54 protein-coding genes and 1 pseudogene (1 of these 55 running past the window's edge) are annotated in these 57,671 nt (G+C 55.7%); 23 read left to right on the top strand and 32 right to left on the bottom strand.

Going from position 1 to position 57,671, the window contains the following annotated elements; all coding sequences use genetic code 11:
* The 6 genes from DI579_RS05360 to DI579_RS05335 all read right to left on the bottom strand — a co-directional run.
* On the bottom strand, window positions 1-261 hold the start of the coding sequence (locus DI579_RS05360; RefSeq protein WP_290598717.1) for a pyruvate dehydrogenase. The gene continues 1,500 nt to the left of window position 1, outside the view; the window shows 261 of its 1,761 coding nt (coding positions 1-261); it begins with the start codon at window positions 259-261; its stop codon lies beyond the left edge, outside the window.
* A 159-nt stretch (window positions 262-420) separates the two neighbouring features.
* Window positions 421-720 (bottom strand): hypothetical protein, encoded by a 300-nt coding sequence (locus DI579_RS05355; RefSeq protein ID WP_290598719.1) that lies wholly within the window; start codon window positions 718-720, stop codon window positions 421-423.
* A gap of 15 nt (window positions 721-735) precedes the next feature.
* Window positions 736-1,602, bottom strand: coding sequence for a carbohydrate ABC transporter permease (locus DI579_RS05350; RefSeq protein WP_290598721.1), 867 nt, complete (start codon window positions 1,600-1,602; stop codon window positions 736-738).
* Window positions 1,603-1,605: 3 nt separating this feature from the next.
* The gene (locus DI579_RS05345; protein WP_303678852.1) at window positions 1,606-2,574 is read right to left on the bottom strand and encodes a carbohydrate ABC transporter permease; all 969 of its coding nucleotides are present in this window, start codon (window positions 2,572-2,574) and stop codon (window positions 1,606-1,608) included.
* Window positions 2,574-3,863: an ABC transporter substrate-binding protein gene (locus DI579_RS05340; RefSeq protein ID WP_290598723.1), complete on the bottom strand. Its 1,290-nt coding sequence runs from the start codon at window positions 3,861-3,863 to the stop codon at window positions 2,574-2,576. Before DI579_RS05340 ends, DI579_RS05345 begins: the two co-directional genes overlap by 1 nt.
* Entirely contained in the window at window positions 3,860-5,038 is a 1,179-nt protein-coding gene (locus DI579_RS05335) for an ABC transporter ATP-binding protein (RefSeq protein ID WP_290598725.1), read from the bottom strand. Before DI579_RS05335 ends, DI579_RS05340 begins: the two co-directional genes overlap by 4 nt.
* A gap of 145 nt (window positions 5,039-5,183) precedes the next feature.
* Between DI579_RS05335 and DI579_RS05330 the strand changes: the two genes are divergently transcribed.
* Window positions 5,184-6,851 carry an amino acid permease gene (locus DI579_RS05330; protein WP_290598727.1) on the top strand — a complete coding sequence of 556 codons (1,668 nt, stop codon included), beginning with the start codon at window positions 5,184-5,186 and terminating at the stop codon, window positions 6,849-6,851.
* Here DI579_RS05330 and DI579_RS05325 read toward each other — a convergent pair.
* Entirely contained in the window at window positions 6,845-7,441 is a 597-nt protein-coding gene (locus DI579_RS05325) for an isochorismatase family protein (protein WP_303678851.1), read from the bottom strand. The genes DI579_RS05330 and DI579_RS05325 overlap by 7 nt on opposite strands.
* A gap of 185 nt (window positions 7,442-7,626) precedes the next feature.
* Window positions 7,627-7,848 (bottom strand): hypothetical protein, encoded by a 222-nt coding sequence (locus DI579_RS05320; RefSeq protein ID WP_290598729.1) that lies wholly within the window; start codon window positions 7,846-7,848, stop codon window positions 7,627-7,629.
* A 256-nt stretch (window positions 7,849-8,104) separates the two neighbouring features.
* Between DI579_RS05320 and DI579_RS05315 the strand changes: the two genes are divergently transcribed.
* The 3 genes from DI579_RS05315 (at window position 8,105) to tpx (ending at window position 10,789) form a co-directional block, all read left to right on the top strand.
* Entirely contained in the window at window positions 8,105-9,091 is a 987-nt protein-coding gene (locus DI579_RS05315; protein WP_290598730.1) for a hypothetical protein, read from the top strand.
* Between the two features lie 88 nt (window positions 9,092-9,179).
* Window positions 9,180-10,031, top strand: a complete 852-nt coding sequence (locus DI579_RS05310; RefSeq protein WP_303678850.1) for a fructosamine kinase family protein — start codon at window positions 9,180-9,182, stop codon at window positions 10,029-10,031.
* A 254-nt stretch (window positions 10,032-10,285) separates the two neighbouring features.
* Window positions 10,286-10,789: a thiol peroxidase gene (gene tpx / locus DI579_RS05305; protein WP_303678849.1), complete on the top strand. Its 504-nt coding sequence runs from the start codon at window positions 10,286-10,288 to the stop codon at window positions 10,787-10,789.
* Between the two features lie 115 nt (window positions 10,790-10,904).
* On the opposite strand, the gene DI579_RS05300 is transcribed toward tpx, so the two are convergent.
* From DI579_RS05300 to DI579_RS05275, 6 genes are all read right to left on the bottom strand, one after another.
* Window positions 10,905-12,308, bottom strand: a complete 1,404-nt coding sequence (locus DI579_RS05300; protein ID WP_290598735.1) for a lipase family protein — start codon at window positions 12,306-12,308, stop codon at window positions 10,905-10,907.
* Between the two features lie 158 nt (window positions 12,309-12,466).
* Entirely contained in the window at window positions 12,467-13,402 is a 936-nt protein-coding gene (locus tag DI579_RS05295; protein WP_290598737.1) for a TIGR01777 family oxidoreductase, read from the bottom strand.
* A gap of 64 nt (window positions 13,403-13,466) precedes the next feature.
* On the bottom strand, window positions 13,467-14,186 hold the full coding sequence (locus tag DI579_RS05290; RefSeq protein WP_290598738.1) for an anaerobic ribonucleoside-triphosphate reductase activating protein: 720 nt from the start codon (window positions 14,184-14,186) through the stop codon (window positions 13,467-13,469).
* Between the two features lie 8 nt (window positions 14,187-14,194).
* Complete coding sequence (gene panD / locus DI579_RS05285) at window positions 14,195-14,602, bottom strand: aspartate 1-decarboxylase (protein ID WP_290598739.1); 408 nt, start codon at window positions 14,600-14,602, stop codon at window positions 14,195-14,197.
* A 12-nt stretch (window positions 14,603-14,614) separates the two neighbouring features.
* Window positions 14,615-15,502: a pantoate--beta-alanine ligase gene (gene panC / locus DI579_RS05280; RefSeq protein ID WP_366664344.1), complete on the bottom strand. Its 888-nt coding sequence runs from the start codon at window positions 15,500-15,502 to the stop codon at window positions 14,615-14,617.
* Between the two features lie 35 nt (window positions 15,503-15,537).
* Window positions 15,538-17,064, bottom strand: coding sequence for a phosphopantothenate--cysteine ligase family flavoprotein (locus DI579_RS05275; RefSeq protein WP_303678848.1), 1,527 nt, complete (start codon window positions 17,062-17,064; stop codon window positions 15,538-15,540).
* A 96-nt stretch (window positions 17,065-17,160) separates the two neighbouring features.
* On the opposite strand from DI579_RS05275, the gene panB reads away from it, so the two are divergent.
* Complete coding sequence (gene panB / locus DI579_RS05270; protein ID WP_290598743.1) at window positions 17,161-17,955, top strand: 3-methyl-2-oxobutanoate hydroxymethyltransferase; 795 nt, start codon at window positions 17,161-17,163, stop codon at window positions 17,953-17,955.
* A gap of 44 nt (window positions 17,956-17,999) precedes the next feature.
* Here panB and DI579_RS05265 read toward each other — a convergent pair whose 3' ends face one another.
* A complete protein-coding gene (locus DI579_RS05265; protein ID WP_303678847.1) occupies window positions 18,000-19,976 on the bottom strand; it encodes a ribonucleoside triphosphate reductase in 1,977 nt (658 codons plus the stop codon).
* A 412-nt stretch (window positions 19,977-20,388) separates the two neighbouring features.
* On the opposite strand from DI579_RS05265, the gene DI579_RS05260 reads away from it, so the two are divergent.
* From DI579_RS05260 to DI579_RS05215, 10 genes are all read left to right on the top strand, one after another.
* Entirely contained in the window at window positions 20,389-21,171 is a 783-nt protein-coding gene (locus tag DI579_RS05260; protein WP_303678846.1) for a hypothetical protein, read from the top strand.
* Window positions 21,172-21,668: 497 nt separating this feature from the next.
* Window positions 21,669-21,965, top strand: coding sequence for a hypothetical protein (locus DI579_RS05255; protein ID WP_303678844.1), 297 nt, complete (start codon window positions 21,669-21,671; stop codon window positions 21,963-21,965).
* A 75-nt stretch (window positions 21,966-22,040) separates the two neighbouring features.
* Window positions 22,041-22,208, top strand: a complete 168-nt coding sequence (locus DI579_RS05250; protein ID WP_303678843.1) for a hypothetical protein — start codon at window positions 22,041-22,043, stop codon at window positions 22,206-22,208.
* Window positions 22,209-22,265: 57 nt separating this feature from the next.
* Entirely contained in the window at window positions 22,266-23,309 is a 1,044-nt protein-coding gene (locus DI579_RS05245) for a GDSL-type esterase/lipase family protein (protein WP_303678842.1), read from the top strand.
* Window positions 23,310-23,466: 157 nt separating this feature from the next.
* Window positions 23,467-24,435 (top strand): GDSL-type esterase/lipase family protein, encoded by a 969-nt coding sequence (locus DI579_RS05240; RefSeq protein ID WP_303678841.1) that lies wholly within the window; start codon window positions 23,467-23,469, stop codon window positions 24,433-24,435.
* Window positions 24,436-24,662: 227 nt separating this feature from the next.
* Window positions 24,663-26,339 (top strand): ABC transporter substrate-binding protein, encoded by a 1,677-nt coding sequence (locus DI579_RS05235; protein WP_303678840.1) that lies wholly within the window; start codon window positions 24,663-24,665, stop codon window positions 26,337-26,339.
* 2 nt (window positions 26,340-26,341) lie between these two features.
* A complete protein-coding gene (locus tag DI579_RS05230; RefSeq protein WP_290598644.1) occupies window positions 26,342-27,268 on the top strand; it encodes an ABC transporter permease in 927 nt (308 codons plus the stop codon).
* Window positions 27,261-28,229: an ABC transporter permease gene (locus DI579_RS05225; protein WP_290598645.1), complete on the top strand. Its 969-nt coding sequence runs from the start codon at window positions 27,261-27,263 to the stop codon at window positions 28,227-28,229. Before DI579_RS05230 ends, DI579_RS05225 begins: the two co-directional genes overlap by 8 nt.
* Before the next feature lie 3 nt (window positions 28,230-28,232).
* Window positions 28,233-29,864: an ABC transporter ATP-binding protein gene (locus tag DI579_RS05220; RefSeq protein ID WP_303678839.1), complete on the top strand. Its 1,632-nt coding sequence runs from the start codon at window positions 28,233-28,235 to the stop codon at window positions 29,862-29,864.
* A gap of 100 nt (window positions 29,865-29,964) precedes the next feature.
* Window positions 29,965-30,420: a hypothetical protein gene (locus tag DI579_RS05215; protein ID WP_290598647.1), complete on the top strand. Its 456-nt coding sequence runs from the start codon at window positions 29,965-29,967 to the stop codon at window positions 30,418-30,420.
* Here DI579_RS05215 and DI579_RS05210 read toward each other — a convergent pair.
* From DI579_RS05210 to DI579_RS05195, 4 genes are all read right to left on the bottom strand, one after another.
* Window positions 30,417-31,535: a hypothetical protein gene (locus tag DI579_RS05210; protein ID WP_290598649.1), complete on the bottom strand. Its 1,119-nt coding sequence runs from the start codon at window positions 31,533-31,535 to the stop codon at window positions 30,417-30,419. The two genes, DI579_RS05215 and DI579_RS05210, sit on opposite strands and share 4 nt — an antisense overlap.
* Window positions 31,536-31,664: 129 nt before the next feature.
* Window positions 31,665-33,533 (bottom strand): hypothetical protein, encoded by a 1,869-nt coding sequence (locus tag DI579_RS05205; RefSeq protein WP_303678838.1) that lies wholly within the window; start codon window positions 33,531-33,533, stop codon window positions 31,665-31,667.
* Window positions 33,534-33,873: 340 nt separating this feature from the next.
* A complete protein-coding gene (locus tag DI579_RS05200; protein ID WP_303678837.1) occupies window positions 33,874-34,998 on the bottom strand; it encodes a lysophospholipase in 1,125 nt (374 codons plus the stop codon).
* Between the two features lie 224 nt (window positions 34,999-35,222).
* Window positions 35,223-36,023, bottom strand: a complete 801-nt coding sequence (locus DI579_RS05195) for an SDR family oxidoreductase (RefSeq protein WP_290598654.1) — start codon at window positions 36,021-36,023, stop codon at window positions 35,223-35,225.
* A 167-nt stretch (window positions 36,024-36,190) separates the two neighbouring features.
* Here DI579_RS05195 and DI579_RS05190 point away from each other — a divergent pair, with 167 nt between their 5' ends.
* Together DI579_RS05190 and DI579_RS05185 are read left to right on the top strand one after the other, a co-directional pair.
* A complete protein-coding gene (locus tag DI579_RS05190; RefSeq protein ID WP_290598655.1) occupies window positions 36,191-36,685 on the top strand; it encodes a ferritin in 495 nt (164 codons plus the stop codon).
* A 43-nt stretch (window positions 36,686-36,728) separates the two neighbouring features.
* Complete coding sequence (locus tag DI579_RS05185; RefSeq protein ID WP_303678836.1) at window positions 36,729-38,057, top strand: acyltransferase; 1,329 nt, start codon at window positions 36,729-36,731, stop codon at window positions 38,055-38,057.
* A gap of 88 nt (window positions 38,058-38,145) precedes the next feature.
* On the opposite strand, the gene DI579_RS05180 is transcribed toward DI579_RS05185, so the two are convergent.
* The 4 genes and pseudogenes from DI579_RS05180 to DI579_RS05165 form a co-directional block, all read right to left on the bottom strand.
* A complete protein-coding gene (locus DI579_RS05180; protein ID WP_290598657.1) occupies window positions 38,146-38,526 on the bottom strand; it encodes a hypothetical protein in 381 nt (126 codons plus the stop codon).
* Between the two features lie 56 nt (window positions 38,527-38,582).
* Window positions 38,583-41,569, bottom strand: a pseudogene (locus tag DI579_RS05175) (leucine--tRNA ligase).
* Between the two features lie 82 nt (window positions 41,570-41,651).
* Window positions 41,652-43,328 carry an MFS transporter gene (locus tag DI579_RS05170; protein ID WP_303678835.1) on the bottom strand — a complete coding sequence of 559 codons (1,677 nt, stop codon included), beginning with the start codon at window positions 43,326-43,328 and terminating at the stop codon, window positions 41,652-41,654.
* Window positions 43,329-43,632: 304 nt separating this feature from the next.
* On the bottom strand, window positions 43,633-43,962 hold the full coding sequence (locus DI579_RS05165) for a hypothetical protein (protein WP_290598660.1): 330 nt from the start codon (window positions 43,960-43,962) through the stop codon (window positions 43,633-43,635).
* Between DI579_RS05165 and DI579_RS05160 the strand changes: the two genes are divergently transcribed.
* A complete protein-coding gene (locus tag DI579_RS05160; RefSeq protein WP_369680256.1) occupies window positions 43,885-44,697 on the top strand; it encodes an alpha/beta fold hydrolase in 813 nt (270 codons plus the stop codon). The two genes, DI579_RS05165 and DI579_RS05160, sit on opposite strands and share 78 nt — an antisense overlap.
* Before the next feature lie 16 nt (window positions 44,698-44,713).
* The gene (locus DI579_RS05155; RefSeq protein WP_303678834.1) at window positions 44,714-45,811 is read left to right on the top strand and encodes an alpha/beta fold hydrolase; all 1,098 of its coding nucleotides are present in this window, start codon (window positions 44,714-44,716) and stop codon (window positions 45,809-45,811) included.
* 108 nt (window positions 45,812-45,919) lie between these two features.
* On the opposite strand, the gene DI579_RS05150 is transcribed toward DI579_RS05155, so the two are convergent.
* Complete coding sequence (locus tag DI579_RS05150) at window positions 45,920-47,128, bottom strand: alpha/beta hydrolase family protein (RefSeq protein ID WP_290598663.1); 1,209 nt, start codon at window positions 47,126-47,128, stop codon at window positions 45,920-45,922.
* Between the two features lie 204 nt (window positions 47,129-47,332).
* Between DI579_RS05150 and DI579_RS05145 the strand changes: the two genes are divergently transcribed.
* On the top strand, window positions 47,333-47,929 hold the full coding sequence (locus tag DI579_RS05145; RefSeq protein WP_366664342.1) for a ribonuclease H: 597 nt from the start codon (window positions 47,333-47,335) through the stop codon (window positions 47,927-47,929).
* Between the two features lie 27 nt (window positions 47,930-47,956).
* On the opposite strand, the gene yaaA is transcribed toward DI579_RS05145, so the two are convergent.
* From yaaA to DI579_RS05105, 8 genes are all read right to left on the bottom strand, one after another.
* Window positions 47,957-48,313 carry a peroxide stress protein YaaA gene (yaaA, locus tag DI579_RS05140; protein ID WP_290598664.1) on the bottom strand — a complete coding sequence of 119 codons (357 nt, stop codon included), beginning with the start codon at window positions 48,311-48,313 and terminating at the stop codon, window positions 47,957-47,959.
* Between the two features lie 4 nt (window positions 48,314-48,317).
* Entirely contained in the window at window positions 48,318-48,782 is a 465-nt protein-coding gene (locus DI579_RS05135) for a YaaA family protein (protein ID WP_290598665.1), read from the bottom strand.
* A gap of 38 nt (window positions 48,783-48,820) precedes the next feature.
* Complete coding sequence (locus tag DI579_RS05130; protein ID WP_290598666.1) at window positions 48,821-49,591, bottom strand: NAD(P)H-dependent oxidoreductase; 771 nt, start codon at window positions 49,589-49,591, stop codon at window positions 48,821-48,823.
* Between the two features lie 95 nt (window positions 49,592-49,686).
* Window positions 49,687-51,048, bottom strand: a complete 1,362-nt coding sequence (locus tag DI579_RS05125; protein WP_303678833.1) for a formate/nitrite transporter family protein — start codon at window positions 51,046-51,048, stop codon at window positions 49,687-49,689.
* Window positions 51,049-51,232: 184 nt separating this feature from the next.
* Window positions 51,233-52,360 carry a hypothetical protein gene (locus DI579_RS05120; protein ID WP_303678832.1) on the bottom strand — a complete coding sequence of 376 codons (1,128 nt, stop codon included), beginning with the start codon at window positions 52,358-52,360 and terminating at the stop codon, window positions 51,233-51,235.
* 94 nt (window positions 52,361-52,454) lie between these two features.
* Window positions 52,455-53,684: an MFS transporter gene (locus tag DI579_RS05115; protein ID WP_303678831.1), complete on the bottom strand. Its 1,230-nt coding sequence runs from the start codon at window positions 53,682-53,684 to the stop codon at window positions 52,455-52,457.
* A 57-nt stretch (window positions 53,685-53,741) separates the two neighbouring features.
* Complete coding sequence (locus DI579_RS05110) at window positions 53,742-54,446, bottom strand: hypothetical protein (RefSeq protein WP_290599138.1); 705 nt, start codon at window positions 54,444-54,446, stop codon at window positions 53,742-53,744.
* A gap of 143 nt (window positions 54,447-54,589) precedes the next feature.
* The gene (locus tag DI579_RS05105; RefSeq protein WP_303678830.1) at window positions 54,590-54,793 is read right to left on the bottom strand and encodes a type II toxin-antitoxin system HicB family antitoxin; all 204 of its coding nucleotides are present in this window, start codon (window positions 54,791-54,793) and stop codon (window positions 54,590-54,592) included.
* A 208-nt stretch (window positions 54,794-55,001) separates the two neighbouring features.
* Here DI579_RS05105 and DI579_RS05100 point away from each other — a divergent pair, with 208 nt between their 5' ends.
* The 3 genes from DI579_RS05100 (at window position 55,002) to DI579_RS05090 (ending at window position 57,304) form a co-directional block, all read left to right on the top strand.
* The gene (locus tag DI579_RS05100; RefSeq protein ID WP_303678828.1) at window positions 55,002-55,241 is read left to right on the top strand and encodes a hypothetical protein; all 240 of its coding nucleotides are present in this window, start codon (window positions 55,002-55,004) and stop codon (window positions 55,239-55,241) included.
* 323 nt (window positions 55,242-55,564) lie between these two features.
* A complete protein-coding gene (locus DI579_RS05095) occupies window positions 55,565-56,125 on the top strand; it encodes a hypothetical protein (RefSeq protein ID WP_290599133.1) in 561 nt (186 codons plus the stop codon).
* Window positions 56,126-56,236: 111 nt separating this feature from the next.
* Window positions 56,237-57,304 carry a bile acid:sodium symporter family protein gene (locus tag DI579_RS05090; protein WP_290599131.1) on the top strand — a complete coding sequence of 356 codons (1,068 nt, stop codon included), beginning with the start codon at window positions 56,237-56,239 and terminating at the stop codon, window positions 57,302-57,304.
* Window positions 57,305-57,671: the final 367 nt, after the last annotated feature.

Raw genomic sequence — 57,671 nt, 5'->3', positions numbered from 1 at the left:
AGCATCGTAGAGACCATTAATAAGGTGGAGGTTTCCGGGGCCACAGGAGCCGGCACAGACAGCGAGCTGGCCGGTAATTTCGGCTTCAGCAGCAGCTGCGAAAGCGGCAGTTTCCTCGTGACGAACATGGATCCAGCGAATTTTCTTAGAGCGTCGGACAGCATCAACAACGGGGTTCAGGGAGTCACCCACGATGCCGTAAATGTGACGGACACCGGCCCCTTCCAGCTGGTGAACGAGATGTTCTGCAACTGATGCCATTATTCTTCTTCCTGCTACCTCGAGAGAGTATTGCGAGTATTAAGCCTTCACTGGGCTTCAACCATAAAGCCACGGCAAAATATTCCCGCCACTTCTAACGTTTAATTCACCATTGTGGTAATAGCAAGCATTATCAGTGGTGTTACTCACACAAGCAGCCTATTTCAGCCGGTAGTACCACACCGCCAAGACGGCCAACACCACTGCCGCAACCAGAAAAATAACGATAGACGCCACCAATGCGGCACCCGACGCCTCCACGCACGCCATCACTAACGTGAACAACGCCAGAATGGTAATAGTGCCAACGAGCCCCATCGCCACTTCAAGACGCTGCATGGTGCCACGTTTCCGCCGCCCCGGATCAGCCACACGACTACGGCGTCCACGCTGTGCTTCCTCACCAGATGTTTCCTTATCAGATATTTTTCCATCAGATGTATGTTCTGTGCGCGCCATAGCCGCCGCCTCCTTCTAGGCTTTCACCCCGCCAGAGGTAAGACCGGCAATAATCTTCCGCTGGAAGATAAGCACCATAATGACCAGTGGAACTGTCACAATAGCACCCGCCGCCATTACCGTCGCATAGGGGTAGTCGAACGCATTACCGCCGGTGAAACGGGCAATAGCCACCGTCACCGGCTCCGTGTGAACCGTGGATAGTTGCTGCGCCAACAGAAACTCATTCCACGCCATAATGAACGCCAAAATAGCAGTAGTGAAAATAGCCGGAGTAGCCAACGGCAACATAATCGTGCGGAAGGCCTTACCCCGGGAACAACCATCTACACGGGCCGCCTCTTCCAGCTCCCACGGTAGTTCATCAATGAAACTGGTGAGAGTAAAGATTGTGAGCGGCAGTGCGAAAGAAATATTGGGAATGATAAGAGCCCAATAGGAGCCCCGCATACCCATATCGGTAAACAACTGAAAAAGCGGTGTGACCAAAGCAATTGAGGGGAACATAGAAGCGCCCATAATAATGCCCAACACCACATATTTCCCTCGGAAGTTGTAGCGCGACAACGCATAGGCGGCGAAAATACCGACCGCCACCGCAATGACCGTAGTAACGGCAGAAATAATGAGGCTGTTGCCGATAGCCCGCAGGAAATTATTACCGAACTCGGTGGAAAGAGCCTCCCGGAAGTTATCCCACGTTAGGTGGCTTGGCCACGGGTTAGTGGAGAAGGTGTAGTCCTTATCCCGGAAAGCTGTCACCAGCATCCAGTAGAAAGGCAGCAGACCCCACAGCACAATAATGATGGCCCAAATGTAGGTACCAACAGACCCGGCGTGGGGGCGACGATTGCGTTTTTGCGCGTGCTTATGTTTAGCCATCACTTACTCCTCCTCCGCCACGACGGGCTCCGCTTGGTGCGCAACCTTACTTCCTAATGATTTCACAAAGCACAAGGCAATAAGGAAGATCAGGAGGAATATCAACGTTGACAATGCCGACGCTGCGTTCACATGATCCTGCCGGATAGCGGCCACCACCAGCTGTGACAGTGTAGCTGTGGGAGAATCCGGGTTGGGGCCCACCATAATGTAGGGAAGGTCATACATGCGCAGGGCATCTAGCATACGGAAAAGAACCGCCACAATAATGCTGTTCTTCGCCAACGGCAAAGTGATGCGTGTAAACCGCTGCCAGGCGTTAGCCCCATCCATCCGGGCCGCCTCGTAAAGATCCTTGGGGATCATTTGCAGTCCCGCCAGAATGAGCAACGCCATAAACGGGGTTGTTTTCCACACGTCCGCCAAAATGATGGAGAAGCGGGCCGCCCACGGATCTGTTTGCCAGGCGACATGCGCATGGAAGATCGAGTTCACAATGCCCTGCTCGGAGAACAGGAATGCCCACAGTTTTGCGGTGATGGCAGTGGGGATAGCCCACGGAACAAGCACTGCGGCACGCAGCAGGCCACGGCCATGAAAATCCTTCGCCATAACGAGTGCCATACCGATACCGAGGATAGTTTCCAGCAGCACCGTCACCAGGGTGAAGAAAAGCGTGTTGCCGAAAGCGGGCCAGAAGTTATTAGCAAGCGTACCGGGTGGGCAGCCCACAGATCCGTGGCCAGTGGGACAAGACTGGGTGAGCCAGTAACCGTAGTTGCGGAAGCCCACAAAGCCACCCGGATAGAAGAAACCATCTTGCTGGTTAAGCACCGGATCCGATTTGAAGGAAAGGACAATACCGCTTATCAGCGGGTAAAGAATAATGACGCCGATAAGAACAAGGGCAGGCGTCAGAAGGAGCGCTACTTTGCCGCGGTGGGACGGGCGCTTGTGCTGTTTCTCGCTCATTAGTGTTCTGCCACCTCGATCGCACTCGTCATATCTTTCGTGGCTTGGACAACTGTTTTACGCCCGGAAAGCGCCGCATAAACATTATCCTGAATAGCCTTCGAGATAGCCGGATAGAAAGGACTTACCGGGCGCGGCACCGCATTCTCCAACGAAGTTTTAAGAATCGGTAGATACGGGTGCTCTTTAATGAGGTCCTTATCGTCATAGATGGAGGTAAGGACCGGCGGGAAAGAATTTTGTGCGAAACCGAGCTGATTCTCGCGGTTTTCCACAAAAGCAATGAAGTCCCGGGCCGTGGCCTTGTGCTCCGAATACACGTTAATGGCATTGTTGTAACCACCCAACGTGGAGGCACCTACCCCATCTTTACCCACCAGGGGCGCTACTGCGAACTTCCCCTTCACCTTAGAATCATCGGAGGTACCGGCGTTTTCGTACATGTAGGGCCAGTTGATGGCGAAGAGAGCCTCACCGTTGACGAAAGCCAGGTTTGTTTCTTCCTCGGTGAAGGACACAACACGCTTGGGGAACACCCCATCCTTATATGCATCAACCAGGGTCTGTATACCCTCGCGAGCAGGATCGGACGTGACTGTGGGGGTAAAACCATCCGCCCCCACAATTTGGCCACCCCACCCATTAATGAACATGGACGTGTTGACGGTGAGCCCCTCATACTGCTTCAACTGGCTCACAAGACAGTCCAGCTTATGCCGGGTAGCGATAGCACAATCCTGGGTGAGTTCCCGCCACGTATGCGGCGGATGCTTAATAAGATCACTGCGGTAGAAAAGAAGCTGCCCATTAGTGTTTTGGGGGGCAGCGTAAACAGTGCCCGCATAGGTGGCGGACTCCACGGTGGCGGGCAGAAGATGCGTCATATCAACAGCCATATCCCCCGTGAGGGGCTGCAACCACTGGTGGGCGGCAAAACTAGCAGTATCAATAACATCCAGGGCAATAACATCGAATTCCCCGGAGCGTGCCTGCAGCGACTGCACTAGCGTATCGCGCTGCGAATCGGCCTCACCAGCCAACTCATGCAAGGTGACGTTCTCGCTGGGATGGTCCTTATTCCAGCGGTCCACCACCGGCCGCAGGTTAGCAATGTCGTTTTTGCCCATGGCGAAGGTGATGGGTCCACGCTCGTGAATGTTTCGCTGGGCGGCGCGGGCAGCATCATCACCGGAGCCATGGGAACAGCCAGTGAGGGCGAGGACACCCGTAAGGAGGACGGCAAGAATGCCTCCCTTACTGTTTCTTCTGCTTCTTCCGTAGCTACTCATTCACTCGCCTCCTTATCCCAGAGGGTGACGCCCGACTCATCATCGGCAAAGAAGTACATATTCTCGGGGGAAACATCTACCCGCACCAATGCCCCGCGGGCAGGCGGGTTCTTCCAGTCCACTGCGGCGGTAATGCGCTGGTCAGAGATCTTGTCACCAGCCGCGTTAGCAAGGTGACCATGGGCGATAGCCTGCGAGCCGAGTTCCTCCACCAGATCCACCAGCATGTACAGGGAAGAGGTGCCGGCGGCAGCGCCAGCAGCGGCAACCTCAGTGCCGGCGGCAGTAGCACCTGCGCTACCAGGGGTAACCTCAACACCCTCCACCCGCTCAGGCCGGAAACCCACCTGCACAGAATCAGTAGGAACACCGGCGGGAAACTCACCTGGCAACGGCACAGCCGTCTCCCCCAACCAGGCGGCATTATCCCGCACAGAAGCAGACAGAATATTCATGGACGGGGACCCGATGAACCCGGCCACAAACGCGTTAGCGGGGTGGTCGAAAAGATTACGTGGAGTATCCACCTGCTGCAGTTTCCCGGCACAGAGAACAGCCACACGATCCCCCATCGTCATAGCCTCCACCTGGTCATGGGTGACATAAACGGTGGTGGTGCCCAGGCGGCGCTGCAGTTCCGCAATCTGGGCGCGGGTGCGGACACGCAGACGCGCATCCAGGTTAGAAAGAGGCTCGTCCATCAAGAAGACGCGGGGGGAACGAACAATAGCGCGCCCCATGGCGACGCGCTGCCGCTGGCCACCGGAGAGTGCCTTGGGTTTGCGGTCCAGATAGTCGGTGAGGTCGAGGAGTTCGGCGGCTTCCTCCACGCGACGCCGGATTTCTTTCTTATCCACTTTCGCCAGTTTGAGGGCAAAACCCATGTTGTCGGCGACAGTCATGTGCGGGTAGAGGGCATAGTTTTGGAACACCATGGCAATATCGCGGTCTTTGGGATCCATCATGGTGACGTCCTTGTCCCCAATGAGGATACTGCCGGAGTCGACGAATTCAAGGCCGGCCAGCATGCGCAACGTGGTGGATTTGCCACAGCCGGAGGGGCCGACGAGCACCAGGAATTCGCCGTCGTGAATATCCAGACAGAGGTTGTCGACGCTGGGTTTAGCAGCTCCAGGGTAGATACAGGTGGCGTGATCGAAGGTCACAGATGCCATGTGCCATAGTCCTCTCGTGGCGTCCTCTCGTGGCTGTGGCATGAACGTGATAGAACATGCACAGGCCCCAGGATAGTTATCTTTATTATCTCTACTAAGAAATTATTCACGCTAACCCCATGGCAATGAGTAGGCTAAAAGAACCATGCGCAGCGCTAAATCACCTTTTATTCGGCAACCCATACGGGACATTGTGAACCAGTCCGGTACGGGAACGAACCGTAACGATGACGGCTCCGGCCCCACGCTCAGCAAGAGTATTTCCACGTTCGAGCTGGCCATGATGGGTGTGGGCAGCACTGTGGGCACCGGCATTTTTTACGTATTCACTGTCGCTGTCCCCGAGGCTGGCCCTTCCGTCATTCTCGCTTTCCTTATCGCTGCGGTTACCGCGGGTCTTACTGCTCTATGCTACGCGGAATTAGCCTCCTTTATCCCCACCTCCGGCTCCTCCTACACCTACACTTACGCCACCCTAGGTGAGCTAGTCGCCTACCTGGTGGGGTGGTGTCTACTGCTGGAGTATGCGGTATCCGGGGCAGCGGTAGCTGTCGGCTGGTCCGAATATTTAAACGATTTCCTGCAGCGCGTTTTCGGATGGCAACTACCCGCCTATCTCTCCGTAGCCCCCTGGAGTAACGGCTCCTTCACCGGATTCTCCATTAACCTGCCGGCAATAGTGCTGGTAGCAATCTGCTGTGGCCTCCTGATGGCGGGTACTCGCGAGTCTGCGCGCGCGAACGCCGTCATGGTTATTCTGAAAATTGCTGTCCTCTTCATGTTCGCTGTGGTGGCGTTCACCGGCTTCAAATCCGGCAACTATCACCCCTTCGCCCCCATGGGTATGGCGGGTGTGGGAACTGCCGCCGGGTCCATCTTCTTCAGCTTCATCGGCCTGGACGTTATCTCCACCGCCTCGGAGGAAGTGGAACACCCACACCGCACTATCCCCCGCGCCCTCATCATCGCCCTCATTGTGGTAACAGCTATCTACATGCTGGTGGCGGTAGCCGCAGTGGGCGCACAAGAACAAGGACTCTTCAAACACCAGAAAGCGGGCCTATCCCAGATCCTGGAGCATGTGACGGGGTCAGGTGTTTTCTCTGTTATTTTGTCGGCTGCTGCCGTCATCTCCATCTTCTCCATTACACTAATGACGATTTTTGGGCAGACCCGTATTCTTTTCGCCATGTCCCGCGACGGCATGATCCCCAAAGGCTTCGCCCGCATTCACCCCCGCACCCACACACCACTGATGAACACCGGCATCACCTGCGCAGTAGTAGCTGTACTGGCCGGCTTCCTCCCCCTGGAATACCTCTCCGACATGGTATCCATCGGCACACTAACCGCCTTCGCAGTGGTGAGCTTGGGTGTCATTATCCTGCGCCACACAAACCCCACAACGGAGCGCGGTTTCCGGGTGCCGCTCTACCCCGTCACCCCCATTATTTCGATTGCTGCCTGCCTCTACCTCATTAGCCAGCTACACCCCGTCACCTGGGCAACCCTGGCGGTCTGGCTACTGCTTGCCTGCATAACCTATGCCGCCTACGGGTATCGGCACTCTGCCCTGCGCAAGCGTCTCCTGGAGGAAGAATCCGCCGACGCCATTGCTACTACTACCGATAGTGCCAGCACCATTGCGGCTAGTACCGTCGCCGGCGACATTATTCCCCCAAACAGCCATGATGCAGATACTCATAGTACAGACGTTGCGCACAATACCGTGCAGAGCGCTAGCGGCAGCGGCAGTACTAATGGAGGCAGTGCTAGCGGGGACAGCGGGGACACCGATACTGACGATCAGTAGGGGCTATGGCAGACAGTAACGCCCGCATGGGCGAGTGCCGTCTGTGCCTCCATCTCTGTTTCGGGGCTAACAGAGGCAGAAAGATCCGCAAAAATAGTGGTGGTGAAGCCCGCACGTTGCGCGTCCAGGGCTGTCGCACACACGCAGTGGGAGAACGCTAAGCCCACAATCTCCACCTCGTCCACCCCGTGGCGGCGCAAAACATCAACCAGTGGTGTGCCGTCATCCGTCACACCCTCAAAACCGGAGTAACTGGCCGCGTACTGGCCTTTACGAACTGCAATCTGCGGAATATCGGGATGGGTAGTGCGCAGGGTCTCCAATGCGGACACAACATGCGAGTGCACTTCCGCATGGGGAGTGCCGGCAACACCATGAGGTGGCCACGTGTCCACAAAATCAGGATTGTCGCTAAAGTGCTCGCCTGGCTCTATGTGCCAGTCTTGGGTAGTGACAATAAGGCCATAGCGGGCGGCGTAGGAACGAAGAAAATCGGCAATGCGGTCCGCAACATCATTACCACCGGTGACGGGAAGTTCACCACCTTCGCAGAAGGTAGGTTGCATGTCAACAATGAGCAAAGCGCGCATTCACTAGCTCCTTCACAACTGGCGTCCTGTGACGTCCCCGATAGTGACGTCCCCTAATATTTCTTGGCACCCCTCGGTACCCCACGATCCCTACACTACGTCTCCATAATGTACAATAACCACCCGGGGCGTGCTGCCTGCCGGGTGGTTGTTGCGTAATCTGGGGAGAATTACAAGACTATGTGTTACTTATTGAACTTACTCTTGACGGAGTCGAGGAAGTCCTTGCCTTTGCTCTTGATTTCCTCTTTCGTCTGCTCATCTTCGAGCTTGTTCTTCAGTTCTTCGGCCTTACCCTTGAACTCGCCCGCTTTATCCTTGAGGTCTTCTTCGGCCTTGCCTTTGAACTGTTCGGCCTTGCCCTTAAATTCTTCTGCTTTGTTCTTGAACTCGTTAGCGTCGACCATTGTTCTTTTCCTTTCGGATATCACTAGCTCATGATGAACATGATTGTAAAAGGGAAATCTGTACTCCGCTGTGCTTTTCCACGAAATTACCTACCAGAGAACATATCCCCACCAGCCATGGCCTCCATTTATGCACGGTGACACGGCTTTTTAGCAGATAGAGACCATCCTCCTACACGCTCATAATTGCGAAACTTGCCACAGAAAAGGGAAACCGCAAAGTAGAAACTAGCTGGTGACGAACTAGGCTGAACTCATGCGTGAGTTCTACCGTTTCCAAGTGTGCTGGCACCCCACTACCGCAAATGCCACCTCCACCGTCACCATTACTGGTGCTACTACTGCAACAACGACGGATGGGGAAACACTCACTGTGGAGGGTACCCATCGCGAGGCCCTCGCTCTGGCATGTTCCCTGGCCGCTATTGGGCAAAGTACCGTGCAAACTATTGCTCCCGTCTACCCCACCGATAATCTGTCGGGCACACGGCGGCTCCTCCAAACTCTTCACGATAAGCTCAAAGCCCCCACGGCGAAGCCTGGTGACGCTACTGCCGCCGTCCAGGAACTCGGTGTTCTTGGGTTGGGCTCCAACCATTTTGCCCAGCCCGCTGTCCTCAAAGTTATTGCTGACGACCAATGCTCCGCCATTGTTGCCGGGGTGCATGATCCAGATGCCCTCACCACTAATATGGTCATTCTTGGCCCGGAAGCACACGATTCCCTCACTGGTATTACCCCGGACAGCATTGCCCTTAACATCATGCGGGAATTGAGCCTGCCGGTTGCTATTGCCCCCTTAGGATATCCCGGATCCCCCTCCGGTATTCGCCGTGTGACCTGCACTTTTGATGATTCTCCCGCCTCCCATGCGGCGCTACGTACCGCCACTACCCTGGCACAGGTTCTCGATGCGGAAGTACGGGTGGCAACGACCACTCCCCCACCGCTTAGTGACGCAGATACGATTACCCGCACTGTGCCGGTCATGGATCGCGTTCTTAACAAGGGATGCGGTTTAGTGACGAAATGGAGTGGCGCAGACACAATTTCCAGCCCGGAACCAGACTGGGCTATGCATAATAAGGAATCGTCCGCGGAGGCACGCTGGTTGCCGGAAGAACTTGTTGTCTTTGGACATATTCCCACAGGTGCCGATAGTGCAGCATGGGCAAAAGCGTGCTGCGCCTTTGGTATTCCCATAGTTCTTGTGCCAGAAGTGGCCCTTAGCGCAGAAAACTAGCGGCACACATTCACAACGATGAAAGAAATACGAAAGTAAGGTGTCCCAAAGCCACACCGGCAAACACGCTAACTCCTATGCTGGGGGTATGCGCATATTCACCAAGACGGATCCACACCGTCCACACGCCATCAAATGTGAAGCGCTAGGACTTAAATGGCTGGCTGAGGCCATGCCCCATGGTGGCGCTCCGGTTGTTCCGGTACTGGATTACCAACCGGGAATAATGACTCTCGTGGAAATACCCAATGGCCGCCCTACCCGCCACGCCGCCTACCAGTTTGGGCAAACATTGGCGGTTACGCACGCCGCCGGGGCCCCCAGTTTTGGGTGTCCGCCACCCGGTTGGGAGGGTGACGGTGTTATTGGCCGCATGGAATTACCACTACGCCAAACCTCCGAGGAGACACTAAACCGCACGTGGGGTGAGTTTTTTGCGGAGGATCGTATTCTCCCATGCCTGCCCGTTGCACGGAATAATAGGTCTCTTAGCGCTGATGACGTGTCCATCATCGAGGAAGTATGCAAGCGTCTTGCCGATGGACACTGGGATGCCCCACAGCCAGGGTTAGTGCATGGTCCGGTTGCCCGTATCCATGGAGATTTATGGAGTGGGAATGTGCTGTGGGCACGCCGTGAGGATATTCCGTGGACAAATCCCTTGCCGGATAACGTTACTGACCCCATCGTAGGAGTACTCATTGATCCTGCAGCGCAAGGTGGGCATGCGGAAACAGATTTAGCGTTCCTGGAAGTGTTCGGGCAATCATTCCTGGAGGATATTTACGCGGGCTACAATTCCGTCTCCCCACTAGCAGACGGGTGGGAGGAACGCCGGTGCGTGCACCAACTCTATTTATTGGCACTTCACGCAGCTATTTTTGGTGGCTCCTACGGCCCAGAAACAATGTTCACAGCGCGACAATGCTTGCGGCTCTAGCATAATCAGCTCTAGCATAATCCGCGCCAGAGTAGCCTCTCCAAAGTAACTTCTTCCCCAATTCACACTTGCAGGAGAAGAAGTGAATGGAACGGGAGGGAATAAAACGGGAATAGCAACAGCTATTTTCCCGTTACACAAAATAGATCTCGCAGTGATCGCAGATTTCAGCACAGTGCAGATCTCAGCACAGTGTAGATCTCAATTCAGTGCAGGCCGCATTGATGGGAATTGAAGGGAAAGGATTATTCACAATGGCTCAGACTAAATTCACTGGCACTGTTGTTAACACTGTTGGGGAACTACCCCAGGTGGGTTCCGTTGCACCAGATTTCACGCTTACTGGGGCGGACCTCTCCGACGTAAAACTATCCGATTTCGCTGGTCGTAAACTTATTCTCAATATCTTCCCCTCACTTGATACTGACGTGTGCGCCGCCTCCGTCCGCAAGTTCAACGCGGAGGCCGCCAAACTCGACAACACCACAGTGTTGTGTGTTTCCGCCGATCTTCCCTTTGCCCAGCAACGCTTCTGCGTATCCAACGGCATTGAGAATGTTCAGAATGGTTCTTGTTTCCGCTCCAGCTTCGGCGACGACTACGGTGTGAAACTTGTTGATGGCCCGCTCGCAGGTCTCCTCACTCGTGCCGTCATCGTCATCTGCCCCAAGGGCAAAGTCCACTATGTTGAGCTTGTTGATGAGATCACCAACGAACCCAATTATGACGCTGCTATTGCGGCTGTTAAATCCTTCTAAGATACCCATATAGTGGTAGTGGAACATAGTTCCACAGAAGCCCCGCACACCAGGACTGCAAGTGTGCGGGGCTTCGTTTACCCTATATAAAGCTGTCTTGTCTTTCTGACTATCCTTATTTCACCGGAAGTGTAATAGTGCTGTTCGTGCATCCGGCAGGCTGTGGGTCTCCACTAAAGATTCCCACGATTTCTGCTAGCATCTGGTCAAAGACAAGGAAGTTAGGCATCATGTGAGTGAACATGGGAGCTACCCCCATAGCGGTATAGGGCACTGTGTAGAAGTGCACATTAGCGCCCGCCTTGCACCACGTATTCACGCCGCGCTTCACAGTGTCGTAGGGAACGACGGCATCATGCGGATTAGCATAGAGGACAACACGTGCTTTCGGGGTGGGAACAGAAGCGGCACGCTGGTCATCAAAAACTTTCACAACTTCTGGATATTTCTGCAGGAACTCGACGAGTGGTTTACCATCATGCGTCCATTTACCAGTGTCCTGGTAGGCATATCCGAAGAGGGTGTCGGCAACACAACTATTGGCGAGTTTCGCCAAATTCTTACGGCCGGATGTGTTGATATTTTCCTCTACAGCCTTTCTCACTTCTGGGTAAGTACCAGCGAAACCGTTAACACCGTACCCAATTAAGCCGGAGAGTGCGCCACCTTCTACCTTTTGGAGAGTGGGGATGAGGTCAATGGGTGGGGCGCCCGCATAAGACACTTTGAGATTGACATCAGGAGCGTAAGTAGGTTGCAGAGCAGCACCAACATAGGCGGCTCCACCTCCTTGGCTGAACCCCCAAATACCTACTGGCGTTGTCGCAGAAAGATGATTAAGTGAGCGAATGGCGCGGGCACCATCGAGCATGGCTCGCCCGGCTTCTATATTGTTCATGTAGGGCTGCACGTTATCGCCGTCAGCCATGCCGTTATAGTCCACAACAAAAACACTGAGGCCTTTGCCCAGAAGTTTCATAACGTTGAGGTTCTCATAATTAGTCACCATAGAGATGGCTTTATGAGACTGCCCTTGCCGCGAGTCTAGTCCACTGGTGAAGGCGAGGAAGCCACCGGGAGTTTTCGAGAAGGCGCACTGCTTACCTTGGCCGGATGTGCTTGTGCCATAGATAAGAAGAGGGCGTTCCCCTTTACCCACCCATGGAGAGGTAGGTTCCATGAGGGCACCGGTAGTGATGTACACCTTCCCATTGGAGAGAGTGGTTGTGTACATGACGCGTTTACCACGGATGGGGTAACGGGTGACGGGGCTTTCGAGGGGATAGAAGAAGGATCGGAACGACTGGGTTTTTACAACACGTCCCGGAACAGTGGGATAGTGCGCGGGAACGCTGTAGAAGCCGTCAAAATTGTTGGCATAGTTGAGGGCTGCCGATGTGGTGTCGAGGGAAATTGCGTTTGCTGGGGTGGACTTAATCCCCATAAAAGTAGCGGCAGTGAGTGCAGTAATAGAGATAGCTGCTATCACACCGCTCAGCCGTTTAGAACAAGTTGACATGTAGAAAACCTCCTTAAGGTCTTCTACTCAAACTATCGATATTTACTTTTCTTTAAGCTGTTATTTATGATGATACCCATCACTTCATCAGCATTTCTTCAGGAACACCACAGTTGGGAAACGCTATACGGAAGCACTACAGCATTCCCTAGGTGTCTCTAGTGTCCGTCGGGAAGCTGGTGGTAGAGTGCCTGCTCAATAGTGCGGTATTCGAAGTAGAAACCCTGGTTTGGGAGGGATAGGAGTTTGCGGGGTTGGGCGCGTTGATCCGCCATCGATAGTTGGCGTGCCCCTTGGTGGCCCACCATTGTGGAGGCAATGGCGGGAATGATGAGGGGTGTGGGGCGGTCGAGGGCTACCCCTAGCGCTTTTGTAAAGTGCGTGTTTGTGCAGGGTTCTGGGCTGGTGGCGTTAATGGGGCCGCTAATCTGCTCGCAGGTAAGCGCCGTAATGTAGATGCGGACAAGGTCGTCAATGTCGATCCAGGACATCCAGCGTTTCCCTACGCCGATCAGTCCACCGCCGCCCCATTTGAAAATGTCCACGAGGAGCGGCAGCACACCACCATCACGGGACAGCACAATGCCAGTACGGACATTGACAACGCGTTTACCGGCGGCGCGGGCGGGCTGGCAGGCACCTTCCCATTTTTGGACAACGTCGGCGAAGTAGTCGTCACCAGGAACGGAGGCTTCTGTGAGGACTTCCGCACCACGGTTGTCCCCGTAAACGCCGATGGCGCTGGCGCAAATGAATGTTGTTACAGTATCCGATTGGGCGGCAAGTTCGGCCAGTTTGTGGGTGGGGATAACGCGCGAGTCGCGGATACGGCGTTTCTTATCGGGTGTCCAGATACCTTCAGTATTTTCGCCAGCTAGGTGGATGACGGCCTGCACGCCGTCAAGGACAGCGGGGTTGGGGTTGGTGGGATTCCAGGTGCGGTCGTCCAGGCCGCGGGCATCGTCGCGGACGAGGCGGATAACGTGGTAGCCCTGTTTGTGGAGTTCCTCGCAGAGGGCTTTACCGACAAGTCCAGTGGAACCGGTGACGGCCACGGTGTGAATAGTGCGTGTATCGGAGTCTGTGGATCCCATGTTTTCAGGCTACCTGGAATGTGTGGAGGGTGGTCATTTTTGTGGTATAAATGGCAGCAGAAGTTTAGCCAAAATCGTAACGCGTCTTAAGGGCCGCAAATTCTGTATCCCAGCCAGGCCTATCGTAGCTGAGGGTGCGCCCGTCCGGTAGCACTTGGCGGGCTCCTTCAGCGCGGGCTTGCTGGAGACGATATGATCCCACCCCTTTACTGTGCAGCATGTCCACAATGATGGGAAGGTCGGTGACGGCGACCGAATCGGGGTACAGGGTGGTGCGGGCCTGTATGTCTATACCAGCATCGAGCAGCATGTCGAGGGCTTCCATGGCGTGACGGCTCCCCACAGTGCCAATACTGGCATGCGGGTTAGTGGCGATAATGTCGCCGTAGTGGGCGGGCGCGGCTTTAATGTCGAAGCCCACCCAGTCAATGAGGGGAATGAGGGGACGCAACAGTGTGGGGTAGGCGCCCATAGTGTGGAGACCTACCTGGAACCCCATGTTGCGGACGCGAGCCATGGCGTCGGCTAGGCCTCGTTGCCGGGTGGGTTCTCCCCCCGTAAAAACAACACCGTCGAGGAGACCGCGGCGACGTTGGAGGAATTTTTCTACTTCTGCCCATTCCATAATTCCGGGTGTGCGGCAGTCGATAAGGTCCGGGTTGTGGCAGTAGAGACAGTTCCAGGGGCAGCCTTGGAGGAAGACGGTGGCGGCCATGTGTCCGGGCCAGTCGACAGTGGAGAGGCGCACGAGGCCAGCGATGGTGAGGTCATCTGCGGTAGCCATAGCGGCTGCTATCCGCGCGGGTCGAGGAGACCGGAGCCGGCCGGTACCCCAGCCGGGTCTGCTCCCTTTTCCAGAATGTGATTCTGCTTGTCGACGAAGATCACTTTGGGCTGGTAGGTGTGGGCTTCCGCGTCATCCATAAGGCCGTAACCGATGAGGATAACGAGGTCGCCGGGGTGAATGAGGTGGGCGGCGGCACCGTTGATGGAGATAATGCCGGAGCCGCGCTCCCCCGCAATGCAGTAGGTGGAGAGGCGGTTGCCGTTATCGACATCAACAATGTCTACTTTTTCGCCTTCCAGCAAGTCGGCGGCTTCCATGAGGGCAATGTCAATGGTGCAGGAGCCTACATAGTGGAGGTCTGCCTGTGTGACGGTGGCTCTATGGATTTTGGATTTCAGCATGGTGCGAAACATGGTGTGACGTCCTTAGTAGTCCCAGGGCTGGAGCATCAGTCCCATATTGTCAATAAGTCGAGTAGTGCCAACACGCGCCGCCAGGAGCAGGCGGGCCGGCAGTGAGTTATCGGAGTAGTCGTTGAGTTTCCGCAGTCCCGCGTCCCGCAGTTCTACGTAGTCAACCTCAATTTCCGGGTAGCGGGCAAGGTAGTCGCGGGTGACGGTGACGACCTCGCGGGGGGTGGCACCTTTATCGGCGGCGTCTTTGCCGGCGCGGAGGCTGGCGGAGAGTTGCTCGGCCAGGGTGCGTTCCGTATCGCTTAGGTAGCGGTTGCGGGAGCTAAGGGCGAGGCCGGATTTTTCGCGGCGGATAGCGACAGGGTGAAGGGTAACAGGAATGTTGAGATCCTTCACCATCTGCTTCAACAGGGTGAGCTGCTGGTAGTCCTTCTCCCCGAAGAAAGCATGATCGGCGCGGGAGATGCCGAAGAGTTTAGCGCACACGGTGAGGGCACCGGCGAAGTGGCCGGGGCGGGTAGCACCCTCCATTTCAGTGGAGAGGGGTCCGGGGTTGACGGTGGTGCGGAAGCCATCCGGGTACATGTCTTGCGGGGTGGGGGCGAAGGCTGCGTAAACACCTTCGGAGGCAAGGAGGTCAAGATCCTCGGGGAGGGTGCGCGGGTAGGAGTCGAGGTCCTCGTTGGGCCCGAACTGGAGGGGGTTGACAAAGATACTGACGATAACGGCGGCGTTGGGAATCTGTTTTGCGGCGCGGACAAGCTGCATGTGTCCATCGTGGAGGGCCCCCATGGTGGGGACGAGGGCGACGGGTCGTCCGTCAGCATGAAGTTTTTCGGCGAGGGCGGTGAGGTCGGCGGGTGTGGTACATACTTGCAGGGACGTATTCTCACTAGTCACTCTTTAATTATGGGCTTTTTCCTGCGGAAAACCAATTAGAAAAGAGTAGCGAGCTGGTCCAGAATGCGCATCGCTACGCCCCGTTTCGACATGCGCGGAATTTCCTTTACTGTGACACTGTCTGTGCTTTTTCCTGCGCTATTCTCTGTACCTTTTTCTGTGCCGCCGCGCCCCAGCAGCCAACCGGCGTTGGTGGGCTGCCCGAATGTTGTGTGGAACCCTACTTCATTCACCATGAGCAGGTCGCAGCCTTTGCGGGCGAATTTTTCGCGCCCTAACTGCAGCACTGTGTGGGTGGCGTCGCCGGTTTCTGCCGCGAATCCGACGGTGACCAGATTGGGGTGACTGCGGGTGAGGCTGGCCAGAATATCCGGGTTGCGGGTGAGGGCAATGCTATCGGGTTCGCTGTCTGTGCCCTTTTTCAATTTGGTGGTGGCAGTGTCGGTGGGGCGGAAGTCTGCTACGGCGGCGGCCATAATGACCGCGTCAACGGGTTCCGTCTCTACAAGGGTGGTGAGTTTATCCTGCAGGTCGAGGGCGCTGGTGACGGTCTCTACCTGGACGCCGGCTGGCAGGTAGGGCAGGTCATGGGCGCCGAGGAGGAGGGTGACGTGGGCGCCGCGTTGAGCAGCGCAGGCGGCGAGGGCGGCGCCTTGTTGGCCGGAGGATCTGTTCCCAATGTAGCGGACGGGGTCGATGGCCTCCCGCGTACCACCAGCAGTGATGATGATGTGGCGCCCAACCAGATCACGGGGCATAAGCTCACGAGGCATAAGATCGGCGCGCGCAGCGGCCCGGCTGCGCTCTCCTACCTGACTGCGTTCTTTGGCCTGGCCATGCCCTTCTGCCGGGCTGTGCTGACTGCGCTGACTGTACTCTTCAGCCAGCTTTTGTCCTTCAAGGAGCGAGTAGGCCATGTCCACAATGTCGGCGGGTTCGGGGAGTCGCCCGGCGCCAGAGTCTGGCCCGGTGAGGCGCCCCACGGCGGGTTCCATGACGGTGTAGCCATGCTCGCGGAGAGTATCAACGTTGCGTTGGACCAGGCTGTTTTCCCACATTTGGGTGTGCATGGCGGGGGCCAGGAGGATGGGGCAGGTGGCCATGAGGAGGGTGGTGGTGAGCATGTCGCTGGCGGCGCCGGCGGCGATGCGGGAGAGGAAATCCGCGGTGGTGGGGACAACAACAACAAGGTCTGCTTGGGAGCCGACCGTGACGTGCCGTACTTGCGGTATGTCGGTGAAAACACTGCTAGTGACGGGTTGCCCGGTGAGGGCTTCGAGGGTGGCGGTGCCAATGAATTGGGCGGCGGCAGGGGTGGGGATGGCGGTGACGGTGTGGCCGGCTTTGGTGAACTCACGAATGACCATGCAGGCTTTGTAGGCGGCTATTCCTCCACCTACGCCGACGACAATATTTTTGTGCCCACCGGAGTGCGCGTCGGAGTGTGCCTCGGTGTATGTCTCGGAGTGTGCGTCAGGGTGCGTGTCAGAGCTTGTGCCGGGGTTTGCACTGGGGTTTGCGCCGGGGTTGGTGTGCGACATGTTCTGTCCTGCTGCTGCCATGTACCTATTCTATGCGGATACGTGCGCAGGGGTTGAGAATGTGTTGTTGCCCCATTTTAACTGGCCTTTTTGGGGAAAGGTGGCAGACTTGTAAGCATGCAAACTCGCGTTTCTACACTTGCTCAATGGAAGCAGGAGGGCCACAAGTGGGCCATGTTGACTGCTTACGACTATTCCACTGCCCGTGCTTTTGCGGAGGCTGAGATTCCCGTCCTGCTGGTGGGGGATTCTGCCGCGAATGTGGTGTACGGCTATGACACCACTACGCAGGTGAGCCTGGATGAGATGATTTTCTTGACGCGGAGTGTGGTGCGGGGTGCCCCGCAGGCGCTTGTGGTGGCTGATCTGCCGTTTGGCACTTATGAGGCCTCTGACGAGCAGGCCATTATGACATCGTCTCGGGTAATGCGTGAATCGGGTGCCCAGATGGTGAAGCTGGAGGGCGGTGTGCGCATGGCTGACCGAATCCGCGCTTTGGTGAAGGCGGGTATTCCGGTGATGGCTCATATTGGTTTCACCCCCCAGTCTGTTCATAAACTGGGCGGTTTTAAGGTGCAGGGCCGTGGTGATAGTGCGCAGCAGCTTATAGAAGATGCTCTAGCTGTGCAGGAGGCGGGGGCCAGTGCGGTTGTGCTGGAGATGGTACCGCGGGATCTGGCGAAAGAGGTTACCGAGAAGCTGGATATTCCGACGGTCGGTATTGGTGCCGGCCCGGATACCGATGCGCAAGTGCTGGTGTGGTACGACGCTATGGCGGTGCCGCAAGATGGCCGCCGCCCCCGTTTCGTGAAGGTGTTTGCTGAGGTGGGCGAGGCTATGACGGAGGCTGCCCGCACCTACCGCCAGGAGGTGGAGGCGGGGCAGTTCCCGTCAGATGAGCACTGCTTCTAATGAGCTCTGCTTCTCACAAGCACCGTGGCTAGCAACCGCTGTGCTTAGCGGTCGTTGGCGGTGGCCATGCGGTCGCCGGACATGGAGGGGACGGCGCGGGGTGCGGCCACGCTGGATTCCAGGGCAACGCCTTCCCGGAAGCTCTTGCGTTCCTTCTGCTCGGACTGCTTGCCCTTGTTGAAGGATTTGACGGGGCGGAAGTAGCCCATGACACGGGTCCATACTTCGCACTCCACCGGCTCCCATTCGGCTTCCAGCTGCTCGGCGGTCTTCTTCACTGGTTTGCCGGCGGCTTCGGCGGCGCGGGCAGCGGCCACTTCGGCGTCGTGGTCGGCTTGGCACTTGGGGCAGTACTGGTGTTCGCCGGAGATGTAGCCGTATTTGGGGCTGATGGAGAAGGTGGGGGTGATGGTGATGTAGGGGATGTGGAAGGCGGTGAGGCTGCGCCGAACGAGTTCGCGGCAGGTCTTGGCGTCGCTTACTCGTTCACCCATGTAGAGGTGGAGGACGGTGCCGCCGGTGTACATGGACTGCAGGTCTTCCTGCTGTTCGAGGGCTTCGAAGGGGTCATCGGTGTAGCCGACGGGCAGCATGGAGGAGTTCGTGTAGTAGGGGGCGTCCTCGAATCCGGCCTGGATGATGTCGGGGAAGCGTTTCTTGTCCTCGCGGGCGAAGCGGTAGCAGGCGCCTTCGGCGGGGGTGGCTTCCAGGTTGTAGAGGTGGCCTGTTTCTTCCTGGAAGTCGACGAGGCGGGTGCGCACGTGGTCGAGGAGTTGGACGGCCATTTCGTGGCCGACGACGGTGGAGATGTCTTCTGTGTCGTCGGTGAAGTTGCGCACCATTTCGTTGACGCCGTTTACGCCGATGGTGGAGAAGTGGTTGTCGAGGCTGGCTAGGTACCGTTTGGTGTAGGGGTAGAGGCCGCGGTCGATGAGTTCGTCCACTTTGACGCGTTTCCGCTCGAGGGTGTCTTTGCCGAGTTCCATGAGTTCGTCGACGCGGGCGAGGAGGCCTTTCCAGTCGCCTTTGTGCTGGTAGCCGAGGCGGGCACAGTTGAGGGTGACGACGCCGATGGAGCCGGTTTGTTCGGCGGATCCGAAGAGTCCGTTGCCGCGTTTCAGTAGTTCGCGGAGGTCGAGTTGGAGGCGGCAGCACATGGAGCGGATCATGCCGGGGTCCAGGTCGGAGTTGATGAAGTTCTGGAAGTAGGGCAGGCCGTATTTGGCGGTCATTTCAAACAGTGGCTCAACGATGGGGGCTTCCCAGTCGAAGTTTTTGCCAATGTTGTAGGTGGGGATGGGGAAGGTGAAGACGCGGCCGTCGGCGTCGCCCTCCGTCATGACCTCAATGAAGGCCCGGTTGATGAGGGTCATTTCGTCCTGTAGGTCCCCGTAGGTGAAGTCGACGGGTTCGCCGCCGATGAAGGGTACTTGTGGGGCGAGGTCGGCGGGGCATTGGAGGTCGAAGGTGAGGTTGGTGAAGGGGGTTTGGGTGCCCCAGCGGCTGGGGACGTTGAGGTTGAAGATGAGTTCCTGCATCTGCTGTTTGACGTCCTCATAGGTGAGGTTGTCGAGGCGGACGAAGGGGGCCATGTAGGTGTCGAAGGAGCTGAAGGCTTGTGCGCCGGCCCACTCGTTTTGGAGGGTGCCGAGGAAGTTGACGATCTGCCCGCAGGCGGTGGAGAAGTGCTTGGGTGGGAGGGAGGCGACGGTGCCGGGGACGCCGTTGAAGCCTTCTTCCAGGAGTTGGCGGAGGGACCAGCCGGCGCAGTAGCCGGCGAGCATGTCGAGGTCGTGGATGTGGATGGAGCCGTCGCGGTGGGCTTCTCCGGCGGCGGGGCTGTAGACGTTACTGAGCCAGTAGTTGGCGACGACCTTGCCGGAGGTGTTGAGCATCATGCCGCCCAGGGAGTAGTCCTGGTTTGCGTTGGCATTAACACGCCAGTCGCTGCGGTCGAGGTATTCATCAACAGTGGAGGTGACGTCGACGATGGGCCTGGGGGTGGAATCAGTGTTCGCCATGACGGTTCCTTAGCGTCCTTCCGAGACAGTATTTTCTTTATGCTTCTCTTCGTATCCAACGATGTGTAGCCATTACTTAGTGTTACCTAACTAATGATGCGCTAGCGGTTTTAAACTTACTCGAAAGGTGTGTCGTTTTTTGCACTATATAGGGTTTTAAAAATTTTTTTACCACTACATATAGTGTCTTACGGGGCATAGTCGCAGGTTTTCATAAACATCAATGACAGCCATTGTGGTGATACAGATCACAATTACATTTTTGTCATTGGTGTGTCGGAAAAAAGACTCTGGATATACATTTCTGCATTGTCCTTTACTATGTTCTTGACAGGAAAGGACGCCCCGCATGTCTTTCTCACCGCCATCATCACGGCAGTAAGTCTTACAACAGCTACAGCACCGTCAAGTTTTGCGGCAACGACCACGGCCAATTCTCACTCAGTCGGCTCTGCCTGCTCGTAGCTATGTGCTGAAGTTGTCTACTCGGGTTCCTGATCAGCCGCCTCTTGTGGGTGGCAAGTTCCTGGAGATGGACCTCGCGGACCTGATAGACACCGATGATGATGAAACTCTGAAGATACGTAATCTTGTTATGAATGAGGGTCTAACTTCTAATCAAGTGCTTCTGAAGCATCCTGAGTTGCTGCACCGTCATCGTGATGTGGATCGTATGTATCAAGCTCAGCAGTCTCGTGTTGGCCGTGGTTATCGTAAGGATCTTGAGGTTCACTACCTTTATGGCCTGCCGGGTGTTGGGAAGACGCATATGGTGTACAACAGCGTCGATGACATGGATACTATTTACCGGGTCTCTGACTATGAGCATCCGTTTGATGAGTATTCGAATGAGCCAGTATTGCTTCTGGATGAGTTCTCTGGTCAGATGAAGTTCGAGACGTTTCTCCAGGCGATTGATATCTATCCGACTCGTTTGTCGGCTCGCTATCACAACAAGCGTGCAAATTGGCATGTAGTGTGGTTGGTGTCTAATCTGTCGCTGAAGAAGTTGCCGTGGTATTCTAGCTCTGCTGTGTCGAAGGCTCAGTGGAATGCGCTATGTCGGCGTTTGACCTCGTATCGGCGAATGGAGTTGGATCGTACCCTAACGGACTTGGAACTTCCTGTGTATTCCCTGGCTGAGGTATTTGCTGAGGATTCTGATTTGGCTGCTCATCCTTCTCTGTGCAGCTAATATAAGTTAGCGAATCGGCCCGCCGTGTTCTGTGCCCTTTGCTTTCTCTTTCATGCCCCCCTTGTTGTGCAGCTAGATAGGTGAAGGAAGCGGCCCGCTGTGTAGTGAATACTGGCTTTACTTGTGGCCGGTTTAGTTCAGTAACAAGAACAATCTAATATTTACCGTTCCAAGATGGCCCGAAAATTCGCGAGCTTGCTCGCGCGGTCGGGGGTCCTAGGGGGTACGACCGGTCCGTACCCCCTATTGGAATAGTTTGGAATAGTTTGCTGATTCGAAAATCTTTTTTCTCTCTAAGCGTAATTTGCTGGGTTGATTTCTGCCCTAGTATGTTTTAGAGAACAAAGTGAACGGATGCGATATTCGTTTATTGACTTGCGGTGGATGTTTTCAGTTCTCCGCATTCACCGCAGGTCCTGGACTTTGGAGAACTGAGTAAGGAGAATCTAATGAAACTCGAGGTTGTAGCTGAGTCGCTGAATTCTAAGGTGAAGTTCATGTCGTTGGGTAATAAGCCTGCGGACGAGTTGAAGCCGAAGGCTCGTAATGGTGAGCCGGTGATGTCTGAGACTGGTAAGGCCCTGTACTCGGTGTTCGCGTTGCAAGCATGGGATGTTACCAGGAACGACAAGATGCGTGGTGATGTTTACCTCTCCCTGGAGGAGCCGATCGATCTTGAGCGGTTCTCTGTTTATGAGGTGTATGGCCGCGTGTGGGTTAACCAATTCTCGATTAATGGGTGTCCTGGCATGTCTATCGAGGCCCAGACGTTGATTCCTGTATCCGTCGACTGAATAACTAAATAATGATGTGTGGGGGTCAGCACTGTACTGGCCCCCTACTGCAATGTTCTAGTAAGGAGAACTGATATGTTTACTGCTGAAGAACTTGAAGCTAAGTCAGAAGAAGGTAAGCGGCAAAATCCTATTGCGTGGCTGCTTGGTCGCGGCATTGGTTTGCTATTTCTTGGTGTGTGGCGTTTTGTGCGTCTGTTTTGGTCGTCGCTGCTGTATTTGCTGGTAGCCCGATTTTTCTAGGCTGCGATTCCGTCGTGGGGAGGCCCACTTGTTGCTGTTCTATGGCTTGTTGTGCCAATGATTGTGCCGCAGACTCGCCGGTACTCGTTTATTATTCGCGATTGGACTGCATACCGTGCTCGAGTAGCTGAGCGTGAAGCTGTCGCTGCTGCTAATGAGCTGTTGGGCATGATGGGGCTTATTGTACCTGCCGATTCCCAGTCAGCCCTGCCCCAGAAGGATGCTTCCACGGATCTAGATGCTCTAGCGGTATCCCGTCATACTCCGCACTATGTGGCTATTGGCGATTCCTACACAACAGCCTCTTTTGACCCTGCTGACCTCTGGGAACCGTGTATCCGTAACGTCGTCGACTACCCCCACCTAGTTGCCGCCACAACTGGTTTACCGCTAGTGGAACCGGCCTGCATTGGTGCTACTGGATCCGGCTACTGGTACCCCTCCCGAGTAAAAGGCACGCATGTCACGGTGAAAGCCGCCTACCGCGACAAACTCAACAAGCACACTGCCTTAGCCACCATTAACCTGGGCCTTAATGACATAATGCTGGCATACCACATGAAACTTGTCCGGGAATGTTTCGCCGCTGCCTACACGAACACTAACCGCCGCCACAGTGCCTGCCAGGATCGTATTGATAAAACATACCGTTCCCTCATTGCGTTTCTTCCCCTGGAATTGGAAGGTATCTACCGCGACGCTAAAGAACGCATTTCCCCCAATGGCATGGTCATAGCCATCGGCTATGCGGAAATGTTTACCCCCGGTGGACCCTGCTGGGACAATGTTCTCATTGGGCCTGCTGACCGCGCCTACATTAACCATGTATTCAAGGGAATCAACCGGGCAGTTCGTCTTGCTGCACACAAAGCCCATGTGTATTCCTATATTCCCGGAGACCACCAGATACGTCTTACTTCAACGTGTGGGCTTCCTTTCCTCCGTTGGGCAAGCTCCACTGGTTTCCCAGAAGTTACTTATCCTATGCACCCCACTTTCGCGGCGGCTGTCACTACTGCATACGCTGTAAGCAAAATCTATCTATCTAAATACCCACGTCATTCGCGGTTAACAAGCAGTGACATAGCTCCTCGTGAATAGATACCAGCTTTTCTAACAGGTAGTATGGATTAATAATGCAACACGTTGATATTTCATGCAGTGCTATCTCCTGTATTGCAATGCACCAGGCACAAGCACTACGGCACGTATGAATCTCCCTATCAGCGTATAGAGCACTCTAGAAGGGATGCCCCGGATGAAACCCGCACGAGTTTTCGCCGGCCTAACTGCCAGCACCATTCTTACTGCCAGCCTTGCCCTCACCCCGCAAGCCGTCGCCGACCCCACTACTCCCACCTCAGGCGACGATACTGGTACTGCCCCCACTAGCCCCTACAACTATGCGGCTATTGGAGACTCCGCCACTGTGGCAGGCTCCTGGTTCCATCCAGAAAAAAACCTCTGCGGACGCAACAAAAAGGACTACCCTGCCATCACAGCGTCCGGAACCGGCCTGCAGCTTAACGAAGCTGCCTGCTACAACGCCACCAGTAAAAACTTCCAGTGGACGCAACCAGCTGGCTTCGGAAACTCCCCCAACTCTCCCCAAATTAAAGCTATCAACAAGAAAACCCGCCTTATCACTATCCAACTAGGATTACGCGATATTGTTGGCGCTGGCCCCACCTCCCTCTTCTCCAAGTGCGCCGCGTCCTGGGGCAAACAGTATGCTAGTATGGCGTCCGGAAAACTGACAGAACTGACCGGCGGCCCCTGCCGAGATCGCTACGAGAAGTCCACTCTGGAAAAATTCGATGGTCTAGAAAGCCATCTCGCTGCCCTATACACCGCAGCGAAAGCCCACGCCGGCGGGAATGCTCTTGTTGTTGCCATCGGTTATATGCCCATCTTCAACGGCACAAATACATGTTGGGACGGCGCTTTTATTCCCCCACGAGATCGCGATTTCTACAATACGATCTACGATAAACTTAACCGCACTATCCGCCAGGCAGCCCGCACAGCCGGTATTTACTCTTTGGTTGTATCAAAGAACCTTGCTGTTCGTTCCGCTTGTGGTGCCCCTGGCATGCGCTTCACCACGTTTAGTGGTGTACCCGAGGCCTCCTACCCCATGGGGCCCACCGTTAACGGCCAAGCCCACATTGCCGCCACCCTTGAGCAAATGTGGAAAGACTGGAAGAGCACACACTCTTCCCTCTAGCCCCTAGCCGTACCTCCAGCCCCTATTAACCCCGACCCTGTTTACTATTTGCTATTTACTGAACACCGCGGTTACTCAATACTGCATTGATGCTGCATTGGCGTGATACTGACACTATTCTGCTGCTGTTCTGTTGCTGCCGCATAGCGCTAACACGACGCCACCGCCACTAACTCAGTAACTCAATAATTACGTAGCACTGTCGCATACCCATAAGGATCCCGGACATGACCAATGCCCACTCCTTGCCACTGCCCTCACGGCGACTCCGCCGTACCCTTGCCGCTGGCGCCAGCGCACTCCTCCTCGCCGGAAGCCTCACTACCCTCACCGGCTGCGGCAACGACAATAACGCCACCCCCGCCGGTGTCATTCGCGTCTACGGGTCCGAACCACAACACCCCCTCATTCCCACCAACACAAACGAAGTAGGCGGCGGGGACATTCTCCTCTACCTCTTCAGCGGCCTTATCCGCTACGACAACGACGGGAAAATGGTGCTGGCCCACGCCAAGTCTATTAAGGCGAACAGCAACTCCACTAAGTTCACCATCACTCTGAAACCCGGCTGGACCTTCAGCAACGGTGAACCCGTGACCGCGCAAAGCTATGTAGACGCCTGGAACTATGGTGCGTGCGGTAAAAACATGCAACTCAACCAGAGTTTCTTCAGCACCATTGACGGCTACGAGGACGTCATCCCCGAAGACAACACCGATTGTCATATGCGCGGCCTCACCGTCACAAGCCCGCTGAGCTTTACCGTTACTCTCAACCAGCCAGAGGCAGGTTTCCCACTCCGCCTCGGACATATTCCCTATATGCCACTGCCCCGCATCGCCTACAAAGACATAAAGTCTTTCGGCGAACATCCCATCGGCAATGGCCCATACAAGCTGGTAGACGGTAAAGCTTGGCTTCATAACGACCGTGTCCTCGCAGAAGTAAACCCCCGCTACAAAGGCGACCTCACCCCCCACAACAAAGGTATCTGGTGGATCTTCTACACCAGCCTCGACACCGCCTACGCAGACCTCCTCGGCGGCCAACTCGATACCATCGGCAACACCGTCGGCTCCACCGCCCTACCGAACTTCCAAACCGACTTCCCCACCAGCTACAACAACAAACCCACCGCCAGCTCCAGTGCCTTCGTCATCCCCGAATGGCTCCCCCACTTCCAAGGTGAAGAAGGCCGCCTGCGCCGCGCCGCCATCTCCATGTCCATCAACCGCCCACTCATTACGGACAAAATCTTCTTCGGCACCCGCACCCCCGCCAAAGAATTCACCTCCCCCACCCTGGGCGATGTTGACCTCAATGTGCCTGGCAATGACGTCCTCACCTACAACCCGGACAAAGCCCGGAAACTCTGGAAGCAAGCCAACAGCATAAAACCCTGGAATGACACTTTCCAGATTGGCTACAATGCCGACGGTGGCAACCAGCAGTGGGTCGATGCTGTCTGTAACAACCTCCACCAAGTGTTGGGGATCACCGCCTATGGCAAGGCCTACCCCACCTTCAAACAGTTCCGCGACGAAATCACCCAACGCACCATTAAGATCGCCTTCCGCTCCGGCTGGGCAGGCGACTACCCCTCCGTCTACAACTTCCTCCAACCCCTCTACATGACGGGCGCCTCCTCCAACGACGGCAACTACTCCTCCCCCGCATTCGATAAGCTCATCTCCCAGGCCGCGGCCGCGTCCTCCATCAACGAATCAAAGAAGTTCTACCGCAAAGCCCAAGCCATCCTCATGCGGGACCTCCCAGCTATTCCCCTGTGGTATCCCAACGCCTCCACCGCCTGGAACCCCGAGCTGAAAGGTGTCCACATCATGTGGAATGGCTACCCCAACTACACGCTTATCGAAAAGCCCACACCCGTCAAGGAGAAATAAACATGGGCTGGTACATCGTTAAACGCATCGGGCAAATGATCCCCGTCTTCTTCGGCGCCACCCTCCTCATCTACGCCATGGTGTTCCTCACCCCCGGCGACCCAGTAGCTGCCCTCGCCGGCGACAAGCCCCTCACCCCCGAGCTGGTCAAAGCCCTCCGCGACCAATACCACCTGAACGACCCGTTCATCGTCCAGTACGGGCTCTACCTGAAAGGCATCTTCACCGGGGACTTCGGCACCACCTTCAGCGGCCGCCCCGTCATTGATGAAATCTCCCGCGCCTTCCCCATCACCGTGGAACTGGCCCTCATGGCACTCGTCATCGAAACAGTTTTCGGCATTGGCTTCGGCGTAATAGCGGGACTGAAAAAAGGCGGCTGGTTCGACTCCACCCTCCTGGTGCTCTCCCTCATCATCATCGCCGTCCCCACCTTCGTCCTCGGCTTCGTAGCCCGCTACCTCTTCGGCATCAAATGGGGCGTAGTACCACCCACCGTGGGAGGAAACCCCAGCTTCGTCAACCTCCTTCTCCCCGCCTTCGTGCTGGGCATGGTGTCCTTCGCCTACGTGTTACGTCTCACCCGCTCCAGTGTTTCTGAAGTGATGGAGGCTGACTACGTGCGCACCGCCACCGCCAAAGGCCTCAGCCGCCCCAGAGTGATCTTTCACCACATTCTCCGCAACTCCCTCATACCGGTTGTCACCTTCATCGGCACTGACCTAGCCGGACTCATGGGCGGCGCCATCGTCACCGAAGGCATCTTCAACGTGCCCGGCATCGGCGGCCTGGTCTACCACGCCGTCATGCTCGGTGAAGCCCCCACCGTGGTCTCCATCGTGACCCTCCTGGTCCTCATCTACATGGTGGCCAACCTGCTGATCGACCTCCTCTACGCCGCCCTCGACCCGAGGATCCGCTATGCCTAAAGACAACACCCCCACAACCGCTACCACTGCCGCTGCTGCTGTCAGTACTACTGCTGCCGGCATTGTCGATACCGTCGACCAGACTGTGCCCGACACCCCACCCGCCGGCATGTGGACAGAAGCCTGGCGCCGCCTCCGCCGCCGCCCCCTCTTCTGGATCTCCGTCACCATCATTCTGCTGGTCCTCCTAGTAGCGGCCTTCCCCAGCCTCTTCACCAGCGTGGACCCCGCCGAAGCGGACCTCCTCAACTCCCTCGAAGGCGCCAAACCCGGCCACCCCTTCGGCTTCACCCAGCAAGGCTACGACGTCTACGCGCGCGTCATCTACGGTGCCCGCGCCTCCGTCATCGTCGGCATCGCGGTAACATTCTTCGTCACCCTCATCGGTATCCTCATGGGTGCCCTAGCCGGCTACTACGGTGGTTTCCTGGACTCGCTACTGAGCCGCATCACCGACATTTTCTTCGCCATTCCCCTACTGCTCGCCGGCATCGTCCTCATGCAGCTTTTCCCGCAGCGCAACATCGGCACCGTCATTCTGGTGCTGTCCGTATTCGGCTGGTCGCAGATGGCTCGCGTGGTGCGCGGCGCCGTCATCACCGTAAAAAACAATGACTATGTGCTGGCCGCGCGGGCGGTGGGAAAATCCCGCATGTCTATCCTCTTCACACACGTGTTACCCAACTGTCTGGCCCCCATCATCGTCATGGCCACTACTTCGCTGGGTGTGTTCATTGTGGCGGAAGCGACGCTCTCCTTCCTCGGTATTGGTCTTCCCCCCACCACTATTAGCTGGGGTAACGACATTTCCGTCGCCCAGCAGACACTCCGCCAAGCCCCTTTCACACTCTTCTGGCCTTCCTTCGCCCTCGCCCTCACCGTCCTGGGCTTCATCCTGCTCGGTGACGCACTGAAAGACGCTCTGGACCCGAAAGAACAACACCGCGGACGGAAGGGATAAGCCATGGATAACCGCACGCCCCTCCTCGAGGTAAAAGACCTCAACATTGCTTTCGGCTCCGGCAAGAACCCCATACCCACCGTCCACGACGCCAACTTCCAGATTTACCCTGGGGAAACCGTCGCCATTGTGGGTGAGTCCGGCTCTGGTAAATCCACCACTGCCCGCGCCATCATTGACCTCCTGCCCGCCACCGGGCATGTCACAAGCGGCTCCATCGTCTTCCAAGGCGAAGAGCTGGTGGGTGCTAGCGACAAGCAAATGTCGGCTATCCGCGGCCGCAAGATTGGCCTGGTTCCCCAGGACCCCATGACCAACCTCAACCCCGTGTGGACCATCGGCCAACAGATTACCGAAGCACTGGCCGCCAACCATATCGCTAAAGGTAAAGCCGCCAAAGCCCGCGCCTGCGAACTGCTTGCCGAGGCCGGCATGCCGGAACCGGAAAAACACTTCAACCAGTACCCGCACGAGTTCTCCGGCGGCATGTGCCAGCGCGCCCTTATCGCCATTGGTTTACATGCCCGCCCGGCGCTCCTCATCGCCGACGAACCCACCTCTGCCCTGGACGTTACGGTGCAGAAGCAGATCCTGGACCACCTGGAGGGGCTCATTGAGAACCTCGACACCGCGGTGCTCCTCATCACCCACGATTTGGGTCTTGCTGCCGAACGCGCCACCCGCGTCATCGTTATGCAACATGGGCATATTGTGGAGCAGGGGCCGTCGCGGGAAATCCTTACTAACCCACAGCATCCTTACACGAAGAAACTCATTGCGGCCGCCCCCAGTTTGGCAGCGCAGCGCTCCGAGACCAGACACCACAAATCCTCCGATAGTGGCCTCACTCTGCTGCAGGTGAAGGGTGTAACGAAGCGATTTTTGCTACCTAGTTCCCGGCCGTGGAAGAAAGAGTACTTTACCGCCGTCAACAATGTGGACCTGTCCATCAAGCAGATGCACACCACCGCCATTGTGGGCGAATCCGGCTCCGGTAAATCTACCCTGGCGAAAATGATGCTGGGTCTGCTGGACCCCACAGAGGGGGAAGTGACCTATGAGGGTAAACCCATCCGTAAGATGCGCCGCGATGCAGAATTGAACTTCCGCAAGCGCGTACAGCCGGTGTTCCAGAATCCTTACGGCACCCTGGACCCCATGTGGTCGGTGTTCAACATTATTGAGGAGCCGCTCAAGGTCCACCATTTGGGCGATAAGAAAACACGTGCCCGGCGCGTCAGTGAGATTATGGACCGGGTGGCACTACCCCAGTCCATGCTGCGCCGCTACCCCATGGAATTATCGGGTGGTCAACAGCAGCGTATCGCTATTGCTCGTGCTCTTGTGTTGGAGCCGGAGCTCATTATTTGTGATGAGGCTGTCTCCGCTCTGGATGTGTTGGTGCAGGCGCAGATTCTGGAATTGTTGAATGAGCTGCAGAGGGATCTGGGCCTCACCTACGTGTTCATCACCCACGATTTGGCGGTGGTGAAGCAGATCGCTGACGATGTGGTGGTTATGCGCAATGGTGCCATTGTGGAGCGGGGAGAAACAGACGAACTGTTCGCCCACCCGCAGCAGGAGTACACACAACGGCTACTGGATGCTATCCCGGGTGCCAAGATCCTCGGCTAGTGTTTACCATTCTTAACGTATTTGTGTGTTCTTAATGTGTAGCTCGTGCAGATAGAAGCAGGGCTGGCCGCTGGTCGTGTTGCTGGGGTAATCTCAGGCTATGATGAATCGTCGTTTTACCGCCACCAGCCTTGTTGTTCTAGCCTCCGCTGCTCTCCTAGCGGGCTGCCACTCTTCTGACTCCACCGACACTACCGATTCCAGCACTACTACCCCATCCAGCTCCCTCTCCAGCCCCACTAAAAACCCCACTGATAAGCACTCTGCACGTATTCCGGCTGCTGCAGCACAGAACGGCGTCACCCATAAGTGTGGTGTAGTGGAGGGGCAGGGCACTCTCTATGTGAAGGAGAGCACTGTGCCGTGTACGGAGGCCAAGGGCATCATCAATATTTATTTGCGTGATTCCAGCATTAAGCATGAGGGGAATGCGAGTGTTGCGCATTTAGGTGACTGGACGTGCTCCACTAGCACTGCTGCTGTAGCGAAGAGCGATGGCTATTCCCTGTCGTGTACACGTAGCAGGGATCCGGAAATGATTGTGATTCCTTTCTAATAGGTTTTCACAATGTGCCGCGCTAGTTCGATGTGCCAGCGGATAGTGGGGTGGAGCATTTCACTGCCTTCGACAATAGCATATCCAGCTATGTAACGATAGTAGGGTATGCCGCAGGCTGAGCGGAGGAGAGTGTTTTCTCCTTCTCCTACTTGGTAGTAAGGAATATGCGCCCGTTCAGCAGCGTTGCGTGCTGCGTTATTAAGACTCACGATGAGCTCGTCAACGAGTTTCCGGGTTTGGAAGCCTAGAATGATCCCATCCCAGCAAGGGCCTCCGCCGTTAAACATCTGGTTGTACCCTACAGCCACTATTTTTGCTGAGGGGTGGGAGCGACGAACGGCATCCTTGTATATTCCTTCATAAACTGCTTCAAGGTAGGGTTCGACTGTGCGAAACCGCGCGTGGATGGCGCTGGTGCACTGCATTTCTGTACGTCCGTGGAGACGGTCGTACCAACAGAAGAGACGGAGGAACTCGTTGAGGCCTAATTGAATAGTGGCCAGACGTGTATCTTCGTCGATGGCATCTCTCATGGGGCTTTTGTAAATGCCCGTTTTCTTATCTGCGCTAGTTCTTACTAGGCGAGAGTGTAGCCAATAAGAGTTAAGGCCAGCCCCAGCACAGGAAGTGTTACGGAGCGAGAGCTTTGTGCCGACAGCAATCATTTCTGGGTAGCCTAAGCGATTACGCCAGCAGGGATCCATACGTATTGTGCCGATGAGTGAACTTCCTGGCCAGGAATCTCCTACTGCGACATAGTTTGGTTTTCCGGCACTGAGGGGGTTAATGGTGTCGATAAGTTCTTGGACGACTGGTGGTGCGATACTGGTTACTTCACTGGGGTCAGTGCTAGTTGATGCGTCTATGTCGTGCTTTCCCCAATGGGGTTCAACGGGAAGTTTTGCTATGGCATTGTGAAGGGCTGTGAGACTATCCTTTCCCGCTTTTACTGACTCTTCATCACGCCAGTTTGTTACATGTACTGGGGTGACGGTATGCGAAGTGGGAGCGGCATTAGCTGCAGTGGGTGCGAGCAGTGATGAAACGAGGAGAATCCCTACTGCAATGCCGGTAACGCATTTATAAAGGTGCTTGGCGGGGCGAATAATCATGGATGCCAGTATAACTTATTGATAATTTCCTCTTATTTATGACGCACCAACGTGTGAATGACAAAAAGCTGCCCTCCCGGCTAGATGCGGGGAGGGCAGCTTTTTGAGGGTCAGTGCTTATTTAGTTGTTTATTTAGTTTTGTTAGCTGGGGTGCTTTGTGGAGTGTCGAATACGCGGTGACGTTGGGGAACGTCCTTCTCGTATTTCTTCCACCTCTTATCCTTATGGATGGGGTTGGAAACCTTCTTGTTGATAATCGGAATGGTGATGGTGGTGTCGGCAGGCATGGTGTAGGTGCCGTGCTTTTCAGCGAGCTTGGCGTCCTTCTCGATCATGTCAGTGCTGCGAGTCCAATCAGAGGCAATTGGGTCATTAACGCGGCAGACGGAGCGGACAACACCATGGACTACCGGGTGTACATAATCCGGGTAGAAGAAGAGTAGCGGAACGAAGTTCGGCACAACATCGAGCTTCCAATCAGGGAGACCGAGGATCTTGTAGCCAATACCGCAGAGCTTCCCCGGTATACCTGCTGCCTTGTCTATGCCTATTTTTTCTACTAGGCCGAACCCGCTCTTGGCAGCTTTTGTCACGATTGCGATAGCGACCTTAGAGCCAAGGACAGGTATGAGGTTGAACGGCAATGCTAGCGGTAAGCTAGCAATACCGGCGAGTGCACCGACGGCGATAGCTGGTTTAAGGCTGGTAACCGCGCCTACCACGCCTAGTGGCTTACCCAGAATCTCTGCAGGTTTGCACACTACGCTCTTTGCGGAGGGGACAGTGGGGATAAGGACGGGGAAAGCCTTTTGAACAGCATCGGTGACGATCTTATCGCCTACATTGATGACGAGGATCTTCCACATGATGGTGGTGATCTTCTCAGCAATGTGGGTGGTAAGGGTGTAGATGTTCATTTCGTCTTCAACGGTGAGGTCACCGAGGGTGATCCAGGTGAAGGCGCGCTTGTCCTTGAAGGAGGTTGCGGTGGAGGCAATGTAGGTGATGGTGGGGTTATCGATCTTTTCGATGATGCCACCGATCTGGTCGGCACGAACCGGTATGGTGCCCTGGTTGATCTTAATGATTTCCAGCTGGTTCAGGTAGAACTTGGTGGCCATGTAGAAGAGTGTCTGGAACTCGGGGCGAACCTGCTTGCTCATTCCGCTGATGACCTCATTTGAGATTTCGCGGAGGGTGTACTCGCTGAGCGGGCGGCAGGATTCGCTAGCAACGCCAAGGCCGTCAACAACCTTCTGAATGTTCACACCCATCTTGCCGGGGAGTCCTTTGGCGTTGGGGTTGTGGTTGTAGGCGTTGGGGTGAGAGTTGGAGTTCTTCTTGGAGATGCAGTTTTCCTGCATTGCGTTCTGGACGAATCCACCAATTGCCTGAATCATCTTGGGGGCGTACTTCGCTACAAGCTTGGCACCACCAAAGGTAGAGATGTGGAAGATATGCAGGAAGCTGATAACGAGTCCCTTCGGCATAACTTCCGACCAAAGCTGGAGGGGAATGCCTCCGAAGTAGAGAACGGTGAGGACGCTTTCAATAGCTTCGTTAAGGGTGATGTCCTGAAGGTTGACGGTGTCCTTCCAGCCGTTGTTGCGACCTTTCATGATGCTGCTGACGACGAGGTCTACAACGTGGTCGTCAACTTCGCGAGAGGGACCGCCGATCTGGGAGGCTGGGGTGTTCACCAGGAGCCGGCTGATCTGCATATGTCCTAAACGATCACCGTATTTGCGGGCATTATCCTCAAATTTTTTCTGTTGTTCTGGATGACCTGCAAATGTGCCGGAGATGGCATCAACAGTGAGGTTAAAAACTCCACCAAGAGTGAGTTCATCGGAGGTTTCACAGTAGGCATTCTGCGCAGAAGCACTGGACTGGAGCGCTGGTGCGGCAGCAGCTGCAGGAACCGGAGCGGCAACTGCCGGAGCTGCAAGTGCTACTGCTGTCACCAGAGACAAGATTGTCGTAGCACAGCGAGACACAGGCATGTTCCTTTCGGGAAGACTATGAAGGGGTTAAAAGGGTTAGACGTGTAGACCAAAGGTATACCCATACAAGTCTAGGATGTTGATACTTTTTCGTTAAAGAATTGAGATATTATTTTTGTGATATTTACCATTTAATAACTATATAACCTGCAAATTTATAAATTATTTCCCCAAATTTATTATTTAATAACGCTGGAAGGCCATAGTTCTTATGCTGTCGGTTAACAAATCAATATGTTAACAATGTATACGTTGTTGCCCCGATCAATATAGGTCGGGGCAACAACGTATATTCAGTATCTCGTCATGCGGATCTTCTCACGAGGAAATAGTTTTAGAGGTGACGGTTCACCCAGTTGATGACGTAGTTAATTACTTCGTCACGCACTACTTCGTTCATGGTTTCGTGCATGAGGCCAACCCAGAATATGAATTCCTTATCCTTAGAGCCAATGGCGTTAGCCCAGTTAATGGCCATGTAGGAAGGGACAAGTCCATCCTTCTGACCGTGCATGATGAGGGTGGGGCGGGTGTAGGCCTTCGCGTTATAGGTGGCGTAGAGCAGGCCGTTCAGCATCTGTACAACAGTGGATGCGGTGAAGCTGTTAGAGTTCAGCGGATCCTTCTGGTACTCCTCAGCGATCTTGGTATCGGAGCAGACACCACCGGCAAGCTTGTTGGGGATATCGATCTTAGTTAGCGCATCGGGGCTGGTGAGGGGAGCCTTGCGGGTTTGTTTCTCCGTGAGTACAGTGGGGAGCACACCTTTGAAGCTGAGGATCTTATCGAGAGGGAGCTTTTCAGAAATGGTGGGGTCCAGCTTAGTGTTGGCTGCCGGTAATCCCTTAGCTGTGATCATCTTTGGCTGCAGAGTGTTCTTGCCGTAGGGGTTCCAGGGAATACCACCACCATTGGTGATGGTGCCATCCATGTCAGTGGGGTACTTGGTTTCCAACATTTCAGTGGCGAAGGAGCCCATCGAGTGGCCGATAACGAAGACCTTCTTGCCCTTGTTCTGTGCCTTGGCGGTCATGAGAACATGGTGGACGTCATCAACAAGGTAGTCGAAGGAGTTGACGTTACCTTTCTTGGTCTTGGTGTAGGGTTCGACTGATTTGCCATGTCCGCGGTGGTCCATGCGGTAGACGGAGAAGCCTGCCAGGTTGAGCCGGTAGGTGAGGTAATCGTAGCAGCCAGAGTGTTCCGCCAAGCCGTGGACAACAACGATGGCGGCTTTGGGCTTCGCCACAGTGTTGTACTTGTAGTAGATCTTGGGATGCTCGGGGCTGGCGGAGGTGAAGTAGCCTTGTGAAATCTTTGCCTTGGGTGCCACCATATTGTGAATCTGGTGCGGGTAGGGCTTGTATGCCGGGGCGGCGGAGGCAGTACTGACAGTACCGAAGCTAATAGCAGCAACGGATGCGATGGCGACTGCGCCAGTGAGAATACGATTCCGCATGAGAATGTTCCTATCTTTGTAGAAATGGAAGTTGGAAGACGGATTCACCACGGTTTTGCGCTAGCTGGGCGCGTGTATAGGGGATGTGTTGTTAACCCCATCGTAATATTTTCCCTGTTGGCGGGGGCTTAATTGCCACAAAATTACTTCACCCCCTCAGCCAGATGTACTGACTGAGGGGGTGATGAAAGGTAATAGTGTAATGAGTAGATGCTAGCGGGTAACTAACATCCTTTGTCGATATTACGCTTTGCCAAGGCGCGTGTAAAAGCGCGTGGCACCGCATTTGGCAAGAGGTGCTGATGGCTGAGGATGCGGGCTTGTTTGCCGACAGCCCAGTGGATGCGTGAACTCTTCTGCTTTTCTGGGCGGGTGGCGGTCCACACTACGTCGGTGACATCGTCGGCGGTGAGTTTTAGACCAAGTGTTTCCAGAATAGGAATGCTATTGCCCTGGTCCAGAGCATCTTTCACCATGTTAGTTTTCACGAAGAGCGGGTTCACATCGATAACGCGAATACCGTATTTCATGAATTCAATATCGAGGGCTTCGGTGAGGCCACGGATAGCAAACTTAGCGGCGGAGTAGACGGCCAGGTCTGGGGTGCCGACGAAGGAAGCCGCGGAGGAAATATTGACGATCTGGGCGCCAGGGGTGGTTTTCAGGTAAGGCAGAGCGGCGTGGATGCCGTTAATGCACCCCATGACGTTGACGTCGAAGAGACGCTTTTCGTCCTTGAACTCCTGTTTTTCGAATTCGCCAATAACGGCAACACCCGCGTTGTTAACGAGAATGTCGAGGCGACCGCCGGTGTGCTTCATAAAGTCTTCAATGGCGCGTTTAAAATCCTCGGGGTCCGAGACGTCCATTTTTCCTTGTATAACATTGGGATCGTGCTGTCCCCAGTCAAAGTGTCCCGAGCGGGTGTAGGCACCAACAAGGTAGCCTTCTTTGGCGAATCGTTCAGCAATGTTACGGCCGATGCCACGTCCAGCACCGGAAACAAATACGGCTTTTTGAGTCATATCTTTCCTATCGTTGTTGTTTTGCGCTGCGTTACATATTCACATTTTCGCTACAGAAGAATTTACGAGGTTTACTCTCTATAAGCGCTGGTAAAATTTCTTCTGACATTTATAAATATAGCCTTACATTCCTTGCAGAGAGACGGAACGCGAGGTTGGATAAATATATGACAAAAATAAACTCTGAATTCCACAAACTACTGCAAGAACAAATCGGCCTTGAGCTGGTGTCCTCCAACCAGTATCTAGCCATGTCCATCCACTACGACAACCTCGACATGCCGCAAATGACGGACGTCTTCAAAGGCCACGCCGATGAAGAATACGACCACGCCATGCAGATGATCCACTACCTCCAGGACGCCGGCATTAAGCCCGAGGTTCCCGAGATTCCGGCCGTCCGCAACGACTTCGACGGATTCGTCGAGCCTGTCCGTGTCGCCTTCGAACACGAACAATTCGTCACCTCAAAGATTGAGAAACTCGCCCGCGTCGCCCGCGACAGCTACGACTTCTCCGGCGAATCCTTCATCACAAAATTCATCGATGAGCAGGTGGAGGAAGAAGCCTACTTCAGCCGCCTCCTTGCCATCGTCGAAGAAGAAGGCGCCACTGTTTTCGAGATAGAAAACTGGGTCGCTCGCGAAATCGCTGCCAAGTAACATCTTTCGCGCAAATCAGTAACTAAGCGTCTATAACTAAATATTGAAAGACTCTCTCCTGCCATTTGTTAACGATCTGCCTATTACAGGGGAGGGTCTTTCCTATGTTTGCACATATACCCAGTACGATAAACGCATGGATCCAGCGACATCTCTTCGTAAACCTGGCGTGCGTCGTCCTGCTCTTCCTTCGCTCACTGGCGCCCGCTGGTATGCCGCCTTGGCAGTGTTTATTCTGCACTGTGTCATTTTTCTACCGGTTTACCCTTTCCAACGCACGCAAGCTTTCGTCAACCTCCACAAGGCTATTCCCATGCAGTTGGGTTCTCTGGGGGTGACGTTCTTCTTCCTCCTCTCCGGCTTCATCATCTACTACTCCTCCCGTAGCGATGACACTCCCCTCCTCTTTTACCGTCGCCGTGTTCTCAAAATTTTCCCCACCCATTGGCTTTCCACTCTTATGCTGATGGCGCTGGTAGCGGTTCCTTTCAGTCGGCTTATTACCTGGCTGCCGGAGGTTTTCCTTATCCACACCTGGAATCCGCAATGGACCTATCTGGGCGCACTAAATGTACCAGCCTGGTCTCTGTGTGCGGAGATACTGTTCTACTTCTCATTCCCTCTTCTGAAACCACTGGTGGAAAAACTCCACAGCAATAAGCAGATCATTATCGCTTTTGTTACTTTGCTGGTGGCACTCATCGTCATGCATGTGTGCTACTACTGTTTCACTGACGGTCCCAAAGGGATTGCGAATGCTTTTTCTGTGCGTATTCTGGATACCACCACTAGCCCCCACTATCCTGCCAACTCGGATCCTGCCTGGTTCCAGCGTGAGTCTGTAGCCTACTACCCCAGCTACTGGCTGAGCTACTACTTCCCACTGTCTCGCTTTGGAGAATTTTGGTTAGGGGTGTTGGCCTGCAAACTGGTTATCTCCGGTTGGTGGCGCAACACGAAAATCTGGTGGCCAACGCTTTTACTGGCCATATCCTATGCCCTCACATGGTGGGTACCCATCAACTTCAAAATGTCAGCACTATTCCTACTACCTACCGCTATGTGCATAGCTACTCTTGCCCGACGCGACCTAGAAGGTAAAAGTACTTTCCTGAACAGTAAAACCAATGTGTGGCTGGGTAATGTGTCCTTTGCCTTCTACATGGTGCAATATCCGGTGATGGTGTGGGTGACACGCACCTTCATTGGCGGTAAAAGCTACGGTTGGGCCGGCTGGCTAGGGTTTAGTGTGCTGGCATTTGTAGTGTCGCTTATCGTGTCCGGGCTTGTGTACACCTACGTGGATAAGCCCATTATGAAGAATTGGGCACGGCCCAAGAAAACCGGCGGTCCTACGCAAAAGCATGCGTAACAACATAGTGAAGAAATATTAAAAATGCGGCAGCTGCACGTAACTAAAGCAGCTGCCGCATTTTATTGAGTCTCGCTAGTGAACCTTATTAGTAGCCAACTACTGGACCATCCTCGTTACCGGGGACAAGAACCGGGCTGGAAGAAGTCTGTGTAGGCTTAGGCGCAGGCTGAGAAGGCTTTTGAGAAGGCTGCTGCTGCGGCGCAGGTTTCTTGGATCCAGCAGACTGATTAGTTTGTTCCTGCTTTTTTATCTCAGCTGAGGAAGCAGGCGCATCTTTTGTCTGCTGGGACGATTTATTGTTCTTCTTTTTGACTGTGTTGCTAGCCGTACTGTTGGTGGTACTACTAGTCGTGGAGGTGGTTTCAGTGCTGCTGGTGGCGGCATCATCATTGTTGCCGCATGCTGTTAAGCCTGTTGCAGCCAAAGACAGTGCCAATACAGCTGCACAGATACGCGTATTTTTCATAGTCAATCCTTTACGTGTAATGACAGATGTCATGTGATGTGCTCAAGCTGGCCTTATTAGCCTTTCACAACTAAGTTGACCAAGCGACCAGGAACGGCAATAACCTTCACCGGCTGCTTACCGCCCAACAGTTCCACCACTTTCTCATCGGCGAGAGCGGCGGCCTGGAGAGTTTCCCGATCCGCATCAGCAGGCACCTGGATACGGGCGCGAACTTTACCGTTCACCTGCACGGGAATCTCCACCGCATCATCCACCAGCCATTTCTCGTCAAAGGTGGGGAATGGTGCGTGGGCGAGGGACTCGTCATACCCCAGACGCTCCCACAGTTCCTCACAAATGTGGGGGGCGACCGGCGCCAGCATAAGCACTAGAGGCTCCACCGCAGCCCGCGGCGTGCCATCCACACCCTTCACCCCACCGTATTTCTTGGTGAGGAAATTGGTGTATTCAATCAGCTTGGCGATGGCAGTATTGTCGCGCAGGTTGCTGTATTCTTCGCGGACAGCGGCCACAGTGCGGTGCAGGTACTTGGTGGCTTCCTCATCCAGAGTCTCGTCGGTGACGGTGACCTCTCCACTGTCCTCACTGATGGCGAGCCGCCACACGCGCTGCAGGAAGCGGTGTGCGCCCACAACATCCTTGGTGGCCCAAGGGCGGGACTGGTCGAGCGGGCCCATGCTCATCTCGTAGACGCGCAGGGTGTCGGCACCGTAGTTGTCGCAGATTTCGTCGGGGCTGACGGCGTTCTTGAGGGACTTGCCCATCTTGCCGTATTCGCGGTTCACTTCGAGTTCCTCGCCAACAGCCACGCCACAGTTCTGGGCGATCAGCTTGGAGGCTTCGGTGGGGGTCCAGATGTAGTGGCCGTCGCGTTCTTCCACTTCCGCGGCGGGAATGTAGGTGCCGCGGCTATCGGTGTAGGCGTAGGCCTGAATGTAGCCCTGGTTGAAGAGCTTGCGGTAGGGTTCGGCGGAGGTCAGATAACCTAGGTCGAAGAGGACCTTGTGCCAGAATCGGCTGTAAAGCAGGTGCAGCACAGCGTGTTCCACGCCACCCACATAGAGGTCGACGCCGCCCAAATCCTGCTCACCGTGGAGGTCCTTGCGGGGCCCCACCCAGTATTCTTCATTGCGGATATCGCAGAAAATATCCTCATTAGTGGGGTCAATGTAGCGCAGCTGATACCAGGAGGAGCCAGCCCACTGCGGCATAACGTTCGTGTCGCGCGTGTAGGTTTTCAGGCCGTCACCTAGATCGAGCTCCACATTCACCCAGTCGATGGCTTTCGCAAGCGGCGGGCTGGGGACGGAATCAATATCGTCAGGGTCGAAGCTGACGGGCTTATAGTCCTCCACCTCGGGTAGCTCGATGGGGAGCATGTCTTCGGGAAGAGCGTGAGCCACGCCGTCCTCGTCGTAGACGATGGGGAACGGTTCACCCCAGTAGCGTTGGCGGGCGAAGAGCCAGTCCCGTAGTTTGTATTGGACAGTGCCGGCACCGGCCCCGGTTTCCTCCAGGTAGGCGATGGTGGCGGCTTTCGCGTCGGCAATGGTTTTGCCGTTGAGGTTGAGGCCATTCTCGCTGCTGGAGTTGATGAGAGTGCCGTCACCTGTGTACGCCTCGGTGAGGGTGCCGTCCTCATTGTGGGTGCCGCCGGACACAACATCAATGATGGGAAGGTTGAAGGCGGTGGCGAAGTCGAAGTCGCGGGTGTCGTGGGCAGGCACGGCCATAATGGCGCCGGTGCCGTAGCCGGTGAGCACATAGTCGGCGATGAAGATGGGGACGCGCGTATTGTTCAGCGGGTTAATGGCGTAGGCGCCGGTGAACACGCCAGTCTTGTCCTTATTTTCCTGGCGTTCGCGGTCAGATTTGGAGGAGATGGTGCGGCGGTAGTTGCGGACGGCCTCGGCGGGGGTCGCGCAGGGGTTGCCGGTGCCGTCGTCGCCCTTCCAGGAATCCGGGATAGCAGCGGTGGCAGAGCTGGCAGAAGCAGAGCCGGCAGCAGAGCCAGCAGCGTCGGGCCAGGCGGGTGCCACAATACTGTCGACCAGGCTGTGCTCGGGGGCGAGGACCAGATAGGTTGCGCCGAAGAGAGTATCGGGGCGAGTAGTGAACACGGTGATGGGGTCACTGATGGTCTCGCCCGGCTGACTGTCACTGTTTCCGACAGCACCGTTTTCAGTGTCGATGCGGAAGTCCACATAGGCACCCTGGGAGCGTCCAATCCAGTTGCGCTGCATGGCCTTTACCTTGTCCGGCCAGTCGAGGGCGGCAAGGTCATCAATGAGGCGGTCAGAGTAGGCGGTAATGCGCATCATCCACTGGCTGAGGTTCTTGCGGAACACGGGGAAGTTACCGCGCTCGGACTTACCCTCCGCGGTGACCTCTTCATTCGCCAGCACGGTACCCAGTCCGGGGCACCAGTTAACAGCACTGTTGCTGCGGTATACCAGGCGCTGCGAGTCGATAACCTCGGCGCGCTCCACCTTGGTGAGGTCCGCCCGGTGGCGTCGGCGTCATACCAAGCGTTGTAGACCTGCAGGAAAATCCACTGTGTCCAGCGGTAGTAGTCCACATTGGTGGTGGCGAAGGAGCGGCGTTTATCGTGGCCCAGGCCCAGGCGCCCCAGTTGGCGCTCCATGTTCTTAATGTTGGCTTCGGTGGTGGTACGCGGGTGTGTGCCGGTTTGTACCGCGTACTGTTCGGCGGGCAGGCCGAATGCGTCGTAGCCGAGGGTGTGGAGAACATTGTGGCCCAGCATGCGGTTGTAGCGGGCGAACACGTCGGTGGCGATGTACCCCAGCGGGTGGCCGACGTGCAAGCCGGCACCGGACGGGTAAGGGAACATGTCCTGGACGAAGAGTTTATCGGCGGGAATATCGGAACCGTCGGCGGGGGCGAGGTCTCCTACCGGGTTGGGGGCTTCGAAGGTGTGGCGGTTGTGCCATTCCTGCTGCCAACGGGGTTCGATCTGGGCGGCCAGTTTAGCGCCGTAGCGGTAGACGGGGCCGATCTCGATATTCTCCGACACGATAATGCTTCTCCTGGGGTGGGACTACAGGTGAAAACGCTATATGGCGTTGGTTCCAGAATAGGCGGTGCAGCGGAAAAACTGCACATTAATCGCCACTTGTCTGCAAACCTGCGGTGTCGGAACTGGCTGCGTCAGCGTCGGATGTAGCACTGTCGGGCTGCCAGCGGTCGGATTCGCGGATGCCCCACTTGGAGAGGAACACGGTAAGGAAGGTAACAACGCCGCACACGACGAAAACGATGGCGGTGCCTTGGCTACATAGGTGAATGGCCAGGTCGTTGAGGGCATGGGCTTGGTCTGTGGGGAGCACATCGGCTACCTTGCCACCTACTTTGTCGGCGGCACCGGTGCTCACCATGTCTCGCACTATGCTGGCTTTGTCAGCGGGGAGGGAGGCAAATATGGAGTTATCGTCCAGCCCATTGTTGACGTGGCTGGCCAGGATAGCACCGTTGACGGCGACACCGGTGGCGGTACCGAGGGGCATGGCGGCGTTGGCCATGCCGGTGGCTACACCAGACTTTTGCGGGGGTACGACGCTGACGGCAATGTCCATCATGAAGGGGGTGACGAAGCCGCCGCCGATACCTAGGAGGAGCAGGGCGGGGATGAGGACTGTCCAGTTGGTGGTGTAGTTGACGGCGAGGCCGACAATGAGGCCGACGGCGCTAATACCCATGCCGATAGCCACTACATTGTTGGCGCCGATCTTCTTTCCGAGAGGCCCCACCATACCGGCGACGACGATCATGGGGACGGCGACCAGCATGATGATGGCGCCGATCTGGATGGGGGTGCGTTGTCCCACGCCGAAGAGCCAGTAGATGATGTAGCTGAAGAGGCCGAAGCTCATCAGTTTGGAGATGAATCCCAGCACAATGACGGTGCTGTAGCTGGGGATTTTAAACATGTTGAGGTTGAGGAGGGCTTCGTCACCTTTGTGTTTCTGCCGCCAGATCATAACGGCCATAACGATAATGCCCACGATGAAGGGGACGATGGTTTTCCAGTTGCCCCAGCCGCGTTGTGGCCCGTAGAGAATGGCGTAGTTGATGGCGAAGAGGCCGATGACGGTGTACAGAACGGTGAGGTAGTCGGCTTTGCCTTGGGCTGTGACACCTTCTGCGCGGAGTTTCTTATAGGTGTTGGGAACGGCAATGAGGGTGCCGATAATGCAGATGAGGCCGAGTGGCACGTTGATGAGGAAGAGCCAGGGCCATACGCCGCGACCGAGGAAGTCGTCAGCAGTTTGCAGAATGATGCCGCCGACCAGGGGACCGAAGGCCATGGCGGCGACGGAAACTGTCATGGACAGTCCGATGGCGCGGTTGCGGCGGGCGGAGTCTTCTTTGGCGTAGGCGTCAGCAATGAGGGGGATGCAGGTGCCGAAAACCATGGCGGCGCCGAAGCCTTGCAGTCCGCGGAAGATGACGAGGCCACTGGTGCTGGAGGCGAAAGCGCAGGCCAGGCTGGAGAGCATGAAGACGATATGCCCGGCGAGGAAGAGTGGGCGGCGTCCCCAGAAGTCGGAGATGGCCCCTACACCTAGGAGGAGGGAGGCGAAGGCGAGTGTGTAGGCGTTAATGACCCACTGGGCGCTGGAGAGTGGGGAGTTGAAGTAGTCGGCGATGGACGGCAGGGCCACGTTAACAATGGTGCTGTCGAGCGTCATGATGATGGTGGAGAGACCAACGAAGATAGCAGCCCACACAGGGTTCGGGGCGTGCTTGGGGGTGCGTGTGGAGGTGGTGTTGGTAGACACTGGCGTCCTTAAGTCTTACACAGTCTTACAAACTTTTCTTTAGGTATGCCTAACTTTACATATGGGGCCTATAAGGGCGCTACCTGTCGCACTGCTGTACCTTTACAAAACTTTTTCTTAACTGAGATTCTTTTTGGCTGAGATTCTTCTTAATTGAGTCAGTTACCTCTACTTAAAGCACACAACTATGGATAGGATAAAGACACTTTATTGCTCAACTGACCATTTCTGCTTTGTAGAACGGTGATCATGTTTCCTCTGAAAACCCTCCGCAGTCGATTCACACGCACTGCCTTCGCAACCCTCACATCCACAGCACTCCTCCTGGGAATGGCACAAGCCCCCCGCCAACGCCACACCCCTCTCCACCACTGACTACCGCAGCACTGTCGCCAGCACCAGCAGCAGCAACGCTCTCGCCAGCAAGGCTAAAACTGCCGAGAACCCCAACGACCCCACCTTCCTCCCCACGGCAGAAGCCGGCTTCGTCACCTCCGCTGACGGCACCCGCATCAGCTACTACCAGTACGGCAAGAAAGTCACCGAAGCCCCCACCATCGTCATCACCGGCACCTGGCCGTGGGATGCACAAGTATTCAACCCCCTCGTCCGCCTCCTCGCCCAGACCTACCACGTTGTGCAATACGACCAGCGCGGCTACGGAAAAAGCGGCAAACCACTCCCCATCTCCGCATACACACTAGACAAACTAGCCGCGGACTTCGGGGCAGTCATCGACAAAACCGCACCCCACAAACGAGTCCACGTCGTGGGCGTTGAATGGGGACCCTACGCCTTCTCCGAATACAACCAGAGCCACAAGGGACGTATCGCTTCTTTCACCTCCCTCGGCTCCCCCTCCATCGACATCAACGCCACCTGCGCCAAAGCCGACATCACCTCCAGTGACAAGGCTGAGCAAAAAACCGCCCGCCAGTACTACGCCTCCAGCCTCTTCTTCTACGGACTGGCCAACGTACCCGTCATCCCCTCCGCCATCATGCTCTCCGGAATGCCCGCCCTGGTTGTTAACTCCGTCTCCGACAAACTCGCCGGAAAATGGGACGCACACCTCCAAGGCGACGAAATGTACTACGGCCTAAAAATGATGAAAGCCAACACTCTCAAGCACGGCCTTCACCCCTCCTACAGTTTCCTCGACGTTCCTCTCCTGCAGGTCATCGACATGTCCATGGATATCCTCCCCTCCGCATATGTCACCTCCACCCTGGAGAAGCACACCAACCGTCTCCTGCTCCGCAAACTCCGCGCACTCCGCAACACCATCGTCGTGTACCCGGTGAGTATCGCCAACTGGGTCAATGAAGCAGTACGCGTTGTCGAAGCCGAAAACCCCAGCGTGAAATAGCCAGAAGGACACACCCATGCACACCACACTACGTAACCATCATCTGACCGCCCGGCGCAGCCTCGCCGCCCTCAGTACCGCAGCCGCCCTCACCCTGGGACTCGTCACCGGACCAACCCCCGCCGCCCAGGCTGTACCCGTTGACGGCTCCGTCACCACCACTGACACCAACACCGCCCCCGACACCAGCGGCGTCACACCTCTCTACCGCGCACCCCGGCACCGCCTGGTCACTACGCGCGACAAGCTGAAAGTGTCCGTCTACGAATACGGCCCCTCTGCCCGCACTGCGGAAACCATTGTGATGACCGGAGGCTGGCCCTGGAACTCCAGCGGCATGGAGCCCTTCGCCCAGGTACTCGCCACAAAATTCCATGTTGTGCGCTACGACCAGCGTGGCTCCGGCCAATCCTCACACCCCGAGGACAGCAACCTGTACACCATGGAACGTCTCGCCGATGAAATGCTGGACGTTATCCACGCCACCACCCTTCCCAGGCAGAAAGTGCATGTGTTCGGCGAAGCCTGGTGCCCCTTCATCGCCGCGCAACTGACCTGGCAGATGGGTAAGAAGAGCCCCATCGCCACCCTCACCAGCCTGGGCGCCCCCTCCATTGATCTGGCCGCCAACCTCTACCATCACACCATGCAGTCCGGCACCCCCGCGAAGAAAGTGCAGGCCCGGAAGCAGCATGCCGCCCTCAGCTACATTTGGTTCCTTCACGCCCACCCAGACCTATTCGAAGAATATGTGGTGAAAACCCACTACATGACGAACCTCTCCAACGCCGCCATGAAATATGTGGGTGGGGACTTCAACGCCACCCTTCTCAACGAGGATGTACATTCCGGCGTGAACAAGTACCGCATTGGGTTCATGACGCACTGGGACCACCCGGAATACGACTACATCGACATTCCGGTAGTACACGTCCTCCACATGGCCAATGACTTCATCGAGACGGAATATCTCCTTGATGGTCTGGAAGAACGTACTCCGCACTACATGCGGCACGATATTAACGGCGACCACATGACGTGGGTGACGTCCATGACCACCATCATCGACTACATCTACCAAACAGTGCAGACCTACCACCAGCTTTACCGCTAGGCTGCGTAGACTGGCCTAGACTGTCTGGCCTTGGTATTTGGCGTACTCAGCCTTACTCGGCTGTGCTTGTCGTACTAGTCGTATCTGCCGTATGTGCTGTGCTTGTGGCTATGCGCGGTCTTTGTTGAGGATCCGCTGCTTCGTCTTCCGCAATGCAAGTGCAGCAGTGTGGTAGGAGTGCGACCCTTGCGGCGTCAACTCATATGTCACATTGGTGAGGCCAATGGCGGATGCTTTCGCCATAAAAGCCGCATTAAGCAGCGCGACTCCCCATTCCCAGGGGTTGCCGAGAAGATCACCCCGCTGATAGTTGCGTGGGAGTACAAAACCGAGCGAGTTGGAAATATAGACGTCCTTAGCAGACCGCAACTTCTCCATGTTGAGGAAAGGGTCGAACTCATAACGTGACGGGTTAAGTGGACTCCCGAAAGGACGCGCTATACAGAGAGTGATGTCGTTCGTACTGTTCATCAGTTCCAGCAGACCTGGGATAACAAAAATGTCCATGCCCGAATACGACAACACTTGGTCAAAAAGATCAGGGTGACGCTCGGTTAGGCTCAGCGCGGAGCCACCACCCATGGAAAAGCCACCCACACTCCAGCCGGTAGTGTCCATACCGTTACTGCCGGCCCACGCCACAAGTTCCTTGGTGATGAAGGTTTCCCACTGCTGCCGATCAAGTTGCGGATGGATGAGGGAGCAATGGCGGTAACGATACTGGAAATCGGCGTAGTAGGAGGAGCCGCCACCGATGGGAAGAATGACATTGATATCTGTATCGGCCATGGTGCGGGCGGCACCACCACCGTTAATCCACCGATTGTGGGAGTCGACAGCGCTAGCCCCATCAAGTAGTAGCAAGACACGCTTGGAACGCTTCATGGCGGGTTTGTAGTGGATACTTATGTAGGTGTGATTGGCGGGTGACCAGATACGGCAGCGTTGAAAATTGCTGGCCAGCGGGTCGCGCGTACAGTATCCGCTTGGAGAATCATCCGAACGTAGCGGCAAGTTACTTTCTCTACTGTGAATATCAACACGCAGATCGGCATCTGGATCCCAAATGTTCTTATGGGAATTACTGCCACTCCCATCTGGTGTTTCCCCGGATGGTTTAGCTGATTCCGCATGGGCAACTGGAGGAGCAGATAGAGAAACGGAGAGAGGCGCTACCATTCCGCAGAGAAGTGCGGCAGCCATGACAGGGGCAACTTGTTGACGCAAAAGTCCATGTGGGAACCTCTGCGAAACCCTTTGAGAAAAACCAGGACGCGGAGCACGGTTACGAACAAAAGCAGAGAAAATATTTTTCATGACATTAATGAAAAGTAGGTAAATAGTTTCTCTACAGTTTATACACCCGTACGGTTTTCTTTCTTCCTTTTTGCTGTACACAGCATCACTTTCCCGGTAGTGCCTTCTCCCTCTACTACCGTCTCCACAAGGCCGTGTGCCCAGTCTGTGCCCTCACGAGTCCTCACAATTCCGTGCATCATATACATGTGACAAGATGGAGGAATGACTATCACCGCAGCCGCAGACGGCTCTTCTTTGGGTAACCCCGGCCCCGCTGGTTGGGCCTGGTTCATCGACGACACCTGCTGGCATGCGGGCGGTTGGCCGCAAGGCACCAATAACCAGGGTGAACTGATGGCGGTCCTGGATCTTCTCCGCTCCACTAAACACCGCGCCGATGAGGAACTGCATGTTCTGTGCGATTCCCAATATGTCATTAACTCGATCACGAAGTGGATGCCGGGGTGGAAGAAACGCGGCTGGAAGAAAGCCGACGGCAAGCCGGTGCTGAATGCCGACCTTATGCGGCAGCTAGATGCTGAGATGAGGGGCCGCACTGTGCGTTTCAGTTGGGTGAAGGGCCATGCTGGGCACCCGCTGAATGAGGCAGCTGATGATGCCGCCCGCGCCGTCGCCACCGCCTACCAGCAGCACCAGCCCATTCCCGAGGGGCCCGGGTTCCCGGGGTTGCCTGACGCTGCTAATAAAGCGTCGGCTAGCAAAACGGCAGCCGCCGAAACGTCGGCCATCAAAAAACCAGTCAACAAGGCGCCGCATAGCGGATCGTCTGCTGGCGGGACCCAAGACGCGCTGTTCTGACGTTATCCACAGTTCTAACGCTATCCGCTATTCGGTGACGAGGGTGAGGGTCCAGCGGCCGTCACCACCACTAAGGCGGGCGGTGTTGAGACGTTCTTCTGCAAGAGCGTCGCGGATATAGCTGAAGAGCGTTTGCTGGGTGGTGACCAAATCTCCGGGATTGTCGATGGTGAGTCCCTCGGCGCCGGCGGCGACCAATGCTCGGGTGAGGAGTCCGCGCCATCGTTTGGCATTGTGGGAGACTACTTTTTCACGGCCGTTTACTACCCGCACTGCTTTTACCTGCACAAGGTCAATGTTGTGGTCGTGACAGTCTTTGGCGGTGGGCATCCAGGCTTTCTGGTAGGCGCCGGAACGGCAGTCCACGACGAGTTCACCGGCCATTTCCTCAGTAAAAAAAGCGGTTGAGAGTACGCCGCCAGTAGGGGCCAAGGGAGCCAATGCCGGGCAGGTTGACCCCCATGGAGCAGCGGTAGGCGGGGATGCGGTCGCCGGGGCGCACCCACCCCCACAGGGCAGAGGAGATAAGAATATGCTTATCAGCCCAGGCGCGCTGCCGGGCGGGGCTGGTGTGTAGTGCAGCCCCCGCGTAGAGAACACCAGTGTAGATGTCGCGGGCAGGCGCAGCGGGTTGTTTCCACAGGGTGCAGTTGCGAACAACGTCATCGACCAGGCGCGGCCCCACACTGAGGACGGTAAGGGCGTCCGGTTGTCCACTGGCCTCTTGCAGGGCCTCCCCCACGGCCAGGCGTTTATCGGTCAGGCGCGGGTACACCAGGTTGTCGAGGCGGATGGGGGCACAGTTGGGGTCGGCGGGGGTTTTCCCTTCCGAGGGTGGGAGGAGGATGCGCATGGTGCCTGCTTATGGTCCTGGTTCTCTATGGAATTGGGTTAGTCGATGATGGTGAGGACTTCGCTGACGGGGCGGCGGGTTTTCGCACGGTGTTGGGCGTCGGAGTAGCCGAAGCAGGCGAAGACGGTCAGGTGGAATTCCTCCGGGTCGTAGACGCCGCGGTCGGTGAGGAGTTTCTGCATGGGGATTTTTTGGAAGCCCTCAATGGGGGTGGAGTCTATGCCCATGGCGGCGGACATGGTGAGCATGTTGCTGAGGGCAATGTACACCTGCTTATCCACCCACAGGTTCTTTTCCCGGTCGGTGTGGAAGTCTTGGTCGTCGTTGATGAAGGTGCGGTAGCGGTCCATGCGGGCGTCTAGGCCGTCCTGCGGATAGTGCTGAATGTCCTCGTGAATGTGGGTGAGGTAACTGCTGTGGGGTTCCATCTGGCTGGCGTTGCGGCCCAGGAAGGCTACGAGGTGGCTGGCGTCTTCTACTTTGCCAATGCCTCCCCACATGTAGGGCAGCATGTCGTTGATGAGGTCGCGGTTTTTAATATGGACGAAGTGCCAGGGTTCAAAGCCCATGCTGCTGGGGCTGAGGCGTCCGGCATCGATGATGGCGGCGAAGTCTTCATCGCTGACGCGCAGGTTGGGGTTGTATTTTTTGGCGGTGTAGCGGGCGTGGAGAAGGTCCGTCACCTGCTGGCCGGTCATGCAGGGGGTGAGGTTGGGGACGCCGGGGTTATTAGGCAGGTGCTGGCTAACATTGGGCTGGCTGGGCTGGCTAGTGGTGTGCTGGGCAGAGTTATCTGGGGTGGTGGTCACTGTTATCTCCTTATACGTACGTTAATCCCCAACAACCCCCATGTTACTGTCCCCTTAGTTTAACCAGTTTATGGAGTTGAATGAGTGTAGGTGGATCAACGCGGGAGAGGCGGGTCACTGTGTCCCGCCTGCTGTCCTGCCGGCTTCTCGGGGTTCTTGTCCTCCTTGGGGGTGCGGGCTTGGGCGCGTTCCCGGTTGCGGTTCGCCATAGTTTCTTCCGCTATCTGCGCGCGGCGGGTGCGTTCCTCCTGAAGAATGCGGCTTTGTTTACGCTCCTCGTCCGTCCTATTGAAGTGCTGCCCCATACGGTTGAAGTGGGCACTAATGCGGTTCCCCAAGTCCTGCCAGGGCCCCTCGGGGATAGTTTCGCCGGAGGCTGCTTCCAGTTCTTTCTGTAGTTGGCTGCGCATATCGTGCCCGGAGATAAGGAGCCCGCGCGCATCGTCAGCCAGCGTGTCCCCATTGTGCATTTCGAGGGCCACACGGATACGTTCCATGCGGACTCGGTCGCGGGCCTGCAGGGCGCGGGGGAAGGCGACGCACACAATGCCGCCGAACATGTTGAGGGGGATAATCCACCAGAGGAAGTCCAGGATTTCTAGGGGTGTGACGACGGTGGAGCCGGCGCAGCAGGCACCCATCATAATGAGTGTGTCGAGGACACTGTGCAGCATGCCGAAGCCGAAGAGGAGAATGCCGCCGAAGAGTGCCGCCATGATCTTGCCGATGACCTCGCTGGTGCCCATCTGCATGCGTGTCATGAGGGTAATGCTGATGCCCGCAATGATGGCCATGAGAACAGTTTTGAGGTTGGGGGTGAGGGAGGCGAAGTACTCCCCGTGTTCGATAAGTTCCTGGTTTGATTCGGGGAAAGCGGTGACAGTGGCCCACATGATGGCGAGCCCGCCAACAAGGTTGCCGAGGAACGTGTAAAACCAGAAGCGGATCAGTTGCGGGATGCGGGCGCGGCGGGCAACAACGGCGAAGGTGGGGACCAGAAAACCCTCGGTGAAAAGCTCAGAGTGGGCTAGGAGGAGGGTGATGAAGCCCAGGCTGAAAGCGATGCCGCCGACAAGTTGGTTGCCGGTGAGGTCGGTGACGCGCATGCCGATGAGGATACCGAGGCTGATCTCCATGCCGCCCATGACGCCGGTGATGAATTGTTGGGGGCGGGGGCGGGCGAGGCGCTGGCGGCCTTCGCTGACTTGCCGGTCGAATGCGTCGTCGAGGGCTTCTTCGCGGTGGAAGGTAGCGTTCTCGTCGTCAAGTGTGGCAATGAGTTCTTCTTGTGCACGTTCCCGGTTTTTCGTGAGACGCTCTTCAAGCTGAGATTTTTGGCTGCTTTTCTGGGGGCTCTTCTGGACGCTTTTCTGGGCGTCAGAACGAGAGTTGGGGTGAGTGTCGGCAGAATGAGTGTCGGCAGAGTGAGTGTTTTTAGCACTGTCCATGATTCCCATGTGGGTTCACCGTCCTTAGGCAGGGTGAATTCGCAAGGTCATTACCTGCCAGAGTACCGGGGTCTCCTACTTCTCGCCGCAGTAATACGACGCAGCATGACCGGGATATGCGGCGCTACCAGGGACGCGACCATCATCGATCGCGAGGAGCGTACACCTGGTGTGCAGAACGTGCAGCTATGTTCTAGCGCCCGGTACCGTAGAGGGGGTCGTCGGGGTGACGAATGGGGCCGCGGATAAGCCCGGGTGTGGGCAGAATGCGGTTCTTTTGAGGGTCTTTGTGGTGGACGATGGGTGGATCGTTTGAGTCGGGGCGATGGTATGCCTGGTTGCGCCCATCGGTGGCCAGGGGATCCGGTGTGCGCTGTTCGGTGAAGAGTTTTTTGTAGGCTTCGCGTACCCCGGGGTCGTAGACGGGGTGGTGGAGGTCTACGGTACTGCGCCTGGAAGTGCCGTACGTGGGGTTGTGTTCTACGGGTGGAGTGTAGGGTGTGTACTGAGATTGGGGCATGTTGCCGGGTTGGGGGAAGCTGAGGCCGGCGGTGTCTGCCCGTAAAAGACCAGGATTGTAGCGGTTGGTAAGAATGTGGTCGGCGCGGGCGGTGAAGGGGGCTTCGGGGAAACTGTAGGTGCGGAATGCGGGGTTTTCTAGGGCTTCCCGCCGGTGCTTCATAATGTCGTTAAGTGCAGTATGGGAGGCGGAGTAGACACGGGTGAAGTAGTCAATGCGTTTGGCGACGTTGATTACTTGTTGGCTGAAACTTTCAATGGAGACTACCCACCGGTGCATACTGACGCCGGTGGCTTGTGTGATGGCTGCCCCCGCATGGTGAATGTTGATGGCGAAGCGTTGCAGGGCGGTTCCCGCATTGTGCCATGCGTGAGCGGGAATGGCGAGGTCTTTATCGGATATTTCCGCAAATTGGATGGCGAGGGTTTCTACGTCCCGGCCGAGCTGTTCGCAGTGCAGTGCGGGGGGTTCTAGGGCGTCATCATTCCATTGTTGGGGGAATGCTGTTGCGGTGGGGCGGCTAGCGCTGTGGTTAACAGAGCAGTGTTTGGCGAGTTCGCTGGCTAGCCGGTCGGCTTCGCTGAGGTGCCAGTTCATGACGGTTTCGGCGCCGCAGGCACCGTGTATGAGGTGCGTGAGTTGGCGGGAGTAGGACTGGACGGAGGCCAGTGAACTGGTGGGCAGCGTGTAGGTACTGGTGTTAGTGAAGAGGTGCGGAGTGTCCTTTATAACATCGGTGAGCTGCAGGTATGCGTCCTTATACTGTCCACTATTGCCATGCATTGCGGAGTTCTCTGCCACCTTACTTGTGTGTCACTACTTGTGTGTCACTTTTACGTGCGTGCAGTATTAAACCACGTTTCTGCCCCGCGTGGGGACGCTACTTTTACTCTTTTTAGTTCTTTTCGCTGGTTGCTAGCTGGTCGTCCACGTAGCCCGGCGCGGCCGCAATGTAGCCAGTAATGGCGAAGGGGATCACGAGGACCAGGCAGAAGATGAGGGGTACTGTCCAGCCGGTGGTGGCCTGCAGGAGCACACCAACGAGGAGCGGGCCGAGGCTGGCGATGAGGAAGCCGAAGGACTGGACGAAGGAGGAGAGGAGGGCGGTGGTTTCACTGCTGCGTCCACTCCAGCCGATGAGGGTGAGGGCCATGGGGAATGTGGTGTTGGACAGGGCGAAGAGGATAACCCATAGCCAGGGCACACTGTCTGGCGCCAGTAGCATACCCAGGTAGGCGGGGGCGGCGATAGAGGCAATGCCTGCCACCAGAGCCCGCGGATTCTTGGATTTTTCTAGCAGTGTGGGGGCCAGCATGGCGCAGGGGATGGAGAGGAGCTGCATGAGGCCGGCGAGCATACCCGCATAGTTTTGGGAGACTCCGTAATCGCGGAAGATTTGTGCCAGCCACCCCATTTCGACGAAGGCGTGGAGGGATTGGATACCGAAGAAGAGGGCCAGGGCACGGGCTTTCTTGGAGCGGAATAGTGTCCACAGTTTCGCTGATTCCGCCTCGGTAGCGGCACCCTCTACGTCATCGCCACCAGGTAGCTCATTTTTGCGGCGCAGTGCCACCAGGATAGCGGCGGGGATAACCGCCAGAAGTGCCAGGAGACCCCAGAAGCCGATGGCGCCACGCCAGCCGGTGCTCATGCTGTGGCTCATGGGTGCTACCACAATGGAGGAGAGGAACGCCATGGCGGTAAGGGCCGTGGAGTACACCGCAGTGAAGGTGGGGATACGTTGCGGGAAGTGCGTTTTGACGAAGGCGGGCATGAGCACATTGGTGATGGCGATGCCGGCGAGGGCCACAATAGAAAAGACAATGAACCCGGCAGTACCGCCCATGAAAGCGCGGACGATAAGCCCCAGACTGAGGGCAACCATAGCGACCAGCATGGTGACGTGCAGCCCACACCTGCGGGACAGCATGGGGGTAATGAGGCCCACCAGGGCGAAGATGAGGGTGGGGAGGCTGGTGAGGAAACCAGCCATGGCGTCTGACATGTGCAGACTATCTTGAATCTCTTGCAGGACAGGGCCAATACTGGTGACGCCGGCGCGCATATTCAACGCGAAGAGGACGACAGCGGCCACAAGAAGTACGTGCAGGTGTGTGCGCTTCATCACTCTACCCTACGGCATTTGGCGCAATAGACCTATTTGAGCTGCAGATTCAGGAGGTTAGGGGTGTTCGGGGACTTTGCCGAAAACAATGCTGATGGGGCTTACGGCTACTTTTCCGTCTACGCCGCCGGTCAGTATTCCTACTGTTGAGCCAGTATGAGGACCGGATTCTGCTACTATGCCGGCACCGGAGTCGCCGGGGCGGCTGAAAAGTTGGCCCTCCCAGCAGTTAAGCCCACCTTGTAGGAAGATTCCTATGCGCTGTTTCAGAACAAATTTGTCGCCGCAGGGGTGGAGTTTTTGTGGTGGCAGGTAGCCACTGGTGTAGCCGGTGGTAACGCCGCGTTTAGAGATCCGTATTTTCTCCGTGATGGAAGTTAATGGGTAAACATTGCTAATAGTGGATTTTTGGGGGGATCCCAGCCCCATGTCGATGAGGGAAATATCGTAGTGTTTAAAAACTTGGGTAACTACACCTACCCGGTAGAGGGTTTTACCGTTTACGCCGTATACGCCTTGTCCAACGAATGGAACACAGTGCCGGACGGTAACACCGTAGGTGCGGCCGTCAAGTTTAACGATGGCTCCCAGGGTGCAGTCGGAGTCTAGTTTCCGGTCGAAGTTACTGTCCATGTAGATTTTTTGCCCGGCGTGGGTGGTGTAGACAGTGGACGCGTATGCGGCACCGGGGGTGAGCGCGCCAGCGGAGACAACGGCTATTGTAACGAGACCGGCAGCGGCGGCATGCTTAAATAGTTTCATAGTGAAGCCCTTCTTTTCACACTATACGTGTCCGGTAGCTGGTCTCCTGTTACACGCGTTTGGGGATCATTCCATAAATATAGCCTCATTAAAGTTTGCGCACAGATTGTGTGCAAACTGTGCAGATCCTAGAGCATGCCCAATTATTTCACTCTGCTAAAAGGTTTTGTTACTACTTCCCCAACCTCAACATCGTCCATGGGGATATCTAGCCACACCGCCGCTAAATCCCGCGCTTGTTCCGCAACATCGTCCATGCTCTTAGCCTGTGTATATTGACCAATCTCTGGCACATAAACAATCCAGTATTGTTCCCCGTGTGTCACTATGGGATTAATGGTGTGCATATACTGCCTTTATCTTCTATATCAACCATATAAACCAGAAAAATATCCCTAATACGGATTATAAAGCGGGACACCAGTGTTCCATCACTAATAATTCTTCTCAGGTGCATCGTACGCACGACCCACACGTATCCCTAGGACGCTCACAGCGCGAGTTTATGAAGTGCCTAGGGTTCTCTCGTGGGGTGGACGCGATTCTCGTCGTGTTATGAGGCAAATGGAGGCCCTTGCGAAGGCTCGTTTCACCCTTTCCAGAGAATTTGACTGTGATGAAGGAACTCTTGAACAGTCGTTAAGTAGTGTTGTGGCGACTTCAACAGCCTTGTGGTTTCCCTCCAAAGTTGAGGAGGCTGGCCAGGATGGTCTTTTTGAGTCAAGCATTTGTGTCTCGCATGAAATGATGCAAATTCTCGACAGCGCTATGCCAGTTGATCTTCGAGCGTGGTGATACCTTAATGAGCAGTCGAAATCTCCACTTGTTCTCGACATCTACCAATGGCTCGCCGAACGCGCACACCGCGCACCCAAAAGAGGCGTATTCATCACCTGGGAATAACTCCGCGACCAATTCGGCACCCAAAATGCCGCACTACGCTCCTTCAAAACCAACTTCCTCCGTTCCCTCGATGTCGTCATGAAGGTGTACCCTGCCAATATCGACATCGAACCCAACGGACTACGACTCCGCTACACCAAAGCACCCGTCATGGAAGCCCCGAGTTGGGAACTGCCACAAGGACATTAAAAAATATTCACATTAAAGGATTCATTATGAAACGATTCACCGCCGCTGCTCTGTCAATTGTGCTAAGTGTGGGTGTGAGTGCTGGTGTCGCCCAAGCTCAAGATTTCTCTGATCCAGCAACTACTCCTGGAAAAATCACTGCTCACCCGAAGAAACAATCTCTTCTTCAACCTCCGGTAGAAGCAACAATTTACGCAGAACCATACGGCATCGTCCCAGACCATCATGCAGCTGCTAATTTTTCGCCTCTGGGTACTCGAAAATCTGCAAAAATTCGTGGTTCATTGCATCAGCCTCTTCGATATAGCTTATTCTTTAATAGTTTTGAAGAATGCCAGGCAGATTTTGACCCTTACGCGCACGATTTCAGCGTTATGAACGCGATTATTCCGCCACATTGGATATGGATGGCGAAAAATGACTGGACACAGCAGATCAGTACTCAGTGCTATCAAATTTATAACGGCAAATGGGTATACGAATACAACAATTTCTTTGAAATGCCAGTCGTCCCCAACCCCCAGAAACTACCAGGCCGCTACCCGAAAGACGTTCCCCCAGAACAACAAAAATACCTCCGAAAATAACTAGTCTTGAGGACAGACGCTCGGATCCCATAAACCCCGTTTATGACTCCGAGCGTCTTCTTCTGCCGCCCGTCTTTCTTTCCTCCCCAGCCAGATCGTTAGACTTGATGCATGGCCACACGTAGCAGCATCTCCCCCAGCCGTTTCCGGCGGCAGCTGCAACGCATCAACAAGCACATTGATTGGCTGATCGTTGGCCTACTCCTCTGCATTCTGCTGGCCAGTTTCTTCCCCGCCAAAGGCAGTTTTGCCACCGGCATGCACTATGCGTCAAAAGTTTTCCTCTTCCTCCTCTTTTTCTTTTATGGCGCTAAACTAGCCCCCCGCGAAACCCTCCTGGGGCTAAAGAATTGGCGACTCCACGCCGTCATCTTCTGCTTCACGTTCATCCTGTTCCCCATCATTGGGGTGGGCCTTAAATACGCCACTATTGGCTGGCTTGGGCAGGGTTTAGCGCTTGGCCTCCTCTACCTCACACTGGTGCCGGGCACCGTACAGTCCTCTATTGCCTTCACCTCGGTGGCGCACGGAAACGTGGCAGGCGCTATTGTGGCCTCCAGCCTGTCGAATATCCTGGGGGTTTTTCTCACTCCGCTGCTCGTAATGTTGACGATGGCCACCACCGGCGACGTGCATATTACGGGACGCAGCATTCTGGATATTTTCCTGCAGATACTATTACCGTTCATCATTGGGCAGCTGCTGCACAAGTATCTGGGGCCAGGGTTGAACCGCCACCCCATTCTTACGAAAACCGTTGACCGCGGCACCATTTGGATTAACGTTTACACCGCATTCTCACAGGCTGTTGTGGAAGGCGTATGGATGCGGGTGACGGCCCTGCACCTGCTGGCGCTGGTCGGTATCTGCATTGCGGTGGTGAGCCTGGTACTGGTCCTCTCCTGGTGTATGGCGAAAGGTTTAGGGTTCAACCGGGAGGATTGCATAGCCGCCCAATTCTGCGGGTCGAAAAAGTCTCTCTCCAGCGGCATCGCCATGGGTGCGGTCCTCTTCGCCGGCAGTACTGGGGAATTGAGCGCTGGTATCCTCATGCTGCCGCTCATGCTGTTCCACCTCTTCCAACTCCTCATCTGTGCAGTGCTGGCAGGCCGCTACGGGCGCCAATGGGAGCGGGAACACACGCATGCGCATGCGAATGATCAAGGTGCTGCGCAGTAAGCTAATTTATGATTTTTACTTGTACCAGTCTGCGCTCGTAGAAACGTTCTAGCTCCTCTTCTTCACTTCGCCGTTCTCCGGTGAACTGGATTCCTTCTATACCTCGAGCCATCAGCATCTTTCCTTCCATGTCCTATAAAGACAGTAAAGAAAACCGCACTCCCCCAGTTATACCCAATGCACTACCCTGCTAATTTAGGCATAACCAACAGATAGTGACATAAATTCAACTAGCTTAAACCTACGAATCACACACAAAACTATTTCAACTGACGCTTGGGAACAGCGAACTACCGATTCCTTAGTTTCAAAAAGCTATGGGGGCGGAACTCCATCTACTGAAAATAATGATTTTTGGCAGGGATCA

Origin of the sequence: Lawsonella clevelandensis (genome assembly GCF_003241315.1) — a bacterium.
GTDB classification, from domain to species: Bacteria; Actinomycetota; Actinomycetes; order Mycobacteriales; family Mycobacteriaceae; genus Lawsonella; species Lawsonella clevelandensis_A.
This window is presented reverse-complemented; position numbering and strand designations above follow the sequence as displayed.

Coding starts and splice junctions, on each gene's coding strand:
- DI579_RS05355 (WP_290598719.1), bottom strand. CDS start 720: ATGGCGCGCACAGAACATACATCTGATGGAAAAATATCTGATAAGGAA.
- DI579_RS05350 (WP_290598721.1), bottom strand. CDS start 1,602: ATGGCTAAACATAAGCACGCGCAAAAACGCAATCGTCGCCCCCACGCC.
- DI579_RS05345 (WP_303678852.1), bottom strand. CDS start 2,574: ATGAGCGAGAAACAGCACAAGCGCCCGTCCCACCGCGGCAAAGTAGCG.
- DI579_RS05340 (WP_290598723.1), bottom strand. CDS start 3,863: ATGAGTAGCTACGGAAGAAGCAGAAGAAACAGTAAGGGAGGCATTCTT.
- DI579_RS05335 (WP_290598725.1), bottom strand. CDS start 5,038: ATGGCATCTGTGACCTTCGATCACGCCACCTGTATCTACCCTGGAGCT.
- DI579_RS05330 (WP_290598727.1), top strand. CDS start 5,184: ATGCGCAGCGCTAAATCACCTTTTATTCGGCAACCCATACGGGACATT.
- DI579_RS05325 (WP_303678851.1), bottom strand. CDS start 7,441: ATGCGCGCTTTGCTCATTGTTGACATGCAACCTACCTTCTGCGAAGGT.
- DI579_RS05320 (WP_290598729.1), bottom strand. CDS start 7,848: ATGGTCGACGCTAACGAGTTCAAGAACAAAGCAGAAGAATTTAAGGGC.
- DI579_RS05315 (WP_290598730.1), top strand. CDS start 8,105: ATGCGTGAGTTCTACCGTTTCCAAGTGTGCTGGCACCCCACTACCGCA.
- DI579_RS05310 (WP_303678850.1), top strand. CDS start 9,180: ATGCGCATATTCACCAAGACGGATCCACACCGTCCACACGCCATCAAA.
- tpx (WP_303678849.1), top strand. CDS start 10,286: ATGGCTCAGACTAAATTCACTGGCACTGTTGTTAACACTGTTGGGGAA.
- DI579_RS05300 (WP_290598735.1), bottom strand. CDS start 12,308: ATGTCAACTTGTTCTAAACGGCTGAGCGGTGTGATAGCAGCTATCTCT.
- DI579_RS05295 (WP_290598737.1), bottom strand. CDS start 13,402: ATGGGATCCACAGACTCCGATACACGCACTATTCACACCGTGGCCGTC.
- DI579_RS05290 (WP_290598738.1), bottom strand. CDS start 14,186: ATGGCTACCGCAGATGACCTCACCATCGCTGGCCTCGTGCGCCTCTCC.
- panD (WP_290598739.1), bottom strand. CDS start 14,602: ATGTTTCGCACCATGCTGAAATCCAAAATCCATAGAGCCACCGTCACA.
- DI579_RS05275 (WP_303678848.1), bottom strand. CDS start 17,064: ATGGCAGCAGCAGGACAGAACATGTCGCACACCAACCCCGGCGCAAAC.
- panB (WP_290598743.1), top strand. CDS start 17,161: ATGCAAACTCGCGTTTCTACACTTGCTCAATGGAAGCAGGAGGGCCAC.
- DI579_RS05265 (WP_303678847.1), bottom strand. CDS start 19,976: ATGGCGAACACTGATTCCACCCCCAGGCCCATCGTCGACGTCACCTCC.
- DI579_RS05255 (WP_303678844.1), top strand. CDS start 21,669: ATGTCGTTGGGTAATAAGCCTGCGGACGAGTTGAAGCCGAAGGCTCGT.
- DI579_RS05250 (WP_303678843.1), top strand. CDS start 22,041: ATGTTTACTGCTGAAGAACTTGAAGCTAAGTCAGAAGAAGGTAAGCGG.
- DI579_RS05245 (WP_303678842.1), top strand. CDS start 22,266: ATGATTGTGCCGCAGACTCGCCGGTACTCGTTTATTATTCGCGATTGG.
- DI579_RS05240 (WP_303678841.1), top strand. CDS start 23,467: ATGAAACCCGCACGAGTTTTCGCCGGCCTAACTGCCAGCACCATTCTT.
- DI579_RS05235 (WP_303678840.1), top strand. CDS start 24,663: ATGACCAATGCCCACTCCTTGCCACTGCCCTCACGGCGACTCCGCCGT.
- DI579_RS05230 (WP_290598644.1), top strand. CDS start 26,342: ATGGGCTGGTACATCGTTAAACGCATCGGGCAAATGATCCCCGTCTTC.
- DI579_RS05225 (WP_290598645.1), top strand. CDS start 27,261: ATGCCTAAAGACAACACCCCCACAACCGCTACCACTGCCGCTGCTGCT.
- DI579_RS05220 (WP_303678839.1), top strand. CDS start 28,233: ATGGATAACCGCACGCCCCTCCTCGAGGTAAAAGACCTCAACATTGCT.
- DI579_RS05215 (WP_290598647.1), top strand. CDS start 29,965: ATGATGAATCGTCGTTTTACCGCCACCAGCCTTGTTGTTCTAGCCTCC.
- DI579_RS05210 (WP_290598649.1), bottom strand. CDS start 31,535: ATGATTATTCGCCCCGCCAAGCACCTTTATAAATGCGTTACCGGCATT.
- DI579_RS05200 (WP_303678837.1), bottom strand. CDS start 34,998: ATGCGGAATCGTATTCTCACTGGCGCAGTCGCCATCGCATCCGTTGCT.
- DI579_RS05195 (WP_290598654.1), bottom strand. CDS start 36,023: ATGACTCAAAAAGCCGTATTTGTTTCCGGTGCTGGACGTGGCATCGGC.
- DI579_RS05190 (WP_290598655.1), top strand. CDS start 36,191: ATGACAAAAATAAACTCTGAATTCCACAAACTACTGCAAGAACAAATC.
- DI579_RS05180 (WP_290598657.1), bottom strand. CDS start 38,526: ATGAAAAATACGCGTATCTGTGCAGCTGTATTGGCACTGTCTTTGGCT.
- DI579_RS05155 (WP_303678834.1), top strand. CDS start 44,714: ATGCACACCACACTACGTAACCATCATCTGACCGCCCGGCGCAGCCTC.
- DI579_RS05150 (WP_290598663.1), bottom strand. CDS start 47,128: ATGAAAAATATTTTCTCTGCTTTTGTTCGTAACCGTGCTCCGCGTCCT.
- DI579_RS05145 (WP_366664342.1), top strand. CDS start 47,333: ATGACTATCACCGCAGCCGCAGACGGCTCTTCTTTGGGTAACCCCGGC.
- yaaA (WP_290598664.1), bottom strand. CDS start 48,313: ATGGCCGGTGAACTCGTCGTGGACTGCCGTTCCGGCGCCTACCAGAAA.
- DI579_RS05135 (WP_290598665.1), bottom strand. CDS start 48,782: ATGCGCATCCTCCTCCCACCCTCGGAAGGGAAAACCCCCGCCGACCCC.
- DI579_RS05125 (WP_303678833.1), bottom strand. CDS start 51,048: ATGGGAATCATGGACAGTGCTAAAAACACTCACTCTGCCGACACTCAT.
- DI579_RS05115 (WP_303678831.1), bottom strand. CDS start 53,684: ATGAAGCGCACACACCTGCACGTACTTCTTGTGGCCGCTGTCGTCCTC.
- DI579_RS05110 (WP_290599138.1), bottom strand. CDS start 54,446: ATGAAACTATTTAAGCATGCCGCCGCTGCCGGTCTCGTTACAATAGCC.
- DI579_RS05105 (WP_303678830.1), bottom strand. CDS start 54,793: ATGCACACCATTAATCCCATAGTGACACACGGGGAACAATACTGGATT.
- DI579_RS05100 (WP_303678828.1), top strand. CDS start 55,002: ATGAGGCAAATGGAGGCCCTTGCGAAGGCTCGTTTCACCCTTTCCAGA.
- DI579_RS05095 (WP_290599133.1), top strand. CDS start 55,565: ATGAAACGATTCACCGCCGCTGCTCTGTCAATTGTGCTAAGTGTGGGT.
- DI579_RS05090 (WP_290599131.1), top strand. CDS start 56,237: ATGGCCACACGTAGCAGCATCTCCCCCAGCCGTTTCCGGCGGCAGCTG.